Origin of the sequence: Candidatus Magnetominusculus xianensis (assembly GCA_001541255.1) — a bacterium.
Taxonomy (GTDB): Bacteria; Nitrospirota; Thermodesulfovibrionia; order Thermodesulfovibrionales; family Magnetobacteriaceae; genus Magnetominusculus; species Magnetominusculus xianensis.
In genome coordinates this window covers 1-57,459 of record LNQR01000054.1, presented here as the reverse complement: position 1 = coordinate 57,459, position 57,459 = coordinate 1, and the positions used below count along the sequence as shown (strand labels likewise).

The 57,459-nt window shown below is 46.8% G+C and carries 50 protein-coding genes and 1 tRNA gene; 35 read left to right on the top strand and 16 right to left on the bottom strand.

Annotated elements, in window-relative coordinates; translation table 11 throughout:
• From ASN18_RS07210 to ASN18_RS07145, 14 genes are all read left to right on the top strand, one after another.
• The coding region (locus ASN18_RS07210) for an EF-Tu C-terminal domain-related protein (RefSeq protein ID WP_492208001.1) at positions 1 to 136 on the top strand (136 nt) is incomplete at its 5' end.
• Positions 137 to 142: 6 nt separating this feature from the next.
• Positions 143 to 295: a 50S ribosomal protein L33 gene (gene rpmG, locus ASN18_RS07205; protein ID WP_085052064.1), complete on the top strand. Its 153-nt coding sequence runs from the start codon at positions 143 to 145 to the stop codon at positions 293 to 295.
• A gap of 39 nt (positions 296 to 334) precedes the next feature.
• Positions 335 to 410 (top strand) — tRNA-Trp (locus tag ASN18_RS07200).
• Between the two features lie 36 nt (positions 411 to 446).
• Complete coding sequence (gene secE / locus ASN18_RS07195; protein ID WP_085052063.1) at positions 447 to 632, top strand: preprotein translocase subunit SecE; 186 nt, start codon at positions 447 to 449, stop codon at positions 630 to 632.
• 66 nt (positions 633 to 698) lie between these two features.
• A complete protein-coding gene (gene nusG / locus ASN18_RS07190) occupies positions 699 to 1,223 on the top strand; it encodes a transcription termination/antitermination protein NusG (RefSeq protein ID WP_085052062.1) in 525 nt (174 codons plus the stop codon).
• Positions 1,224 to 1,245: 22 nt separating this feature from the next.
• A complete protein-coding gene (rplK, locus tag ASN18_RS07185) occupies positions 1,246 to 1,671 on the top strand; it encodes a 50S ribosomal protein L11 (protein ID WP_085052061.1) in 426 nt (141 codons plus the stop codon).
• Between the two features lie 30 nt (positions 1,672 to 1,701).
• The gene (gene rplA, locus ASN18_RS07180) at positions 1,702 to 2,397 is read left to right on the top strand and encodes a 50S ribosomal protein L1 (protein ID WP_085052060.1); all 696 of its coding nucleotides are present in this window, start codon (positions 1,702 to 1,704) and stop codon (positions 2,395 to 2,397) included.
• Between the two features lie 274 nt (positions 2,398 to 2,671).
• Complete coding sequence (gene rplJ, locus ASN18_RS07175; protein ID WP_085052059.1) at positions 2,672 to 3,193, top strand: 50S ribosomal protein L10; 522 nt, start codon at positions 2,672 to 2,674, stop codon at positions 3,191 to 3,193.
• A gap of 34 nt (positions 3,194 to 3,227) precedes the next feature.
• Entirely contained in the window at positions 3,228 to 3,608 is a 381-nt protein-coding gene (gene rplL / locus ASN18_RS07170; protein ID WP_085052058.1) for a 50S ribosomal protein L7/L12, read from the top strand.
• A gap of 129 nt (positions 3,609 to 3,737) precedes the next feature.
• Positions 3,738 to 7,673: a DNA-directed RNA polymerase subunit beta gene (gene rpoB / locus ASN18_RS07165; RefSeq protein ID WP_085052057.1), complete on the top strand. Its 3,936-nt coding sequence runs from the start codon at positions 3,738 to 3,740 to the stop codon at positions 7,671 to 7,673.
• A gap of 26 nt (positions 7,674 to 7,699) precedes the next feature.
• Positions 7,700 to 11,791 (top strand): DNA-directed RNA polymerase subunit beta', encoded by a 4,092-nt coding sequence (rpoC, locus tag ASN18_RS07160; RefSeq protein ID WP_085052056.1) that lies wholly within the window; start codon positions 7,700 to 7,702, stop codon positions 11,789 to 11,791.
• A 42-nt stretch (positions 11,792 to 11,833) separates the two neighbouring features.
• Entirely contained in the window at positions 11,834 to 12,844 is a 1,011-nt protein-coding gene (locus ASN18_RS07155) for a potassium channel family protein (protein WP_085052055.1), read from the top strand.
• A 409-nt stretch (positions 12,845 to 13,253) separates the two neighbouring features.
• Positions 13,254 to 14,558 carry a carbohydrate porin gene (locus ASN18_RS07150; protein WP_236861587.1) on the top strand — a complete coding sequence of 435 codons (1,305 nt, stop codon included), beginning with the start codon at positions 13,254 to 13,256 and terminating at the stop codon, positions 14,556 to 14,558.
• Between the two features lie 43 nt (positions 14,559 to 14,601).
• On the top strand, positions 14,602 to 15,480 hold the full coding sequence (locus ASN18_RS07145) for an FG-GAP repeat domain-containing protein (protein ID WP_085052053.1): 879 nt from the start codon (positions 14,602 to 14,604) through the stop codon (positions 15,478 to 15,480).
• A 109-nt stretch (positions 15,481 to 15,589) separates the two neighbouring features.
• On the opposite strand, the gene ASN18_RS07140 is transcribed toward ASN18_RS07145, so the two are convergent.
• From ASN18_RS07140 to ASN18_RS07110, 7 genes are all read right to left on the bottom strand, one after another.
• On the bottom strand, positions 15,590 to 16,135 hold the full coding sequence (locus ASN18_RS07140) for a response regulator (RefSeq protein ID WP_085052052.1): 546 nt from the start codon (positions 16,133 to 16,135) through the stop codon (positions 15,590 to 15,592).
• Between the two features lie 41 nt (positions 16,136 to 16,176).
• Positions 16,177 to 17,442 (bottom strand): response regulator, encoded by a 1,266-nt coding sequence (locus ASN18_RS07135; protein WP_085052051.1) that lies wholly within the window; start codon positions 17,440 to 17,442, stop codon positions 16,177 to 16,179.
• Between the two features lie 26 nt (positions 17,443 to 17,468).
• Positions 17,469 to 19,427 (bottom strand): ATP-binding protein, encoded by a 1,959-nt coding sequence (locus ASN18_RS07130; protein WP_085052050.1) that lies wholly within the window; start codon positions 19,425 to 19,427, stop codon positions 17,469 to 17,471.
• 85 nt (positions 19,428 to 19,512) lie between these two features.
• Entirely contained in the window at positions 19,513 to 19,950 is a 438-nt protein-coding gene (locus ASN18_RS07125; protein ID WP_085052049.1) for a GtrA family protein, read from the bottom strand.
• A complete protein-coding gene (gene pdxA, locus ASN18_RS07120) occupies positions 19,934 to 20,950 on the bottom strand; it encodes a 4-hydroxythreonine-4-phosphate dehydrogenase PdxA (protein ID WP_236861586.1) in 1,017 nt (338 codons plus the stop codon). Before pdxA ends, ASN18_RS07125 begins: the two co-directional genes overlap by 17 nt.
• A 13-nt stretch (positions 20,951 to 20,963) precedes the next feature.
• On the bottom strand, positions 20,964 to 21,824 hold the full coding sequence (gene pabC, locus ASN18_RS07115; RefSeq protein WP_085052048.1) for an aminodeoxychorismate lyase: 861 nt from the start codon (positions 21,822 to 21,824) through the stop codon (positions 20,964 to 20,966).
• A gap of 115 nt (positions 21,825 to 21,939) precedes the next feature.
• Positions 21,940 to 22,131 carry a hypothetical protein gene (locus ASN18_RS07110; RefSeq protein WP_085052047.1) on the bottom strand — a complete coding sequence of 64 codons (192 nt, stop codon included), beginning with the start codon at positions 22,129 to 22,131 and terminating at the stop codon, positions 21,940 to 21,942.
• 126 nt (positions 22,132 to 22,257) lie between these two features.
• Here ASN18_RS07110 and ASN18_RS07105 point away from each other — a divergent pair, with 126 nt between their 5' ends.
• Both ASN18_RS07105 and leuD read left to right on the top strand, forming a co-directional pair.
• Entirely contained in the window at positions 22,258 to 22,518 is a 261-nt protein-coding gene (locus ASN18_RS07105) for a hypothetical protein (protein ID WP_085052046.1), read from the top strand.
• A gap of 19 nt (positions 22,519 to 22,537) precedes the next feature.
• Positions 22,538 to 23,032, top strand: a complete 495-nt coding sequence (gene leuD / locus ASN18_RS07100) for a 3-isopropylmalate dehydratase small subunit (RefSeq protein WP_085052045.1) — start codon at positions 22,538 to 22,540, stop codon at positions 23,030 to 23,032.
• A gap of 59 nt (positions 23,033 to 23,091) precedes the next feature.
• Here leuD and ASN18_RS07095 read toward each other — a convergent pair whose 3' ends face one another.
• Positions 23,092 to 23,340 carry a hypothetical protein gene (locus ASN18_RS07095; protein WP_085052044.1) on the bottom strand — a complete coding sequence of 83 codons (249 nt, stop codon included), beginning with the start codon at positions 23,338 to 23,340 and terminating at the stop codon, positions 23,092 to 23,094.
• A 203-nt stretch (positions 23,341 to 23,543) separates the two neighbouring features.
• Here ASN18_RS07095 and rpsU point away from each other — a divergent pair, with 203 nt between their 5' ends.
• The 8 genes from rpsU to ASN18_RS07055 all read left to right on the top strand — a co-directional run bounded on the left by rpsU (position 23,544) and on the right by ASN18_RS07055 (position 31,462).
• On the top strand, positions 23,544 to 23,738 hold the full coding sequence (gene rpsU / locus ASN18_RS07090; protein WP_085052043.1) for a 30S ribosomal protein S21: 195 nt from the start codon (positions 23,544 to 23,546) through the stop codon (positions 23,736 to 23,738).
• 120 nt (positions 23,739 to 23,858) lie between these two features.
• Positions 23,859 to 24,824, top strand: a complete 966-nt coding sequence (locus ASN18_RS07085; RefSeq protein ID WP_085052042.1) for an NGG1p interacting factor NIF3 — start codon at positions 23,859 to 23,861, stop codon at positions 24,822 to 24,824.
• Between the two features lie 9 nt (positions 24,825 to 24,833).
• Positions 24,834 to 26,540, top strand: coding sequence for a DNA primase (dnaG, locus tag ASN18_RS07080; RefSeq protein WP_085052041.1), 1,707 nt, complete (start codon positions 24,834 to 24,836; stop codon positions 26,538 to 26,540).
• An 85-nt stretch (positions 26,541 to 26,625) separates the two neighbouring features.
• Complete coding sequence (locus ASN18_RS07075; RefSeq protein ID WP_157072874.1) at positions 26,626 to 27,618, top strand: hypothetical protein; 993 nt, start codon at positions 26,626 to 26,628, stop codon at positions 27,616 to 27,618.
• 146 nt (positions 27,619 to 27,764) lie between these two features.
• On the top strand, positions 27,765 to 29,057 hold the full coding sequence (locus ASN18_RS07070) for a serine/threonine-protein kinase (RefSeq protein ID WP_236861585.1): 1,293 nt from the start codon (positions 27,765 to 27,767) through the stop codon (positions 29,055 to 29,057).
• Between the two features lie 6 nt (positions 29,058 to 29,063).
• Complete coding sequence (locus ASN18_RS07065; RefSeq protein WP_085052038.1) at positions 29,064 to 30,380, top strand: GGDEF domain-containing response regulator; 1,317 nt, start codon at positions 29,064 to 29,066, stop codon at positions 30,378 to 30,380.
• Complete coding sequence (purE, locus tag ASN18_RS07060; protein ID WP_085052037.1) at positions 30,373 to 30,870, top strand: 5-(carboxyamino)imidazole ribonucleotide mutase; 498 nt, start codon at positions 30,373 to 30,375, stop codon at positions 30,868 to 30,870. Before ASN18_RS07065 ends, purE begins: the two co-directional genes overlap by 8 nt.
• Positions 30,871 to 30,898: 28 nt before the next feature.
• Positions 30,899 to 31,462: an MORN repeat-containing protein gene (locus ASN18_RS07055; RefSeq protein WP_085052036.1), complete on the top strand. Its 564-nt coding sequence runs from the start codon at positions 30,899 to 30,901 to the stop codon at positions 31,460 to 31,462.
• Between the two features lie 58 nt (positions 31,463 to 31,520).
• On the opposite strand, the gene ASN18_RS07050 is transcribed toward ASN18_RS07055, so the two are convergent.
• From ASN18_RS07050 to ASN18_RS07030, 5 genes are read right to left on the bottom strand one after another with little or no spacing between them, the layout of a single operon-like run.
• Positions 31,521 to 32,192 carry a hypothetical protein gene (locus ASN18_RS07050; RefSeq protein ID WP_085052035.1) on the bottom strand — a complete coding sequence of 224 codons (672 nt, stop codon included), beginning with the start codon at positions 32,190 to 32,192 and terminating at the stop codon, positions 31,521 to 31,523.
• The gene (locus ASN18_RS07045; protein WP_085052034.1) at positions 32,189 to 33,493 is read right to left on the bottom strand and encodes a PilW family protein; all 1,305 of its coding nucleotides are present in this window, start codon (positions 33,491 to 33,493) and stop codon (positions 32,189 to 32,191) included. Before ASN18_RS07045 ends, ASN18_RS07050 begins: the two co-directional genes overlap by 4 nt.
• A 2-nt stretch (positions 33,494 to 33,495) precedes the next feature.
• Positions 33,496 to 33,966: a type IV pilus modification PilV family protein gene (locus ASN18_RS07040; protein WP_236861584.1), complete on the bottom strand. Its 471-nt coding sequence runs from the start codon at positions 33,964 to 33,966 to the stop codon at positions 33,496 to 33,498.
• A 31-nt stretch (positions 33,967 to 33,997) separates the two neighbouring features.
• Positions 33,998 to 34,669, bottom strand: a complete 672-nt coding sequence (locus ASN18_RS07035) for a type II secretion system protein (RefSeq protein WP_085052032.1) — start codon at positions 34,667 to 34,669, stop codon at positions 33,998 to 34,000.
• 10 nt (positions 34,670 to 34,679) lie between these two features.
• Positions 34,680 to 40,073: a pilus assembly protein gene (locus tag ASN18_RS07030; protein ID WP_085052031.1), complete on the bottom strand. Its 5,394-nt coding sequence runs from the start codon at positions 40,071 to 40,073 to the stop codon at positions 34,680 to 34,682.
• A gap of 242 nt (positions 40,074 to 40,315) precedes the next feature.
• Here ASN18_RS07030 and ASN18_RS07025 point away from each other — a divergent pair, with 242 nt between their 5' ends.
• Entirely contained in the window at positions 40,316 to 40,984 is a 669-nt protein-coding gene (locus ASN18_RS07025) for a glycosyltransferase family 2 protein (protein ID WP_236861583.1), read from the top strand.
• 36 nt (positions 40,985 to 41,020) lie between these two features.
• On the opposite strand, the gene ASN18_RS07020 is transcribed toward ASN18_RS07025, so the two are convergent.
• Together ASN18_RS07020 and ASN18_RS07015 are read right to left on the bottom strand one after the other, a co-directional pair.
• A complete protein-coding gene (locus tag ASN18_RS07020; protein ID WP_085052029.1) occupies positions 41,021 to 41,242 on the bottom strand; it encodes a hypothetical protein in 222 nt (73 codons plus the stop codon).
• A gap of 12 nt (positions 41,243 to 41,254) precedes the next feature.
• On the bottom strand, positions 41,255 to 41,770 hold the full coding sequence (locus ASN18_RS07015; RefSeq protein ID WP_157072873.1) for a hypothetical protein: 516 nt from the start codon (positions 41,768 to 41,770) through the stop codon (positions 41,255 to 41,257).
• A 103-nt stretch (positions 41,771 to 41,873) separates the two neighbouring features.
• On the opposite strand from ASN18_RS07015, the gene ASN18_RS07010 reads away from it, so the two are divergent.
• The 5 genes from ASN18_RS07010 to ASN18_RS06990 are packed head-to-tail and all read left to right on the top strand — an operon-like array spanning position 41,874 to position 47,788.
• Positions 41,874 to 43,322 (top strand): B12-binding domain-containing radical SAM protein, encoded by a 1,449-nt coding sequence (locus tag ASN18_RS07010; RefSeq protein WP_085052027.1) that lies wholly within the window; start codon positions 41,874 to 41,876, stop codon positions 43,320 to 43,322.
• 2 nt (positions 43,323 to 43,324) lie between these two features.
• Positions 43,325 to 45,046 carry a carbamoyltransferase C-terminal domain-containing protein gene (locus ASN18_RS07005; protein WP_085052026.1) on the top strand — a complete coding sequence of 574 codons (1,722 nt, stop codon included), beginning with the start codon at positions 43,325 to 43,327 and terminating at the stop codon, positions 45,044 to 45,046.
• On the top strand, positions 45,039 to 46,724 hold the full coding sequence (locus tag ASN18_RS07000) for an ArnT family glycosyltransferase (protein WP_085052025.1): 1,686 nt from the start codon (positions 45,039 to 45,041) through the stop codon (positions 46,722 to 46,724). Before ASN18_RS07005 ends, ASN18_RS07000 begins: the two co-directional genes overlap by 8 nt.
• A 15-nt stretch (positions 46,725 to 46,739) precedes the next feature.
• On the top strand, positions 46,740 to 47,381 hold the full coding sequence (locus ASN18_RS06995; protein ID WP_085052024.1) for a MotA/TolQ/ExbB proton channel family protein: 642 nt from the start codon (positions 46,740 to 46,742) through the stop codon (positions 47,379 to 47,381).
• On the top strand, positions 47,378 to 47,788 hold the full coding sequence (locus ASN18_RS06990) for an ExbD/TolR family protein (RefSeq protein WP_085052023.1): 411 nt from the start codon (positions 47,378 to 47,380) through the stop codon (positions 47,786 to 47,788). Before ASN18_RS06995 ends, ASN18_RS06990 begins: the two co-directional genes overlap by 4 nt.
• Positions 47,789 to 47,898: 110 nt before the next feature.
• Here ASN18_RS06990 and gpmI read toward each other — a convergent pair whose 3' ends face one another.
• Positions 47,899 to 49,521, bottom strand: coding sequence for a 2,3-bisphosphoglycerate-independent phosphoglycerate mutase (gene gpmI, locus ASN18_RS06985; RefSeq protein ID WP_085052022.1), 1,623 nt, complete (start codon positions 49,519 to 49,521; stop codon positions 47,899 to 47,901).
• A 1,270-nt stretch (positions 49,522 to 50,791) separates the two neighbouring features.
• On the opposite strand from gpmI, the gene ASN18_RS06975 reads away from it, so the two are divergent.
• From ASN18_RS06975 to ASN18_RS06955, 5 genes are all read left to right on the top strand, one after another.
• On the top strand, positions 50,792 to 52,510 hold the full coding sequence (locus ASN18_RS06975; RefSeq protein WP_085052020.1) for a terminase large subunit: 1,719 nt from the start codon (positions 50,792 to 50,794) through the stop codon (positions 52,508 to 52,510).
• A gap of 33 nt (positions 52,511 to 52,543) precedes the next feature.
• On the top strand, positions 52,544 to 54,394 hold the full coding sequence (locus tag ASN18_RS06970) for a portal protein (RefSeq protein WP_085052019.1): 1,851 nt from the start codon (positions 52,544 to 52,546) through the stop codon (positions 54,392 to 54,394).
• A 107-nt stretch (positions 54,395 to 54,501) separates the two neighbouring features.
• Positions 54,502 to 55,272 carry a hypothetical protein gene (locus ASN18_RS06965; RefSeq protein WP_085052018.1) on the top strand — a complete coding sequence of 257 codons (771 nt, stop codon included), beginning with the start codon at positions 54,502 to 54,504 and terminating at the stop codon, positions 55,270 to 55,272.
• Between the two features lie 250 nt (positions 55,273 to 55,522).
• The gene (locus ASN18_RS06960) at positions 55,523 to 56,137 is read left to right on the top strand and encodes a hypothetical protein (RefSeq protein ID WP_085052017.1); all 615 of its coding nucleotides are present in this window, start codon (positions 55,523 to 55,525) and stop codon (positions 56,135 to 56,137) included.
• A 282-nt stretch (positions 56,138 to 56,419) separates the two neighbouring features.
• Positions 56,420 to 56,962, top strand: coding sequence for a hypothetical protein (locus ASN18_RS06955; protein ID WP_085052016.1), 543 nt, complete (start codon positions 56,420 to 56,422; stop codon positions 56,960 to 56,962).
• Positions 56,963 to 57,459: the final 497 nt, after the last annotated feature.

The window sequence follows — 57,459 nt, the reverse complement described above, 5'->3', positions numbered from 1 at the left end:
GGTGATGCCCGGAGATAACATAAGTGTGAAGATAGAATTAATAGGACCGATAGCGATGGAGAAAGAGCTGCGCTTTGCAATAAGAGAAGGCGGCAGAACAGTTGGAGCCGGCGTCGTTACGGAAGTGTTGGAGTAGAGGGATATGAGAGATATAATTTTACTACAGTGCAAGGAATGTAAGAACCGGAACTATTCAACCCGGAAGAACAAGAAAAATACGACAGAGAAGTTGAATCTGAAGAAATACTGTAAGTTCGACAAGCGCCATACAGAACACAAAGAGGTAAAGGCATAAAAACAGGTGACTGACTGTGAACGTAATGTGCAGCGAGGAAGGCCAGTAGCTCTAATGGTAGAGCGTCGGTCTCCAAAACCGAATGTTGGGGGTTCGAGTCCCTCCTGGCCTGCCAAAAAAAAATATTGACAGACAAGGGTGATTAAACGATATGGTTGAGAAGATTAAGGTATTTTTTAAGGAAGTAAAGTTGGAAACAAAGAAGGTGGCCTTTCCGTCAAAGGAGGAGCTTATCGGCTCAACCTGGGTAGTGTTGATATTTACGGTAGTGCTTTCGATGTTTTTGGGTATTGTCGATGTGGGATTGTCAAAACTAATACAATCGATGATAAAATAGGCGGCATAAGCGGCCTTTTATAAAGATATTGATAAAATTGCAGAGGTGAGAGCTTAAGGTAAAGATATGGAAAAAAGATGGTATGTAGTGCATACGTATTCAGGATATGAAGATAAGGTAAAACACGGAATTGAAGAGAAGGTAACTCAGGTAAAACTCGACGATAGAATAACCAGGGTGTTGATCCCAACAGAAAAGGTAGTGGAGATAAAGAGGGGAAAGAAGACCGAGAGCGACAGGAAGTTCTATCCTGGCTACATACTGGTAGAGATGGCAATGTCTGATGAGACGTGGCATCTGGTGAAAAATATACCACGAGTTACAGGCTTTGTAGGCGGTACACACCCTGTGCCGCTGCCCGATGAAGAGGTCGAGATAATACTTCAGCAGCAGGAAAAGGGTACTGGGCAGGAAGTAAAGATGCAGTACTCAAAGGGAGAGTCCGTGCGTATTACAGACGGGCCGTTTTCGAACTTTAACGGCTATGTGGACGAAGTGGACTTTGACCACGGCAGGCTGAAGGTAATGGTCAGTATATTCGGCAGGCAGACGCCGGTTGAGCTGAGTTTCTACCAGGTGGAAAGAACATAGAGAACTATAGGAGGACGTACAGATGGCCAAGGAAGTGACCGCAATGGTCAAGATACAGTTGTCGGCAGGGAAGGCAAACCCGGCACCACCGGTAGGCCCGGCCCTCGGTCCGCACGGCATTAATATTATGGACTTTTGCAAGCAGTTTAACGCAAAGACCGCACCGATGGGCGAGACCATCGTGCCCGTTGTGCTGACAATATACAAAGACCGGAGTTTTACGTTTATACTGAAAACGCCGCCCGCAGCAGAACTCCTGAAAAAGGCCGCCGGTGTAATCAAAGGCTCAAATGTGCCAAACAAGGAAAAGGTCGGCAAGGTGACCAGCGCACAGGTAAATGAAATAGCAAAGACAAAGATGCCGGACCTCAACGCATACGACATCGACAAGGCCGTCAGAATCATAAGCGGCACGGCCAAAAGTATGGGCATTGACGTGGTTGATTAATGCCGACGGATTATAAGGAGACAAGCGCATATGGGCAAGAAATACGAAGAGGCACTTAAGAAAGTCGATAAGTTAAAGGAGTACTCTATTGAGGAGGCCATTGCCTTATTGAAAGAAGTATCGTTTGTGAAGTTTGACCAGTCAATAGACATAGCCCTGAACCTGGGCGTTGACCCCCGAAAGTCTGACCAGATGGTCAGGGGATTCGTGGTGCTGCCATATGGAACTGGTAAGACTGTGCGTGTGCTGGTGTTTGCAAAGGGCGAAAAAGAGAAAGAGGCCCGCGACGCTGGTGCAGAGTTTGTTGGCGCCGAGGACATGATAGAAAAGATTCAAAAGGGATGGCTGGATTTCGATAAGGCCGTTGCAACACCTGACCTGATGGGCGCGGTAGGTAAACTTGGAAAGCTCCTGGGACCACGCGGGCTTATGCCAAATCCGAAGACCGGTACAGTTACGTTTGATATAGCTAAGGCAGTAAAGGAGATAAAGGCAGGTAAGGTAGACTACAGGGTGGAAAAGGCCGGAATCGTCCATATGCCCGTAGGGAAACTGTCTTTCGAGCCGAAAAACATCGCAGACAACGTAAAGACAGCCCTTGAATCAATAATAAAGGCAAAGCCCTCCGCCAGCCGCGGCAGGTATCTAAGGAGACTTGTAATATCCTCTACAATGGGGCCAGGGTTGAGAGTAGATTTAAATACGGTAACGACAACAAAAGTATAGAAATCAAAACGGTCAGAGACAGCAGGTACTGTGCACAAGTGTAATCGGCCAAAAGGGTGGTCGGCCTGTTTAGACGGTCAAATATGGAGGGGAATCTCCATCCACTGCCGCGTATTGGCATCAAACCGTCTTAGTCTTTATTAAGCGCTGTAATATAAATCGGGCGAAAGCCCGGTAAACTATGAAAAAACTAAGGAGAAAGGACGGGCACTGATGACCAGACGGATCAGACGGATTACACGATGTGAAAAAAATAGCGTGAAAGGGACATGATATGAACAAAAAGGAAAAAGAAGCGGTAGTTGCGAACTTAAATGAGAAATTTGCAAGGGCAAAGGCCGTAGTGCTGACTGATTATAAGGGCATGACGGTTGCAGAACTCTCTGCGCTGAGGGTGAGTCTGAGAAGTTCAGCCGTAGAGTTCAAGGTAGTGAAAAATACGCTGGCACAGATAGCGGCCAAGGGTACGCCTGTTGAGACAGAAAAGGATGTATTCACTGGTCCTGTTGGTGTGGCCATAGGCTATGACGACCCTACCATTGTTCCGAAGAGGGTATTTGAATCGGCAAAGGGCAAAGATGCAAAGCTAAAGGTGCTTGGCGGGTTTGTAGAAGGCAGGCTATATGACGCAGCAGACTTAAAGAAGATAGCCGACCTCCCATCCAAAGAGGTATTGCTTTCGCAGATTGCAGGCTGCTTCTCTGCACCGATGGGCAAAATGGCAGGACTGTTAGACGCCACAATAAGCAAGATGGTCAACGCGCTTAACGCGTTAAAAGAAAAGAGATCGGCATAAGAAATGCACGAAACAAACTAAAGGAGGCAATACAATGTCAGAGATTACAAAAGAGCAGGCGCTTCAGTTTTTCGATAACATGACAATACTTCAGATGTCGGAGTTCATCAAGGAATTCGAGGACAGATACGGCGTAACAGCGCAGGCGGCAGTTGCAGTAGCGGCAGCCCCCGTTGCGGCGGCAGCCGAGCCGGTAGAGGAGAAGACCAGTTTTGACGCCGTATTAACATCGGTTGGCGATAAGAAGATACAGGTCATCAAGGTGGTCAGAGAGCTTACGTCTCTTGGTCTGAAGGAAGCCAAAGAGCTGGTTGATACCGCCCCGAAGGAAGTAAAAACCGGAGTTACTAAGGAAGAGGCTGAAAACATCAAGGCCAAACTCGAAGAACAGGGTGCTAAAGTAGAGATTAAATAGGTTGCCCCCAGCGCCGACCCTGTACTGGTTCAGTGTCGGCCAAGTGCTTAAATGTTACGAACAACCCGCTTCTGTTTTGACAGAGGCCAGAAGGATTCTTAGATAGAATCCCTAAAATCAAGGAGTAACATGGCAAGGGTAATGAGAGAGAGACTGAACCTCGGCAAGATGGCGAAGGTGCTCGAGGTTCCGTACCTGATAGAGATACAAAGCAAGTCCTATGAAGTGTTCCTGCAGCAAGACATTCCACCGGAAAAGCGAAAGAACTTTGGCCTTGAGGCGGCATTCAGGAGTGTATTCCCAATAGTAGACTACAACGAGACCGCCTCGATAGACTATCTGGGCTATAGTATTCTTGAGCCGAAATACCGCGACAGGGAGTGCATCCACAAGGGCCTTACCTTCTCGGCGCCCGTAAAGATAAAGGTTCGGCTGAATCTCTGGGACAGCGGCGAAGATGGAAAAAAACAGTTGCGCGAGTCAAGAGAAGAAGAGGTCTACATAGGTGAGATTCCTCTGATGACAGATACCGGGTCGTTTATCATCAACGGCATTGAGCGCGTAATTGTCAGCCAGCTCCACCGCTCACCCGGCGTGTTTTTCAGCACCGACAAGACCAAAACCCACACCAGCGGAAGGCTGCTCTACACCGCACGCGTAATCCCTTCCAGAGGCTCGTGGCTGGACTTTGAGTTCGACACAAAGGACATTCTCTATGTGCGCATAGACAGAAGAAAGAAACTCCCCTCTACAATAGTCCTCAAGGCCCTCGGGAAGACCAACGAAGACCTGCTGAACACATTTTATCAGGTAGAGGAGATAAAGATTTATGACAACAACACGTTTACCCGCAAACTCTCCGGCATTCTTTCGGGTATAAAGTCCTCAACTGCCGTAAAAGACCCAAAAACTGGCGAGTCGATTATCAAAGAAGGGGCAAAGATAACAAAGGCTGCCATTAAAAGGCTCCAAAACGCCGCTGTTAAGGAAATCCCCATACTGCGCGAGGACATTGTGGACAGGATAAGCCTCCACGACGTCGTTGACCCGGACACAGGGGAGATAATCGTAGAGGGCAACGAGATAATCACAGAGGAGATATTGAGTAGGATTCTGTCTGCGAAGATAGACACTCTGGGGCTGCTGTTTATCGACAATGTCAGATTCCTGCCGTCTCTGAGAGACACACTGCTGATAGACAAGGTTACCACCAAAGAAGATGCACTCATCGAGATTTACAAAAAGATGAGACCCGGTGAGCCGCCCACACCAGAGGCAGCAAAGGCGCTGTTTGACGGCCTGTTCTTCGACGAAAAACGCTATGACCTGTCCCCCGTGGGAAGGCTCAAGGTTAATAAAAGGCTTGGCCTTAATATCCCTATGGATAAGACAGTGCTTACTGAAGTCGATTTAGTGGAGATAATAAAATATCTGCTTGGGCTTCGCACAGGGCAAGGCGAAGTGGACGATATAGATCATCTGGGCAACCGCCGCATAAGAAGCGTGGGCGAGCTGCTTGAAAACCAGTTCCGCATTGGACTAATCAGGATGGAGCGGGCTATCAAGGAAAAGATGATGATAATAGAGATGAACGACATTATGCCCCACGATATAATAAACGCAAAGCCTGTGATGGCGGCGGTGAAGGAGTTTTTCGGCTCAAGCCAGTTAAGCCAGTTCATGGACCAGACGAATCCTCTGTCTGAGATAACACACAAGAGGAGGCTCTCTGCCCTTGGCCCTGGCGGACTGACCCGTGACCGCGTAGGATTCGAGGTACGTGACGTTCACCCGACACACTATGGACGTATATGTCCGATTGAAACGCCTGAAGGCCCGAACATAGGGCTTATAACCTCGCTGGCGTCATTTGCAAGGGTAAACGAGTATGGATTCCTTGAAGCGCCATACAGAAAGGTAGTAAACAGCTCAGTGACGGATGAAATCTTGTTCCTGACGGCCATCGACGCGGAGAAGTGCGTCATAGCCGAGGCAACTACACCAATGGATAAAGACAGCCGTCTGATAGGCAATGCCATTTCAGCCAGAATAGGCAGCGATATAAAGATAGTCCAGCCCAACGACATACAGTACATGGACGTATCCCCGAAGCAGATTGTCGGTGTGTCTGCGTCATTAATCCCATTTCTTGAAAATGACGACGCAAACAGGGCGCTGATGGGCTCAAACATGCAGAGACAGGCCGTGCCGCTGATAAATCCAAACGCCCCGATTGTGGGCACAGGAATGGAACACGTGGCAGCAAGGGACTCCGGGGCGGCGATACTGGCTAAACGCGGGGGGACTATCGAGACCCTTGACTCAAACCGCATAGTGGTAAGGGTGGAAGAAGAGGGCGGCGTGGATATTTATAATCTGGTGAAGTTCGCACGCTCTAATCAGGCAACCTGCGTAAATCAAAGACCGATAGTAGACTTTGGAATAAAAGTAGAGGCCGGTGATGTCATAGCCGACGGGCCATCGACAGACATGGGAGAGCTGGCACTTGGAAGGAGCGTACTGGTGGCATTTATGCCCTGGGGCGGGTATAACTTCGAGGACGCCATTTTGTTAAGCGAAAAGCTTGTCAGAGAAGACGTCTTTACGTCGATACACATAGAGGAATTCGACGTAGAGGCAAGAGAGACAAAACTTGGCCCAGAGGAGATAACCCGTGACATACCTAATGTAGGTGAGGAGGCGCTGGCAAGCCTCGATGACAGTGGCATTATCTATGTTGGCTCAGAGGTCAAACCCGGTGACATACTGGTTGGTAAGATAACCCCAAAGGGTGAGACTCAGTTGACCCCGGAGGAAAAACTCCTGCGCGCTATCTTTGGCGAAAAGGCGGAAGAGGTGAAAGAGAGCTGCCTCTACGTCCCGCCCGGCGTCAAGGGCATTGTCGTAGATGTAAAGGTATTCACCCGCAGGGGTATTAAAAAGGATTCACGCGCAAAGGCCCTTGAGGATGATGAGATAAAAGGGCTTCAGCGGGATGTGGAAGAGGAGACACGAATCGTATCGGATGAGATGCACAACCGCATACGAAGGCTCTTAAACGGCAAGACCGCCGCTGAGGACGTAAGAAGGGACTCTGCCGCTAAGGAGTTGATTTGTAAGTCAGGCGATGTGCTGACCCCGCAGATATTGGAGTTGATAAGCGATAGAAAAGTCAGCAGACTGAAAATCACCGACCCCGAGATGCAGCAGCAAATCGAGAACTTCACAAAGACGACAAGAGATTACCTGAAACAGCTTCAGAACAAGTATGACGAGAGAATAGAGAGGCTGAAAAAAGGGGATGAACTGCCCCCCGGCGTCAATAAACTCGTAAAGGTCTACATTGCGATGAAGAGGAAGATACAGGTGGGAGACAAAATGGCCGGAAGGCACGGCAACAAGGGCGTTGTTGCAATGGTGCTGCCCGAAGACGATATGCCCTACCTGCCAGACGGCACACCGGTTGAAATAGTGTTAAATCCCCTCGGCGTGCCATCGAGAATGAACGTAGGACAGATACTTGAGACCCATCTGGGCTATGCGGCAAAGGCCCTCGGCGTGTATGTGGCAACTCCAGTATTTGAAGGGGCAAAGGAAAACGACATAAAAGAGCTTCTGAAAAAGGCTGGCCTCGCTGAGACCGGACAGTCGATACTCTACGACGGCAAGACAGGCGAACCCTTTGAAAGGCCTGTAACAGTGGGCTATATGTACATGCTCAAACTCCACCATCTGGTTGAGGACAAAATACACGCACGCTCAATAGGGCCGTATTCACTGGTAACACAGCAGCCACTTGGCGGCAAGGCGCAGTTCGGCGGGCAGAGACTTGGTGAGATGGAAGTCTGGGCGCTTGAGGCATATGGGGCGTCATACACGCTGCAAGAGTATTTGACGGTAAAAAGTGACGACGTTACCGGACGTGCCAAGATGTACGAGGCGATAGTCAAAGGTGACGCAACACTTGATCCGGGTGTGCCGGAGTCGTTTCACGTCCTGATAAAAGAACTCCAAAGTCTCTGTCTGGACGTAGAGCTTTTGGAGAAAAAAAATAGAGGGGGATAGCACTTTTGAGTGAAATCGTATACGGTATGTATCAGGTTCCAAAGACTCAAAAAGACTTCGACGCCATAAGGATAAAACTTGCCTCTGCCGAGCGAATCAGGGAATGGTCGTTTGGTGAGGTAAAAAAGCCTGAGACGATAAACTACAGGACGTTCAAACCTGAGAAGGACGGCCTGTTCTGCGCAAAGATTTTCGGTCCGGTAAAGGACTGGGAGTGTATTTGCGGCAAGTACAAGAGGATGAAACACAGAGGGGTTGTCTGCGATAAGTGCGGAGTGGAGGTAATCCATGCAAAGGTGAGAAGGGAACGCCTGGCGCATATAGAGCTTTGCACGCCGGTAGCGCACATATGGTTTCTCAAAGGTGTGCCAAGCAGGATAGGGATGCTGCTTGATATGACGATGAAAAACCTTGAGAAAGTCCTCTATTTTGAAAGCTATGTAGTTGTTGACCCAGGCGACACACCCCTGAAAGACAAACAGGTACTAACCGAAGAGGAGTACAAGAAACATGCCCTGGAGTTTGGCTCGCGGTTTAAGGGTGGCATGGGGGCTGAGGCAATAAGGGAGCTGCTGAGGAAGGTTGACCTTGACTGGCTGTCAGTTGACTTAAAGACCAGGATTGAGGAGACCGGCGCCCTGGGAGTGAAGAAACGCCTTACAAAGAGGCTCAAGATAGTTGAGGCATTCAGGATATCAAAAAACAAACCAGAGTGGATGATTCTCGATGTAATCCCTGTGCTGCCCCCGGACTTGAGGCCGCTTGTACCGCTACAAGGCGGGCGTTTTGCTACGTCTGATTTAAATGACCTCTACCGCCGTGTCATCAACCGCAACAACAGATTAAAACGGCTTATAGAGCTAAAGGCCCCAAGCGTCATAGTGAAAAACGAAAAGCGAATGCTGCAAGAGGCCGTTGATTCGCTCTTTGATAACACCAAGGGGGCGAAGCTGCCCAAGAGTTCGACAAAGAGGTCTCTAAAATCCCTCAGCGATATGATAAAGGGAAAGCAGGGGCGCTTCAGGCAAAACCTGCTTGGCAAGCGTGTCGATTACTCAGGCCGTTCGGTTATAGTGGTAGGCCCGGAGTTGAAGCTCCACCAGTGCGGTCTGCCAAAACTGATGGCACTTGAGCTGTTTAAACCGTTTATATTCAATAAGTTAGAGGACAAGGGTTATGTAACGACGATAAAACAGGCGAAGAAATTCGTCGAAATGGAGCGGGACGAGGTCTGGGATGCCCTTGAGGAGGTAATCAAGGAACACCCTGTGCTGCTAAACAGGGCGCCGACCTTGCACAGGCTTGGCATTCAGGCCTTTGACCCAATTCTGATTGAGGGCAAGGCAATAAAGCTCCACCCGCTGGTGTGTACGGCCTATAATGCCGACTTTGACGGTGACCAGATGGCAGTCCACGTGCCGTTGTCCGTAGAGGCTCAGGTTGAGGCCCGCGTGTTGATGATGTCTATAAACAATCTGCTCTCACCAGCAAGTGGAAAACCCATAGTGCTTCCAACGCAGGACATGGTACTGGGGATTTACTATCTGACAAAGGAAAGACCCGGAGCAAAGGGCGAGGGCAAGTGCTTCTCATCCTTTGAAGAGGTGCGCATCGCCTATGACGGCGGCGCCGTAGTTGAACATGCAAAAATAAAGGTCGAAATAGACGGCACACACGTCAATACGACAGTAGGCAGGGTGTTGTTTTATGAAATCGTCCCTAAAGAAGTGCCATTTGTTGAAATAAACAAGGTACAGACCAAAAAAGAGGTGCAGAAGGTAATCGACTATGCACATAAATATGCAGGAAGGCGTAAGACGGTTATGTTTTTGGACGAACTGAAGAACCTTGGATTTCATTACGCCACAAAGTCCGGCATCTCGATATGTATAACCGACATGCACATACCATCAAACAAAGCAGAAATCCTGAAAGAGGCCGAACGGGAGGTCATGGAGGTATATAAGCAGTACTCCGACGGCTTGATAACACAGGGTGAGCGCTACAATAAAGTCATCGACATCTGGGCAACCGTGACAGAAAAGGTGGCAGAGTTTATGATGGCGGAGCTGGGGGCCGAAGACGGTAAGACGCTGACAAAAGAGGATATAGAGAAGAATCGTGCCTTTAACAGCGTATTTATGATGGCCGACTCCGGTGCAAGAGGCTCGGCGGCACAGATAAGACAGCTTGCCGGTATGCGCGGACTGATGGCAAAACCATCGGGCGAGATAATCGAGACCCCAATAACGGCGAATTTCCGCGAGGGACTCTCCCCGCTTCAGTACTTTGTCTCTACACACGGCGCCAGAAAGGGGCTTGCCGATACTGCACTAAAGACAGCGAACTCCGGTTATCTGACCAGAAGGCTTGTCGATGTGGCCCAGGACGTGATAATCACAGAGATAGACTGCGGCACGGACGACGGCATAATCATCACATCACTGATTGAAGGCGGTGAGATAATCCAGCCAATCGAAGAAAGGCTACTGGGCAGACTGCCAGCAGAGGATATCAAAGACCCCGTGACACAAGAGATAATATGGCCAAAAAATGCGGAGATAGATGAGGAGGCCGTACTAAAAATCGTGGACGCGGGAGTTGACAGGGTAAAGATACGCTCCGTGCTGACCTGCCAGACTAAGTTTGGCATATGCGGCAATTGCTATGGAAGAGACCTCGCCAGAAACACAAAGATAGAGATAGGTGAGGCGGTGGGCATCATCGCAGCCCAGTCCATAGGGGAGCCTGGCACACAGCTTACCATGAGGACATTCCATATAGGTGGAGCGGCCACAAAGGTAATCGAGCAGGCCGTGCTTTCTGCAAAACACTCAGGGCTGGTCAGGTTTGTAGATTTGAACTATGTAACAAACCGTGAGGGCCTCCTTGTTGTGATGAACAGAAATGCGTTTGTAGCCGTAGCCGATGAAACAGGCAGGGAGCGTGAAAAGCACAATCTGGTCTACGGGGCGCGTCTTATGGTCAAAGAGAACGACCGGGTAACGATAGGGCAGAAGATAGCCGAATGGGACCCGTACTCAACACCGATTCTAACAGAGGTAGGAGGGCGTGTTGCATGGGGTGATGTCGAAGAGGGCGTCACAGTAAAAGAGCAGGTTGATGAGATAACGGGGCTTTCGCATAAGCTGATAATCGATTACCCGACACACCTGAATCTGAGGCCAAGGATATCGATTAAAGACGAACACGGCAAGTCAACGCTAAAGCTGCCGGGCACTGCTATCCCCGCGCGCTATAATCTCCCTGCGGGCGCCAACATCCTTGTTGAGAGAAACGATTTAGTAGCCCCCGGTGATATATTGGCAAAGATACCGAGGGAAACAATAAAGACAAAGGATATAACCGGAGGTCTCCCACGAGTAGCCGAACTGTTTGAGGCACGTAAGCCAAAGGAACCTACGCTTGTCTCAGAAATCGATGGCACAGTGGAGCTTGTCTCAACCCAGAAGGGCGTCAGGATGGTAAAGGTTCGCGGCGGTGACATTACAAAGGAATATACCATTCCAAAGGGCAAGCACGTCACAGTGCACGACGGCGACTGGGTGAAGGCAGGTGAGGCACTGATGGACGGGGCAGTCAATCCACACGACATCCTGGACATATTAGGCCCTACGGAGTTACAGCGCTATCTGGTTGACGAGGTGCAGAAGGTGTACAGGCTTCAGGGCGTTGCCATCAACGACAAGCACATTGAGATTATAATACGCCAGATGATGAGAAAGGTAAACATAGAAGACACTGGAAGCACTGATTTTATGATTGGCGAGCATGTTGACCGTATGCACTTCGTAGAGGTGAACGAGGCGGTTATGGCAGAAGGCGGAAGACCGGCCACTGCAAAGCCATTGCTGCTTGGCATTACGAAGGCGTCTCTGACGACATATAGCTGGGTCTCTGCGGCGTCATTTCAGGAGACAACGCGGGTGCTTACCGATGCAGCCCTAAGCGGCGCAATTGACGAGCTGCATGGTCTGAAAGAGAATGTCATTATGGGCAAGATAATACCATGTGGAACCGGTATGGATAAGTTTATCAATACGTTTGTGAAACGAGAGGCTGAGGAGCGTGAAGAGGTTACCGAAGAATCTCTGTAAAAACCACGGCAGGGGACAAGCTGTGCCCCTGCCTATACTACAATGAAACTGCAACCACAAAACGATCTGAGAAAAAAAATAATTCTACTGGCAGTTCTCCAGACATTAATAGTATTTCTGGGGACAGCCGGATATATGGTTATCGAGGGGTGGAATGCCTTCGATTCGTTGTATATGGTAGTGATAACGCTGGCAACGATAGGCTATCAGGAGGTTCTTCCGCTGACAGATGCGGGCAGGGGTTTTACGATAGTGTTAATTATACTTGGAGTTGGCGTCCTTGCATATACGGTGAACACTGCGATGAGGATAGTACTTGAAGGAGAATTAGTGGAGGCACTAGGGAGGAGGAAGATGGAAAAAACTATCAAAGAGATGAAAGGCCATTATATAATCTGCGGCTATGGCAGAATGGGGCAGATAATCTGCCGTGAGCTGCGCTCTAACAATGTGCCATATATAGTGATAGAAAAAGAGCGCTCTGAGGAGGATATGGAAAGCGCAGAGCTTTTTCTCAAAGCAGACGCTACAAAGGATGAGGTATTACTTGAGGCCGGAATAGAGCGTGCCAACGGGTTGATTTCTGTGTTATCTACGGATGCGCAGAATCTGTTCGTGGTTTTAAGCGCCAGGGGGCTGAATCCGACGCTCAAAATAGTGGCGAGGGCAGGGGAGGAAAGCACAGAGTGTAAGCTCATCAGGGCTGGGGCAGACAGGGTTGTCTCACCGTATAATATAGGGGGCTTAAAGATAGCCCATACGATATTAAAGCCTGCGGTGGTGGATTTCATAGAGTTTGCCACAAAAAGCGGCAATATCGATCTGCAGATAGAGGAGCTTACTGTAACTGAAGGCTCTGAGTTTGCAAACCGGACACTCAGTGATTTGGGGATTGGGCGTAAGTACGGGGTAATTATTATGGCAGTTAAACGCGCTAGTGGTGAAATGCTTTTTAATCCCACGCATAAGTCTATTGTTGAGGCTGGAGATACGCTGATAGCCCTCGGTGAGGTCTATAAACTAAGGGGTCTTGAGCAGATGTTTAAGAAATAGCAGAGGGCCGGTCATCTTTCAGATTACTCAGTGATGATATATTGGCGTTATTGCTGAGACTACCGCATGATATAATAGTTATCAAATATTTTTTACACCAATAAGTGGCATGGTACTTGCATGTTTAGTGGTGTGAAAGATGCATACAGCTATGAATTTGTAAATCAGTCACTGCAAAATACAGTTGCATACTGGCATGGAATAATATCTCATGCAATGCACAAATCAATTGTCAACACAATGTTCCTCTTTCAAAAGCATAGACGTTGCTGCTTATGTCTCCTAAATTGACATGGATAGAGTTGAAGAATTGACAGCGGCAGGCTCTTATAAGGAGGTGGGATAGGTCAACTAATTATGTCGTAGAATAAGTCCCAAACTATTAAGATTAAAAAGGAGGATGTACTTTATGTTAAAAAATGTCGTAGTGGCTTTACTTGCAGCAGCTTCACTGATATTATTCCCGCTGTCATACTCATATGCCTCAGACTCAGATGCGATTCTTAAGGTATTAATTAAGAAAGGCATTATAAGTGAAGCGGAATACAAAGATATCATGGGAGAACTAAAGGACAAACATAGCGCTGAAGAAAAGGAAGCGAAGGCAGAACAACAGACCCACGTCCCTGACAACGCTACGAATGGCGCTGATAAGATACCTGAATTCCTGCGCGGACTGGGTATCAGCGGTAATGTTACAATGGTTGGGCAGGCCACCATAGGCAATAAGAGAAACACTCCCCCGGGCGGAGATGTAACGGCGGGCAATATCAGGGCACAGATAGATGTCGCAAGGCCGCTTGGCGATGATGGCACGTTGTTTTTCAGGACGCAAATGGGCGCTGGCAAAGGGCTTAAAGGCACTGACAGGCTCTCCAGCTTTTGGGGTATAAACGATACTGCGGCAGATTCCGACAGTTACGTATGGATTCGTGAGGCATGGTACGAACACAAATTCCTCGATAAAAAGGTGGCCCTCACAGTTGGCAAACTTGACATAACAAGGTATTTTGATACAAATGCAGTTGCCAACGATGAAAACTCACAGTTTCTTGCCTCTGGATTTGTAAATAACATGGCTGTGGAATTTCCGGGATACACGGCAGGGACACGTTTGACGATAAGTCCTGTAGAACTGATTGATGTAAGCCTCGGATGGCAGCCTGGTGACTCATCGTGGGACAATATATTTAACAGGCCATTTCTTATAGCTGAAGTCGGCCTTAAACCCAAGATTAATGAACTTCAGGGAAACTATCGTATATATGGATGGACAAATCAGATTGACCATACTGAAATCCTCGACCCAACTGTAACAACAGATAAGGGATACGGTTTAGGACTGAGTCTTGACCAACAGTTGACAAACTATCTGACAGTTTTTGGAAGAGCCGGCTACCAGAGTCCGAAGATCTATAACTATGATGTAGCATTAAGCGGTGGACTTGGACTCAGCGGTAAGATATGGCAAAGAGATGAAGATATGTTAGGTATTGCCTACGGGACATCTATGCTGTCGAGGGACTATAAACAAGCCCTTGCCCTTCAGGATATAGCGGGGCGCAATGAACACCGTGTTGAGGCGTACTATAATGTAGCCTTAAACAAGTATGTCGTAGTTGGCCCTGACTACCAGTTTATTACTAACGCACTTGGCTATAGTGATTTTAAAAATGTCTCTGTGACTGGATTGAGGGCAAGGATTGTATTTTAAACAGAGTATTTACATTATGACACTATTTACAGGAGATGAATGAATGAAAGCACTGGTACGTTTAAGTATGTTGTTTTGTTTCATAGTTTTAATGCTGTCCGTTTCGTGGGATGGTAAAAATGGTAAGAACGTTGGATTCAGGCTTACAGAAGCGTATGCAGCATCCGCGGATTTCAACCTAGACGGTAGTGTTGACATCTTATGGAGAAATAAATCGACAGGACAGAATAAGCTCTGGCAGATGAACGGCCCTGTACTAGACAGCGAGTTGACGATGCAGCCATTATATGACCGCAACTGGGCTATCGTTGGAACTGCAGATTTCAGTGGTGATGGCAGCGATGACATCCTTTGGAGGAATAAGGTATCAGGCAATAATGCCCTATGGCTAATGAACGGTACCCTCTATGCCTATACAGTTGTACTTCCAACAATGTCAGACCCAAACTGGACTATCGTGGCAACTGCTGATTTTAACAACGACGCCTGGCCGGACATCCTATGGAGAAACGCTGCTACGGGAGAGAACATTATTTGGCTGATGAGCGGTGCAATGTTAAACTCTGTCGTATGGCTTCCAGCAGTTACAGATTTAATCTGGGAAGTCGGTGGAACTGGGGACTTTGACCTGGATGGAAGTGTAGATATTGTATGGAGAAACAGGTCAAACGGCTATAACATGTTATGGCTGATGAAATCGACGAATATGTATTCGGTCGTGTGGCTGCCCACAAATCCCGATACGAACTGGAAAATTGCAGCGGCAGCGGATTATAACGGCGACGGCGCCCCAGATATTTTATGGAGACATAAGACCAAAGGTTACAACGCCATTTGGACAATGATAGGGGCGACTGTAATCGAAGTCCTTCAGATAGACTCTGAACCTGACACAAACTGGGAGGTTGTCGGGCCGCGATAACACAGCCGCATAATAAATCCGTGTAATACAGAATAAGGTGTGTGTAGCATAGTTTGGCAATCAGGGGTGACAACACTTCTAATTGCCGGACTATGACTGATTGGCAATATCATTTTGGCCGGGGCCCGATTAATTTATCGACCGCGTGTGTAAACTCCTCCGGCTCTACCGGCTTGTCAAGGAATATATCGGGAAGTGACGGCATCCCACCAAGTTTTAACTCTCCCTTTTTGAATTGATCTACCATCGAGTCTCTGTCTATGAGCAGCATTTTTCGGAAAGACTTAAAGCGCAGAAAGAACTTCTGTATCTTGCTGTCCGGCTCATCAAGCAAGGTCTCCATTTGCTTTATTGTCTCTACGTTGTCAAGCTCTTTGTATGACTGCTCTATAAAGCTCTTTACCGAAGTAAGCATTATTACAGGCACACTTGCCAGTTCGCGGTCTCTCCTTAACTCGCCCAATACGTATATCCCCGTCTTTTTTGGCATCATCACGTCAAGGGTTATCAGGTCTGGTTTTAATTCCCTTGCCTTGTTTAATCCATCTTCACCGTCTACCGCCATTGTTACATCAAAACCGTTTTCACTCAATATCGTAGAAAGATATTCTCTTATTGCCTTCTCGTCGTCGATTATAAGCACTCTCTTTTTCATCCCGTTTCTCCTTCCCAGTGATTGATTAAGATTTATATGATTTATTTATTCATGGGCAGCCTTATCCGAAAGATCGACCCTTTTCCCTTTTTTGATGTAACATCTAATGTTCCACCGTGTCCTTCCACTATCTTTTTGGTTATTGGCAGCCCCAGCCCGTTGCCCCTGAAGTTCTTTGTAGAGTAGAACAGCACAAATATCTTATCCAGCACATCCTCCTCTATCCCGTGTCCATTGTCCTCTGTTTCCAGGGTTACAAAACCGCTTTTAACCTCTGAATATACGCGTATGATTACTCTGCCTTTGTCATGGTCATCGTATTGCTTGTATGTACAGGCATCTATCGAATTTGACGCAAGGTTCATCAGCGCTGTGTGAATGGCTTCATAATCGAATAAAAGCGGTGGGATTGATTTATCTATTTCTCCCAAAACCTCAACCTGAGGGGTGTTCCCTGTGTCCTGAAACATACCTACAACCTCCTCGGCGAGGGCGGTTATTGAACCATATTTGAATTCGATTTGATTGAACCGTGAAATATCAAGGAGATCACGGGTCAGCGCCGACATGCGTGATATGCCTGTTTGGGCAGCCTCCCAACCCTTTATCAGCAGCTCGTTATCGTTCTTTTTCAATGCAGTATTGATCATATATTCTCCACCTTTGAGCGCATTAAGGATGTTCTTGGCGCCGTGGACTATTTGAGTTATAGCTATGCCGATTGCTGCCTGATATTCCTTTTCGGCAAGCTGCTTCTCTATAAGGATTCTCTCTTCGGCTTCTTTTTTGAGTTTTTTATATGCCTCATCCAGTCTTATCAAATCATTATATGACCGTAAACATGTTACTATCGATGTGTAAAGACGTTGAATCGTCAGCTCGCTTTTTGTCTTGTAGTCGTTTATGTCGTAGTTTACAATTATGTCGTTCTCTGGCGCCATGCCGGGCTGCCCTGTCCGCAGAATAATTCTCATAAATTTATTGTTGAGGACTTCACGTATATACTTTACGATATCCAGGCCCGCGTGTTCAGATTCCATAACCACATCAAGTATAATCAATGCCGTGTCATTGTGCTTATTCAGCGCAGATTTTGCCTCTTTCGCTGATGATGCAAATACAAGATCAATACCTCTGCCGGCAAAAGTAAAATCTCTTAGGGCAGCCCTGGTCATCCTGTGGACTTCCTCTTCGTCGTCAACAACCATGACCCTCCAGTTTATCTCGCCGAAGTGGTCTTTCGGTGAGACTTCCTCCTTTTCCTTTAAAAAACTATCGTCGCAAAAAAGGTTATCTGAATCGTTCATATTATTTTACCTGCAAACATATTATACTATACCGCAAGTGGTAATGTAACTGTAAATAGGGTTACTTTACCTACTTCACTTTCACATACTATCTTGCCTTTGAGTGTCTGGGTAACAATGTTAAATGTAATATAAAGTCCAAGCCCTGAGCCTCCCTGACCGCGCTTTGTCGTAAAAAATGGATCAAATATCTTTCTTATGTCTGCCTCCGGGATGCCCTTGCCGTTGTCTCTGTATCTTAGGACGATTTCATCATCTAACGGAATGGCTTCTATCAGTATAGTTCCTTTTGTCCCTTCGTCATAGGCGTGAAGCAGGGAATTCATCAACAGGTTTGTGATTATTTGAGCAAATGCCCCAGGATAGCTGTTCAGCTCAAGGTCTTCATCACAGTTTATTGTGATAATGTGCGGTGTCCTCCTCAACTGAGGTCTCAGGCTTATCACTATATCGTTTAAGTATGATTTCAGATTAAACTGCCTTTTTTCCCAGCTTGTCTGGTCTGCCGAGACCATTTTAAAACTCCTGATCAAGTCCCCTGCACGAAACAGGTTTTTGACTATTAAATCTGAGTCTTCCATTGCGACGAATAAGTATTTTTCCAGGTCTGTACGTGTTATTTGTTTGTCGTTGAACATAGATGTGATTTTATTCGTAGCCAGCTCAAGATGAGATGCAGAGGTTACGGCAATCCCTATGGGGGTGTTTATCTCATGGGCTACGCCGGCTACCAATTGACCTAGTGACGCCATTTTTTCCGAATGTATTAACATCTCCTGGCTATGTTTCAGCTCTTCGTTGGCATCTATAGCCTTTTTGCAGGCGACAACCAACTCGTCTGTCCGTTCCTTTACTATCTCCTCAAGCTGGTTGTGGTGTTTTTTTAACTCGTCCTCTGTCCTTTTTCGCTCTATAATGCCAGCAAGCGTATTGGCTACTGAGACGAGGAATTCCTCTTCCTCCTGGGTCCTCCTATGACCACGTCTGACGTAGAGGTTTATTACGCCCAACACCTGACCTTTTGATTTTATTGGAATGCAATAGTGCCCGTGGTCAGGCATTCCGTCGTATTTTACATCGTGGTCTTGGTCTATCGTGGACTTGAATATTATTTCCCCTATCAGTGCGCACTGTCCGCAGAGACATTTTCCCAAGGGTAGCACCGAGCAGACACTGTGCAAGTTTAAGGGAAACCCCCTGTGGGCCTTCATAATGAGTATATCCGGACGGCTTTCTATTAGAAATATACTGCCCGTGTACTTATTTGACAACCATGACACATTGCTAATGATGTCGAGGGTCTTTTGAAGGTGCTCTGTAAGGGATATTGGCTCAAGCGAAAGGTGCAGAATCTTATTTATCACATCTTGTATCAGGTAATTGTGCATCAGGTTTTCGTTTGCTTCTTTACGCAGCACTATGCCTGCTATAGTGTTTGCAGCGATTTTCAGAAACATTTCCCTCTCGCAATGGGCAGACAAGTCCACAGGCTCTGCTGCTGCATCACCCCCGCTATTTTCGGCAGGACAGGCCAGGCTAATAAGACCAAGCAGCCTGTCATCAGAGATAATCGGGACACAATAGTGACCGCGTGTCTGTGTTTTGTCGCTGAGAGCAGTTGTTGGCATGAATACTATGCCATGTTCATAAGTTGAATCTTTACTCAGGCAATTGGGAGAAATTGGCTGGCAGGCCTCTAACTCTTCTGCTGCATAGTTATAATTAGCGCTGAGTTGCAGCATCGTTGTCCTTTTTTCATAGAGATAAACAAGTCCCTTTGCGGCTGGTGAAATCCAGGGCGCAGACATTATGAGTTTCAAAATCTGAGTCAGCTGGTCCTTCGTAGAAATCTGCAAAAGTGATATCTTCAGCATAGAGTTTATAATATTCTGAATATACAGGTGGGGATCCTGTATCCCAGTGTTTTTTAGCCTGTGTTCTTCATGATTGCTCAACACGTGATATTCTACAAAAACTCGTGCCATTATTACAAAGCCCCCTGTGCTGGTGTGCTGGTTGATATCTTGTGCCGAATGCCGCCGCCGTTGTGCCGCCTGGTGAGATACTTAGCTATTTAAATACAAAGAATTTATATCCAAGGAAATTCCATGCCAGTGCCGCCGCTGTCCCTAAGAGTGCGCCAATGTTGACCCAGACCTGAGCGCTCAGGACCTCGTAATTTAATATCGGTCTGAGATATGTAACAGACACTGCCGCAACTGCCACATTTATCAGCGCTCCAACTACGCTTATTATCATAAAAATGGAGAATTTCACCCCCTGACGCTCCGTTGACTTGTCCTTAAATGCCCAACGCTTATTGAAATAGTAGCTGCACGCCACCCCAAATAAAAATGAAATCCCCTTTTGCAGTGCGTATGGCGTTCCTGTCTTCATCCCCGTGATCACAGTCTCGATATTGAGTACGAGTAAGTCAACAAAGGTGTTTAGTACGCCTATTAAGGCAAAACTGATGAATTGCTTTATGTTTTTAGCGCCTGGCGCCACTGGGTATTCTCAGCAGGGAGGCCATTTTTATCGCCTCAGCAGTGCTGTCTCCTGATGCCGTACCACGCCACGCAATATCATAGGCCGTGCCATGCCCCGGTGAGGTTCTTATAAATGGCAGTCCCACTGTTATATTAACGCTCCTTTGAAATGCAGCCATTTTTAGAGGTATAAGACCCTGGTCATGATACATACAGACGACAATATCGACCTCGCCTTTGTATGCCTTATAAAAAATCGTATCCGGGGGATACGGGCCGCTAACCGGAATACCCTCCTGCCGGGCAGCCTCAACGGCTGGGGTAATCTCCTCTGCCTCCTCCATCCCGAACATCCCAGACTCACCGGCATGGGGATTCAGTCCTGCTACTGCAATGCGCGGCGTATCAATGCCAAGCATATAGGCGGCGCTTGCAGCGTGTCGTATTGCCCCTAAGACCCGCCCCCTTGTTATTAACTCCGGTACATTTCTAATGGCAGTGTGAATGGTTACAAGGATAACCCTAATCTGCCCGCCAACGAGCATCATGGCATAGTCATTTGTGGCGCTCAACTCTGCAAGCATCTCTGTGTGACCGGGGAAGTTGATGCCTCCCAGCTTGAGTGCCTCTTTGGAGATTGGAGCGGTGACAAGCGCCGCTGCCTCGCCCTTTAATATCAGCTCAACGGCACGGTTAATATATTGTGCCGAGGCCCACCCGCCAATAGCTGTAGGGATGCATTTTTGCCACGACAGCCCTTTGACAGCGCCAACATCTATTATGTTTAGTGTCCCCTTTTCAAATATTGCGTCTGAGACCGAATCGATTACCTGAAATGCTGGTTTTATCCCAATGAGCGCTGCTGCCTCTCTCAGCACTTCGGCATCACCGACAAAGACTACAGCCGCACCGTCGCCGTCAATCTGCATATAGGCCCTGAGGGCTGCCTCAGGGCCTATGCCCGCCGGGTCGCCCAGGGTCACTAGTATGCGTTTTTCTGAAGCGCTTATCATTGCCATTATTGCTGGGCCATTATTGCCGGTATATTAAGTATTGTTCCTTGTAGCGGGTAAATGTCTCAGTAAGATTAAGCGTTGCCCGTCCCACTGGATATGAGACACTGTCTACGGAGTTAACCGGCATAATCTCCATTACCGAATTGGTAACAAATACCTCGTCAGCCCTGTAGAGCGTAGCAGGGAAAAACTCACCCTCTACTGCTTTAAGCCCGGATTCACAGGCAAGCTCCAGCACCTGAGCGCGCATGACACCGTCCAGTATTCCACATCTTACGGACGGTGTATAGAGCATATCTTCTTTTACGAAAAATATATTCGATGTCGTACATTCGGCTAAGTAACCGTTTACGTTGCACATGATGGCCTCGTGAGCCGCACAATCATCGGCTGCTGTCTTTGCAAGGATGTTGTTTAAAAAGTTTAGTGACTTAATCATAGGATTAAGGGCAGCGGGCGGGGTTCGCATAATATTTGACGTAATGAGTTTAATGCCATGTTTATAATATTCCTCGGGGTAGTGCGTCAATGGCCTTGCTATAATAACAATCGCAGGCTGATTGCAATGAGATATGCTTGGGCCTATCGGTCCTATCCCTCTTGTGACTGACAGTCTGATTACGGCCTCTGTTAAGCCGTTAGCGCTCAGGGTGTCGTATATGGCCTCGTACAGGGATGCATCCGAATGTGGAAGGCTTAGTCTTATCATTGCAAGGGAGCGGAGAAGTCTCTTAATATGTTCATTTATTTTAAATACCACGCCATTGTATGTCCGCATAGTTTCAAAAACGCCATCGCCATATAAAAAACCGCGGTCAAACACTGAGACCATCGCCTCTGCCTCTGGAACAAGCTTATCGTTGAAGTATATCTTCATTAAATCTCAGCTCTGCCGATGGTATTATACACGCCTCTGCAGGTTTGTGCAATGAGTTTGCCAGAGGGCTGTAAACCCTCCGGCAGAGGCGCTAAGGTATGATTACTGGCAGATACTATTTACTGGCATTGTCTATTTTAGATATAAGTTCCATAAAAAACAAATGCATTCCGTACGGGGTCTCGTTCATAGGCTGTTGTTTTTCCACCATAGACGATGTCAATAGCAAGTCGGTAGAGTCTGCCATAAAAGTTAACATTGCCTTGATTTTGTCCAGTTCGTCGCTTGTCTGAGTGTTTTTTTGCATTTCCCCTCCATTTGATTTTATCTATGATATAATGTTAGCATAGTTAGTAATGTACACCATGTTTATATACTTTGTCAAGTGTATAAAGTGTATAAAGAGTGTGAATATTTTTTTGGGAGGTATTTTATGACGCAGGAAGAGCCGGCTAAAGACGAAAAGGTCGTTTTCTTTACGTCTCGATTACAACTAGACAAGATAGAGAACTTCAGATTTGACAATAGAATCGGCTCAAGGGCCGAGGCTATAAGAAACCTGATAGACATTGCAATAGAGACCGTGCGTGAAAAAAAAAAGACTTCTCAACCGTATGAATCAACTGCGTTAATGGCTGCAGAGCAGCAGAGAAAATATGAAGGCACGGTAAAAATGCCGAAAAAGAAAAAGTAAATGTATAAGGAGACAGAATATGTTGTTTAATGGAAGGGTATGGAAATTTGGAAGAGACATCGATACAGACGCGATTATTCCCGCAAGGTATTTAAACACCTCCGACCCGGAGGAACTCGCCAGACACGTCATGGAGGATGCGGACAAGGACTTCCCCCAAAAAGTTAAATCAGGGGATATTATAGTTGCTGCCGAGAACTTTGGCTGCGGTTCATCGAGGGAACATGCCCCTATTGCCATAAAGGCTGCCGGTGTTTCTGCGGTCGTGGCAAAGAGTTTTGCAAGGATTTTCTACAGGAATGCCTTTAATATCGGACTGCCGATTTTTGAATCCACAGGAGCGGCAGATGGAATTAAAGAAGGGGACGTCGTAGAGATAGACGCTGATAAGGGAGTAATAAAAAACAAGTCTACGAATGAAGAGTTCAAGGCCCAGCCAATCCCGCCGTTTATGCAGGAACTAATAAGCGCGGGCGGCCTTATAGAGTGGACAAAGAAGAAGATAAACTGCTGACATCTTTGAGGTGTAAACAAAAGGCGATGTCAGTAATCGCCTTTTGTTTTGGTCAGTTATTATTTAAGACCTAAGTCAGCTGCTGCTGCCTTTAACTCTGCCTCATTACCCTTAACCGCGTTCATCATAGGGCTTTTCGATTCTTGGGACGCCTTGATAAAATCGGCGGCAGTCTTAAACTTAGCCGTTACAGCGGCTTTGTCAGCTGCTGTTTTGCCGTTATGGCAGCCTGCGCACTTATCCCAGCCAGCAAAGGCCATCGATGCAAATCCCAACACTAAAACGAGAGTCAATGCTAATTTTTTCACTATTGATTCACCTCCTTCTGCGTAGATTTACCGTACTTGCATTAATATTGCCGCATATTATAACAATTCAATGACAGCAAATGCGACAACTATTTTACCTGTGGCGGCCCCCGCTGTATTGACAAATATAAAATAAAATGTTAAATTAGCCAATGTTGCTAATTTTATATAAATTAAATCTAAAACAGGGAGGAGGGGTATGAATGCCCATGATCAGCGTAAAGGACAGCGATTCCTTTGAACTTGCACTGAAACGCTTTAAAAAACAGTGCGAGAAAGAAGGTATACTGTCTGAGATCAAAAGACGAGAACATTATGAGAAGCCCAGTATAAAAAGGAAAAAGAAGATTATAGCAGCCCGTAAGAAGGCGGCTAAGCGTGTAGCGTTATCACAATAATGCATCACCCTTCCTCATCGTATCGCAACTCTATATGCTGCTGATTATAGAGCTGCGATATGGCTTTTTTTATTTCTGAGCTTGCTACCTGTCAAGTCAATACTAAAGGAGTGGAAGTCCATGACATTATCAGAAGTCTATAAAAGGGCGGTAAGACACGCTATAGAGAATGACCCGAGGGGTGAGGCCGCTATAGCACTTTATCTGGAGGACAGAAAAAGGCAGTTTGATGAGCTTAAAGAAAAAGACAAGGGCTTCTTCGACAAGGAATCTCTGTCCAATCCATACGCTGACACACGCATATTGAATGGTACAGGGGATGAAGAGGTTACCTCAGCGCTTGTTGGAATAGACATAGAGACCCCTGAAATACTGCTTGCTGATAATTTAAACACAAAGGGAAAACGAATTGATGCCATAATTGCCCACCACCCGGAGGGTATGCCATATGCAAACCTCCACGATGTAATGTCTATGCAGGCAGATATTTTAAGGACATTCGGTGTCCCTATAAACGTAGCTGAGAGCCTCATGGAAGGCCGCATAAGCGAGGTAAAGAGAAAGCTCATGCCAGTAAACACCGCACGGGCTGTAGATGCGGCAAGGCTGCTTGGTTTTCCATTTATGTGCATTCACACACCGGCAGACAATATGGTTGCTGCATATCTGCAAAGGCTTTTTGACAATAACAAGCCATATGCACTCAGCAATGTCATTGATATGCTCATGGAAATCGAGGAGTACAAAGACGCCGCGCGGTGTTTCTGCGCCCCTAACATTTTGCTTGGCGGACCTCAGAGAAAGGCCGGTAAGATATTTGTTGACATGACAGGCGGCACAGAAGGCTCAAAAGACCTCTTTCAGGTCTTTTCATCCAGTGGAATTAACACAATCGTAGGTATGCACCTAAGTGAAGAGCATAAAAAAGAAGCCGAAAAATATCACATAAATGTAGTCATCGCTGGACACATATCAAGCGACAACCTGGGAATGAATCTGTTGTTTGACAAAATATTTGCTGAGACAACTGTTGAGCTGACAGGCTGTTCCGGGTTCAGGCGCATCGCACGGCACAACGCTGTATAAACAATCTGAATGGACTTTCAGGGTATTCGTGAAGAGATAAAATCCCGCATAGACATAGTTGATGTAATCTCGGACTATGTCGGGCTGAAAAAATCAGGGACGCGCTATAAGGGCCTGTGCCCTTTTCATACCGAGAAAACACCATCTTTTGTGGTCAGCCCGGAAAAACAGGTGTTTTACTGTTTTGGCTGCGGCATGGGTGGGGACATCATCACCTTTGTTATGAAAGAAGAGGGGATGAGTTACAATGAGGCGATAAGAAAACTCTCCGAACGTGCCGGAATAAAACTGGAGATCAACCAAAACGTGCAGGAGAGGGAAGTACTCCTGCAAATCCACAGAGCAGCAGCAGCATTTTTCAAAGATCAGCTAAGGAAGTCTGAAAAGGCGCTGAAATATCTCCACACACGCGGCATTGGCAAAGAATCAATCGAACGGTTTTCAATAGGCGCTGCCCCTGAGGGGTGGGACACCCTGTTTCGTCATTTAAAAAAAGAAGGCTTTCAGGACAGGCACCTGCGGCTCTGCGGTGTAGTTGTATATAAGGAACATAGTCAATACGACCTCCACAGGGACAGGATAATGTTTCCGATACATAATTCCTCCGGTGATATTGTGGCATTTGGCGGCAGGGCGATAGAAAAAAATATTGAACCTAAATATTTAAATTCTCCTGAGACAATTATCTTTCAAAAGAAAAGGATTCTCTTTGGTCTCAACGCAGCAAAGGAGGGTGTCAAGGGCGCAAAGCATGTCAACATAGTTGAGGGCTATACCGACGTGGTTATGTGTCATCAGTACGGGTTTACAAACACGGTAGCGCCGCTTGGGACGGCATTGACAGAAGACCACACAAAGCTGCTTATGAGATTCACAAAGGAGGTCGTCGTAATATTTGACGGTGACGATGCGGGTGTCAGGGCGGCAAAGCGCGCCCTGCCTATAATACTCAAAGGCGGGCTTGCCGCCAGGGCACTGCTCCTGCCAGAGAAAAACGACCCGGACAGCTATCTCAAGACATATGGGGCAGGGGAATTTAAAGGCCTGCTCTCAAAGACACGCTCATATGTGGAATTCATGCTCACGAATGCAGGATATGGCGTTGACAATCTCAGGGAAATCTACGATACATTAGCCGCAGTAGAGGACACAGTGCTGCGCGCTCAACTGGTCACAGAGCTATCAAACAAGGCATCTATATCCGAGTCCGTACTCACTGAAAAATTAAAAAAAGTGTACAAGCCAATGCGTACCGCCCGGATTGTTAAGCAGCGGGGGAAGATGCTTGACGAGGAGATACTGCTTGGCATATATCTGAGCGTTCCGGACATTGCTGAGATGTTTAAACCTATGATGGACATGGATTTGCAGGGGCTGATGGAAAATGAATTAATAAAAAGGATATTTAAAGAATTTTTCAGCGGCACCACGGCTCCAACGATTGAAGGGCTGTCAAAAATATGCACCGAGGAGGAGGTTGCCTACATCACCGGCCTCATGGTAAACCCGAATGTCGATCCGAATATCGGACGGGAAAGCATAGAGAAAAACATTGAAGGCTGTATCAAAAATCTCAAAAAAAAATGGCTGAAGAAGAAGCTCGATGAAATTCAGGAGAAAATAAACAAGGCGTCACTTGCGAACAACATTGATGAGCTGGCCTTGCTTTTGCAGGAAAGCAAAAAATATAATAACGAAAAGCGCGGCCTTTTTTAGTCCCGTGCGCTCACCCCTAATGATTTAGAAATAATTGGAACGACTGAGGTTTATTTAAACTAATTACTTATGACATAATAAATATATGAAACTACTCCGGCTCTTATGTACTATATTACTAACCATATCAAGCAGCCTCTCATACGCAGGCGGTGATGATATCGCTGGTACTCCTTCTGTGGCTGACTATCCTATACAACCTGACTGCGATAATCATAGCATCGACTATACGCGCATACCGGCAACGTATGTGGATTATGAAAAAACAGAAGGTCCATACAGGGTAAATGGCAAATCTTTTACAATTTTTCTCAAGATGAAAAGAATAGCTTGCTCATCAGACCCATTTGACAAAAATGTTGAATATCTTGAGATCAGAGACGAAACTGGAGAGGTCCATTATTCTGAGTCGAACCCTATAAATATTATGAATCCATTATATATTTCCATCGATGCTTATGCCCTTGAAGGTGAACGGGGAGAGGGCTTGGTACTATCTTATTGGGAATGGCCGTCCGGACCTGGACACGGACATGACGTGAAATTGTTTACTACATATGAAGGAAGACTTGTGGAGTTATCTGGCAAAATAAATGTCATTAGAGGTATACACGACTCGCTGAAAAAAGGGAGCAATCCAAGCTCTGTGCGTCTGTTTGACGGTGATACGCTTGCATATAAAATACATAATAACTATTTTACTATAACAATCCCACTAAAGGTACCTCTGAATACTTCAGGCCGCGTAGTACCCGTTAAATGGGAAGGTATTTTTGAGATAGAGGCACACGGATACCCGATTACAGAGGAAACTTGTGCCAAACTCTATACACATCACGATGCCAGTTCGCCATCTAAGGCCGTTATCTTCGGCCCGCAGACAAAGATACAATACATACACGCATACACAAAGATTGATTCTGAGGAGTTTACTATAACTATCGATAAAAACAGGGCTGGTTTCTCCATGGATATCCGCATCTTTGACACGTGGTTAAAAGTGAAGATAGACGACATAGAGGGATGGGTTAAGGGAAAAAAACACTTTGAGGCCATAGGGCTTCCTATGTTCGGATAGGGAATACTTAAGTCTGGCACCGTTATCCGCCCCCTGCTCTCAGCCTTTGTTGCAGCTTTTACTTTGGCAAAGAAGGCAGACTGTCAGCAGGTAAGTCTTGTAAAAGAACCCCAAACTTTGTTATGCTTAAGCGTGAGGATAGCGCTGTGTCTAAACCAGAGATTCAAAAAGTAGGAAAGTATGATGTAAAAGAGGAACTAGGCCATGGGGCTATGGCGGTGGTGTATCGCGGCTATGACCCGTTTATCAACCGCGAAGTTGCCATAAAGATAACCGACACAGACAGGGGCAATGACAAGGACTCAGCAGCACACAGGCGCAGACTTTTCTTCAACGAGGCCCGCATTGCCGCAATGCTTGATCATCCCAACATTATTCACGTCCATGACGCGGGCATAGAGGGCAGCTACTGTTATCTCGTCATGGAATACGTCAAAGGGGCGAAGACCCTGAAAGAGTTTAACAAGAAAAATGAAATCCTGCCCGTGGAAAAGGTAATAGAGATAATATTTAAGTGTTGCAAGGCCCTCGACTATGCCCACAGCATGGGTGTAGTACACCGTGATATAAAGCCAAGCAACATAATGATGACCTCAGATATGGACGTAAAAATCGGGGATTTCAGCATAGCACAGATTATCAGCGCCGAAGTGACACAAATCGGGGGAATCATAGGTTCACCAAAGTACATGTCCCCGGAGCAGGTGAAAGAAGAGGAGATTACCAGCCAGACAGACCTGTTTTCACTTGGCTCGGTAATGTATGAGCTGCTGGCTCATGTGGTGCCGTTTGATTCCGAGAACGTATCAAGCCTTGTATTTAAAATAGTAAACGAAACACCGCTGCCAGTGTCTCATTATAACAAGGACATCCCGGAGGAACTGGAGCAGATCGTACAAAAGGCAATGGCAAAAGACCCGAGAAACCGTTATCCACGCGGACTGGACTTTGCCGCAGACCTCAGCAAGGTATACAGAAATCTCAAACGCCCTGTGGTAGATATAAAGGAACAGGCGAAATTCGAGCAGATGAAGAAATTAAACTTCTTCAGGGGCTTCTTCGACTCAGAGCTTACTGAGGTAATACGCGCCGGTGCGTGGGAACAATATGGCGTAGGTGAACATATAATAACTGAAGGCGATATTGACGACTCATTTTACGTGATCATATCAGGCGATGTGCTGGTGAAAAAAGGTGACAAGGCGATTGTCGCCTTAAAACCCGGCGATTGCTTTGGTGAAATGGGATACCTGGCAAAGACACAGCGTACTGCTGATATTGTGTCACTAACCCCTGTGTCACTGATAAAAGTAAGCGGCACACTCATAGAAAAGATGACCGTCCACTGCCAGCTGCGTTTTAACAGGATATTTTTAAGGACCCTTATTGCCAGGCTCTCAAAAACAAGCGAAGAGCTTGCAAAGTACCGGCCTCTTTAGGCAGAGATGAAAGACAAAACACAAAAGGCGCGCGTAATGGTAGTCGAGGACGAGGGGATTATCGCTATGGACATCAGGCGAACCCTTACAGATTTTGGATATACAGTTACGTCAGTGTCCGCGACTGCTGAGGAGGCGGTAAAACGCTCTCAAACAGACAAGGCTGATGTCGTGCTGATGGATGTAGTGCTTGGCGGGCCAATGGACGGCATCGAAGCGGCAGAGATAATACGTTCTACCTCAGGCACACCTGTTATATTTTTGACCTCGTACTCGGACGAATACATATTGGAAAGGGCAAAGATAACAGAACCATTCGGCTATCTCCTTAAGCCGTTTCGTGACAGAGAACTCTATGTGACAATAGAAATGGCTCTTTACAAGGATAAAATGCAGCGGCAGCTCAGGCAGAGCCATGACTGGTTTTCCACCACCCTGATGAGCATAGGAGATGGCGTAATCACTACAGATGCTGAGGGACACGTTACATTTATTAATAAAGCGGCAGCAAGGCTTGCCGGCCTTAAGGAAGAAGAAGTCATAGGATTTCCGATAGGACAACTGATAACGCTTAAGGACGAAAGCGCACAAGAGGCCGCCAATGACTTTGAAGACGTCCTCATCCCCATCATCGGTGCAAAAACCCCCATTAGTTTAACTAACCACTTACTGATAACAAATACCGGCAAGGCCATTGCGGTAAGCATGACCACAGCCACTATTCAGGATGAAAAGGGAAATATACTTGGCGCTGCCATCACGTTTCAGGACCAGACAAAACGCAGGGAGCTGGAGAATCAACTCCGCCACATGGTGCTGACTGACAGTATGACAGAACTTAACAATCGCCGTGGATTTTATATACTCGCAGAACACCAGCTCAAACTCGCCAAGAGATTTAACAAAGAGGTCGCCATAGTCTTTATTGACGTAGATGGTCTTAAACGTATAAATGACACACTGGGCCATTTAGTGGGAGACAGCGCAATCATGGATACGGCGCTTATACTACAGGATACATTCAGGCAGTCCGACATAATAGGCCGCATAGGGGGCGACGAGTTCGTTGTATTAATTACAGAAACACTTGGCATAACAGAAGAAGAGGTTAAACAGAGGCTGCAAACCACAACGGCCATATACAATGAGCGCAAGGGCAGTCCATACAAGATATCCCTGAGCATTGGATATGTGCTGTACAGCCCAAAGAGTGATTTGACCATAGATGCCTTGATGCAAGCGGCAGACCAGTTGATGTATGAGCATAAGCTCAGGAAACATACTAACGAATCGTCAGATCAGGAGAGACAGCACAATGAATGACAAAAAACCCCTTGCAGCAGTTGTGATGGGCAGTGACAGTGACCTGCCCGTAATGAAAAAAGCCGCAGAGGTATTAAAGGAAATGGGCGTAAGCTATGAGATGAAAATAAGTTCAGCACACCGGATGCCAGAAGAAACTGCCCAGTTCGCCAGGACAGCAAGACAGCGGGGTATAGAGGTAATCATAGCGGGCGCCGGGATGGCCGCTCATCTAGCCGGTGCTATTGCCGCCCATACAACGCTTCCCGTTATCGGAGTGCCGCTTAAATCAGGAGAGTTAAACGGTGTTGACGCCCTATACTCAACGGTGCAGATGCCTTCCGGCATACCAGTAGCCACGGTTGCCATAAACGGCGCTGCAAACGCTGCATATCTGGCATGTTCGATTCTCTCCATTAAGTACCCTGAGATAAAATCTGCCCTCGATGCTAAAAGAGAAAAGACCAGAGAAAATCTTATTAAAAAATCAGATGCCGTCTGCAATGAATAAATAGTTTTGAAAATATAAGGAGACCATCATGGTAAAACGCATTTGTGTCGCACAGCTCTTGAGCCTCCTGCTGTGTTTACCTGCATATGCCGAGTACAAGACACTCACCGGGCCAGATGGGGTAAAGTACGAAGGTGAATTTAAAGATGGCGTACCAAACGGGCCGGGCACTGCTACCAGACCAGATGGAGGGACTTATGTCGGTGAGTTTAAAAATGGCCTGCCAGACGGTCAGGGTACATCAACCACTCCTGAAGGGCTAAAGTACACCGGTGAGTTTAAAAAAGGTGTGCCAGATGGTCAGGGCATAGCAGCTTTACCCGGCGGAGGGAAGTATGAAGGTGAGTTTAAAGACGGTAAACCAAACGGTCAGGGCACTATGACTTATCCCGATGGAGGGAAATACACCGGAGAATTCAAGGACGGTAAGCCAAATGGTCAGGGCACAGCTACCGGACCGGACGGCGGGACATTTGTTGGGGGATTTAAAGATGGCAAACCAGACGGTCGGGGCACTGCAACAACACCGGGCGGGAAAACGCAAACAGGAAACTATAAGGACGGCAAATATGTTTCACCACTGGTGAAGTAGACAGGCATGGATAATGATGAGCTATGTCCGCACCTGAAAACCAGCAGACTGAATGAATCTACTCAATATTGTTACCGTCGTACACCATATACGTGAAAGTAATTGAGGACTTTTCATTGTTGTTGATTTTCTGGGAAAGAATAAGTACAGTGTACACGTAACAGTAGGTGCAGGCATTGCAGTTACATGCGGTTGGCGATACGGTTGGCCCTACAACCGCTTGAGTGTTTATGATCTTTGTATAAACCGTATAAGCCGGGGTATTTGTGCGTGCATCGTTGAATACGGCCGTTATATCTGGAGATGCCGAGGCGTCAGTGCTGGTTGCAGTGGCATATGTGCCGCAAACCGCACCCCATTGATAGTACGTAGTTCCCGAGCCGCCGCATGAAGTAGCAGTGGAAGGACCAGTATCACACGTCGCAGTATTGAGTTTCGTTGCAAGGCAACTGGGATAGGTGGCAGAGAGCGAGCCATAGTCGGGGGCAGTACTAGATGTATTGGGATAACTCTTCAATAAATTCATAGCCACGTCTGAGCCGCCCTTGGCGGCAGAGTGCGTACTGGTGTAGCTCTGATACCCGCCGGCAATCTTAGAGCCGACAGTAGCCATGAAAAGCATGGCGCCGCTCAGGGCCAGCGCAACCATAGACAGAACCGTTGTGACTACAAGAATAAAGCCCTTTTCATCACGTACTTTCCCAAACACATTCTTAGAAGAAAATCTCATTCGTAGTTTCCCCCTAAAGAGTTTAATTTTACGTTTAACTTCATGAGCTTCCATCTGTAGTTAGCATAGTTGGACAGTGCCGAAAGATTATATGTCTTGAGAGTTATATCGCTGTCTCCTATGGTTATCGAATTGGCGCCGTATGTAAAGTTCGGGTCCATTTTCCCATCATGGGCAAGGACGAATACTTTTACCTGTTTCAAGTGTCGTCTTATGCTCATAGCGTTGTTTAGATAAGAGGTAGTTAAGTAGCATGGGTCGGTATTACAGCCAGGGTCGCTGGAGACATTACAAGGCGTCAAACTTGATGGAGTTGCAGATAAATTTGTAAATCTGCACCATGTCAGCGTACCTGTACAGCCATTGCCAAGAGTATCTGTACAGCCGGTGTCGATGCCCAGGGCTACCTGGAAATCTAAGACACAGTCCATGACGGGCTGTTCTACCCTCTGACCGTTTGCGTGGGAAAGGACAGACCTATAGAGTGTATATCCGCTGGGATGGCACTGCAGAGGGTAGGGATGCTGAGGGGCTGTCCCTGTACAGTTGCCTAGCTGAGGAGAGCAAGCCCTCTGAAGATAGTAATCTACGCGGTTGAATGGCATACGAAGCGTGGTAGTGGCATTTACCCCGTATATTACATAGAACTGACCGGCTGGCGGGCTTGCTGGCAGGGAGCTGAATTGAAAACCGCTGCTGACCAATTTACGGGTAGAGTTTACCGCTATTGCCCTATCAGTGGCACTGAGGTCCCATTTAGTATCGTTCCAGACGATGTAGTGGCCTGTGGCGTCAAGCATCGTCCACTTTTTGGTAACGGCCGTCCTGTCGGCTGTTATTGACTTGATGACTAAGACGTCTGAACCATTGGTGCTGGATGGGGTAGGATTGGTGTTATGGTCAAGGACTAAAGGGCGCGGCTCACAACTGCCTGTGGAGTCGTTGAGATTAGCCGGGTCTGGCGTAAACTGGTTAGGTGTATAGTTTGTGCTGCCGGTAGGCGTGAAGCTGACAGGGTACTCGTTATAAGCCGTAATCGTGGTACATGCGCCGACGCCTGTGCCTTCAGGCAGACCATAACCCGCCGATTCGAGATCGTATCTGAGCAGATCAAGGCTTAGGGTATTTTCTATCTGCGTTTCGGCAGTTTTGGTTTCCACCTTGAATGACCTTGTCAAGGTAGTAAAGGACGAAAAGATTGCCCCCATCATGATTGCAACAATAAACAATGACACAAGCAGTTCCGCAAGCGTAAAGCCCGCGCTGTTATGTACCGGTTTTATCAGTAGTGTTGTTCTCATCGCTATGACCCTACCAATGGACTTATTATAGTTTCGGCATTGTACGAACCAGTGTAACCACTGTTTGCCATGGTGCTAAAACAAGCGTAACCCGCTGGGTCAGCGGCGGTTGCTACAACATCGCCTAGCTGCCATATAACAGAAACGCTGACCTGCACACTGTTGCCTCTGGGTGTGACGTATCGGCATAAATAAAATGTAACATCTCTGTTGCTAAAGCGTTTCACGATTTGAACGGGTGCGGCTGTTGACAAGATAATAGTGGTTAAGGCTATTGACGGACGAACGAGACTCGTTTGATTGTCGAAATCCTGCTGACCTATTTTCATGGCTTCGCCTCTTACAGAATTTTTAAGGTTTATCGCATTGACATAAATCATAGTCTGAATCATCCCAAGTACCACTACCATCAGAATCAACATCGAGACCATTGATTCAATAAGGGTAAAGCCTTTGCCGTTTGAAAAAGGCATAAATGCCTTACTACTGTGGAATAAGCCCTTATTATTTAAGTACACATTCACCACTGTCGTACGCTCCATTTTGGTTTGTATCACACCATTTCCCCATTTTTATAGCATTAACACTTAAGACAATACAAGAAGACTCTGGAAAAGAAGAGTCAGTGCAAGTGGTTGACATATCTGCCGGCCTGCAGCAGTTTGTTGCCGAGACTGAGGAACAAAGAGTGTCCGCATACAGGTCTTTGCAGTTAGACACTGAAGAGAAGTCACAGTTAGGACATGGCGTGTACAGCTCTACAGGACTGGTTGTAGACAAAAAGCCCTTGTCATCAAAGGTTATGTCCGTAATTGCATTAAGCACCGCCAACGGGCCAAGCTGCGACAGCGTCGTGGTTCTTACTGTGGCATATCCGCCCGTATCCGTGATAGAGCCGTCACTATCTGAGTCACTGCGCATAGAGTAGCTTGTAAAGTTGAGATTAGCGGTAGCAGTAGCGGTCAAATAAATCCCATAGGCGTTTTTCTGAGATAAAGCGTTTGCCCGTGCTTCCGACAGGTCATTAAACAACTGTTTTGTCGAAGCCTCGGAATTAGTCTTCGCCTTTTGACCGGCGAACTGATAGACAAGCAGACCTATGAGTATCGCCAAAATCCCCATGACCACGAGAATTTCTACCAAAGAAAAGCCTTTATTGTCATTATTAGTAATCATGTTAGTGTTGTCACCTTTCCATCCAATTTAGTATTTTCCCAAACGCGCCCGATGACGGCGCTATGTAAGGGGTACTTGATTCCGGAGTTACCCCAGGCAGCCAGTTTGTTGTGGCGCCCATAGGGTTAGCCTGCAACGACGACTGATTAGTGTCGCTTGAGGTTAGCGTATGGAAACTCGAAGATACGGAAATCTTGTTTATGGCACTTGTTGAAAGCTGCATAAACAAGGTTCCAGTCAAAGCCGATGAGGGGATTGTGTAGTTTGTGCAGTTATCCATAGCCGAGCCTGGCGCTGCCGCAGTTGCGCAGTTAAAGACCAATGCCCTTGATCTGCCTCCAAAAGAACACAGGTCAGATGTAGGCTGTGTAGTGGTAAAGAACATCATATTGCTGGCAATCGTAGGGTCAGATATGTTGCGTTCGCTTAAGTATGTTACGCTGTTTTCAGTTTGTGCAGCATTAAGCGGGAATGTCCAGTCAGGCCTTTTTATCCCATCGTTCAGCACATTACAAGCGTTGGCTACAGTAGATGACGTTTGGTGTGCAATTGTAGTATTGTCACAGCAGCCATACTGATCACAGACAAATGGAGAGGCATATAAGAAATCTCCTGTAAGTGTGTTGTTGCTGCTGTCAACTACGGTATATGAATCCAGTGCTTTAAAATATCTTCCGCTGCCCGTGTATGCGTAGTACTGGCTGAAGCATTTGTCAACCCCAATCTTGCTGGTAACAGGGGCAGTAAGACTGAAGTAACTGGTGTCGTACTTCCAGCAGTTTGTCCAATTTGTGGGGCACGCGCTCCCGCTGCACATGGTGGTGGGCGTTGTCCCGCCGGTATACACTGAGACAAGACCTCCGCTGAACTTTGTCCATGTGGTGTCTGGAGACGAAGTGTAGCCGAATATTACATAGTCTGTACTGCTGTCGGCATTTACATCCACTCCATTGGTAAACATCCTTCCACCGAAGGCGCGCGGGATACCTGTGTCGTACTTAAAGACGCCGCCAGTGCTGCCGGTTGCGGTAGAGTTTATCGTGAAGTCGGAATTTAAGGCTAAGACGAAGGATTTTAAGTTCTGGTAAGAGTACCCCGTATATGTCTGCGGCCCGGAGAGAAACATGACCATCAAATTGCCGCTTCTGTTGATAACCGCAGGGCCGGAATAAGAATAGCCCAGTTCGGGATGAGAAAATTCCCACAAGAGTGTCGGTGATGTTGGATTGGTAACGTCCAGGGCATAGTACGAGGACAGGCCGACGCAGGCGCTCATAGGTGATGAGGCGTCTGTGCGATTACCGGCTGTACACGTATCAGTCGGCGGTGTATAGACGTCTGTAGCCGCAGGACAGGTGCCAGCATCGCAGCCACACGCCCCGCCAAGACGCATACCGCCTATAAGCACTACTTTAGTCGTAGTCAATCCTGTAGGCGTGTAAGAGTAGACATACGGCTTAAGGTCGTTAAAGTAGATGTGGCAGTTTGAGTTTGGCGAATATGAAGGGTCTGCCAGATAACGCAGATAGGGCAGAGAGTTCCTCGGAATGAACGCCCACATTTCACCGCCAAGCCCTGAGCCGCTTATCTGCTGTATTTCACCTGCGCCCAGACCGCTTGTGGTCAGCTTACCCGACTTAAAGGCATGAAGCATTCCATCGTTGGCGCCCGCATAGGCTACCCAGTAGTCGGCATTGCCATTATTAGAGGCCGGTGTGTATTGGTTCAACAGCGGGGTCGAGTAGATGATGTCACCCAGCTTCCACACGTTGGTTGTGGTTGAGCCAAGATTCGCGGTAGTCCTGTTGCGAAGTCCTGTCTTGTCAACCCCGCGCGTATAGTCAATAATATCGTTCAATGATGCAGAGCCAACCATTGTCGCACCCATGTACGGGCTGAACTGACCAGCGTTGTCCTTAGTGAACTGAACAAGACCACTGCTGCCGTTCGTATATATTGTCCTCACAGAGGCGTTGTCGTGCCACAAGTCGTAATAACTACCGCTGTAACTCGTAGATGTGCTGCTTAAGGAGGATGGATAGCGGCTGTTTCCACCGGCCTCCCAAATCGTGTTAAGGTAGTCAATAGTTGTTGTAGAGGGCGACAGCGCGGTCAGGGTGCCCGTGCCGGTTATATCGCTGTACAACTGTACAATGGGATTGTTGTTCACAAGCGTAAAGTTTATGACGTTGTCGTTTGTGAGATTTAGTTTAAAGTCATTGACCGTGTCTTCTCTTATTTCCTGTACTGCACTAGTATTGTAAAACCATAAGTTATTGAGGTAGCCAACCCATGAAACCTCTGTATTGCCGGTAAAGTACTTGGTCGGGTAAAAAAGTGCCTGCATGATATTGGCGCCTGCCTGAGTCCTCTGAGAAAGAACTGTGGCAGCAGTACCGGATGATGTCTGCTTCAGAATCTTGAGAAATGCCAGTTCTAACTGAGACTCAAGCGTGGCAGGGTTTGTCACCAGATAGTAATTGTCTGGTACGCCGCTGCCGTTGACGCCTGTTGTCCATTCCGTTGTGTTGTCGGGCATATTGTTACTGTTAGCGTCTGTGAAACCGCCCCATTTTGCTGCATACCAGAGCGGGTCTTTCAGGAGACCAACACTGGAGGATGAGGTATTGATGGTATGCGTATAAGAACCTACATTAGCGTTGCTAGTGGAAGTATTGCCTGCTGCAACTGTTGTGAACCACTGACCGCAGCTAGAAGTAGCAAGTAAAGAGGTGCAGTTTGTAGCCAAATAGCGCGGGCCGTCGCTTGTCGTGCCGCTTAATATATACCCCATGTTCATATTATACGGCGTGGAACTGCCAGACATCTTCACAGTAAAGGTAATAGTCGGCGGACTATCGCTGTTATTAACAGTATAATAAATACAGCCGTCAGCGTCCATGTCATAGTCCCCTCCCTGCGGAGAGTCCTCCCAATTTATATAATAACTGCCAAGCGCCCCGCTTGGAGGGCTTGTGCATACGCTGAAGTTATTGTCAACGAGAAAATGAACCAGCGAGCAGGGGTTTCCTATCGTGCTGTTGTAGCAGGCAGGTATTAATTGAACGCTGTATTGGTTAGACGACCCCAAAGTGATAGTCAAATTGGGGAGGGTGGTACTCATAGCCACAGAGTAAGTGGTAACATTCTGGGTAACATTATCGCCTGTGGGTGAGTTACTAGGCGTATTGGCGCTGTTTCTCAGATCGTTGATACGCGACCAGTAGGCAAGTCCGGAAATGTAGTAGGCACTCTGTGAATTCGGAGCTGTAGGGCAGACACCCCTTATCGACGACAGCGAGCTTACGCTCTTACTTGTACACAAATTTGTAGTTACACTGCCTACCGTGTCGTTAGTCGAGCCGGACTGTCCTATAAAGTAATTCCCCGATACATTCTCTCCGGTGCTTCCACCGACTATATTAGTCTGTGTAGAGGCGTTGACAAGTGTACCGCTTACCCCTATATCGGCAGTCAGCCCGGTTCCAAAATTGGTGTTTACACCGGGAAGCTGGTCGGAGTCAAAGCTTGGCGCCACATCGCTTATAACCATAATAAACGGCTTGGCACAGTAAGGGTATACCGAGTATGGGTCTACCCACGTAACAGGACTAAGCCCGGAGACAATAGAGCTGTCATCTGCACTAAAGGCCGATGTAGCAGTTGTCCTCCCCATAAAGTATCTTAATGATTCATAGTATATCTCGCCGATTGGATTTCCCCAGTTAACACAGTTACCCTCGGTAAAACTCTGGCTGCCCCATGAGCAGGCGTCAGCGGTGTTATAAGTACCGTCGCCCCAGCTCGAACCATAGGTGTACCTGTATATTTTCATCTTGTTCAGCGTATTAATAATCCCTGGAACTCCGGTGCTTGAGGCGCAGGCAGTGCCGACAGTGCCGCTGCTGTTTATACACAACGTTCCATCTGTGGTATAGTTTACTTCGTTTGTAATCGTGCCGATGTTTTTGCGAAGCACGCCGCCTGACTTATTCTTAAGCCAGCTTCCTGTCATAAGCCCAAAATATATTTTCCCGCCCTCGCCATATGCCTGTAACAGTCCTATGGGCTTATAGTTGCCGCTTGGGTACAACTGGCACCTTTCGCTCCCCAGCAATGTAGAGTCACAGACCTTTACCTTTACGATATAGTCCATGAAACCGCCTGACGCCGCGCCGGGACGCCTTGTACCGCTGACTTCATTTGACCTCGCACACTGCCACCTTTCGTCAGATGCCCAGAATGGATATGAACCGCTGGCAACCCGCATAGCGGGAGGATTTGTCGTAGAGGCGACTGTCGTATTACAGATAGAAAGACTGCTGGCGCCAGACAATGGCGTAACCTGACTTATCGTAGGGTCTCCTGCGCCTGGTGTATATACCTTCACCCAGCTATGTGCATCCTGCGGGAGGAACTGCCGCTCAAGGATTGTCAAACTCGATGTGTCAGTAACCCTGTATCCTCCATAAAGTACCTTTCTCAGGACGTCCATTCGCGACATCGCAGCCCAGTTCAGGAAATTCCCACTCCATGTGCTGCCGTTACACGTTGCCGGAGATGTGGACGACACATAGGAAGGGGAGAAATAGTACGACGTAGACGTGTATGAAGTCGTTGCACCAGACGTATATGTATAGCACTTAGCCGGGTCGAAATAGCCGTAATATGTAATGCCCCCCTTGTATTGCAGATCAAGGGCTCCATCGCTGTCGAGGTCGCTGTAGTCGTTGTAAGCTTTATAGTAGTTTTTGTGGTCTCTTGATATATCAAGCATAAGGAGCGGCGGGACATTACCGCCCATAAATGGAGGGATAGAGCTGCCGTTACAAAAATTGGTCATGGCTGAGTTGGTTGACGACACCGACGTGGTTGTTGTAGAGGTTGTCGAAGTTGTTGTCGTCGTAGAGGTTGTAGTTGAGCCGGCATTAAACGTAGCAGTAACGCAGTAAGCATGATTATTACTATAATTTGTCTTACGGCAGGTCGTGCCTGTTCCAGTACATCCAGTTGACAGACATGGGCCATTATCGTTATCATCACAGTCGTTTAAGTTCCCTGTGCAGTCTGACCAGCCTGCGAAAGTACCTGACGTTGGCGTTTCGGTCAGGGTGACATCAACTATACCGCTGCTGCCGGAATACCGAAAGCAGTAAGCGCTGGCTGTGTTGCCAGGACAGCAGGATGTGCAGGGATTAGAGCAGGTATCAGTTTGGTTAGGTGATGCGGTTATGGTACCGTTGCCTGCCCCAGCCTTACACACATCAACCGTCCATCTGGCCTCGGCAGAGTGTGCCGTGAAAAACATAAATGCCGTCATAAACAGCAGGGTTATCAATATAAGCCCTTTTCTTACACAGCGGCAGGATTCCTGCCTAAATATATGTTTTCTCTCTGTCAGCATATTCACCCCCCCTCTCTCTGTTGTTTATCTATGAGTGACTTCCTATTGCCTTTCAACTGTGCATCCTGTGCTCTATCTTACAACTTTCAACCATCATCTCGCTACCATGTATAATCATTATACTTATCTATATTCTACAAGCATCAATTTATTTTGTCAAGCATTTTTTTTGAATTATTTTTGGTAGTAGAAATTTGCATATTTAATTAAACATATGGCAACATATAGTAATGACGCCTGCTTTGAAAGTATCAATAGTTATCCCCGCCCTCAATGAAGAACAGACAATAGGCCGCGTTATTGAAGGGTGCAGGAAGTATTGCAACGAAATCCTGGTGGTCAACGGGCCTTCGGCTGATAACACGGCTGAGGTGGCAGCTGCTCACGGCGTAAGGTTAATACAGGACAACGGCAAGGGCAAGGGCGCGGCTATCAGAGAGGCTATTAAACAGGTAACGGGCGACATAATAGTATTTATAGACGCCGACGGCTCCCATGACCCCGACGATATTCCACGCCTGATAGAGCCGATTATAACGGGTGAGGCCGACCACGTTACGGGTTCACGGCTACTGGGCGGCTCCAGTGAGCTGCACGGCGGATTTGACGAGTTTTTCAGACTAATGGGAAGCGCATTTATCACGGCCTGTATAAACTGGCGCTACAGGGTAAGAATCAGTGATTCCCAAAACGGTTTCAGGGCCATTAAAACCGCTGTTGCAAGGAAACTCACCCTGAAGGAGAATATAACCACAATAGAGCAGGAAATGATAATGAAGACCATAAAAAAAGGGTTTACGCTGACTGAAATCCCTGCCCACGAGTACAAGCGGCAGGCCGGAGTATCTAAAATCAGACTGACAAAGGTATGGTTCAGATATATCTATTCTCTGGTGAAATATCTGATATAGCCAATGCCCAAATTGATTTAACCATGTCATTCAGCTTCAATCATTCTGGCATTCTGGCATCCTGGCAACCTGGAGCACATCCTGAAGCGCACTCTGAGGCAGAGTATCAGCGGCCTCTATTGCCTTTTTGTTTTCAAGAATGCTTGATATTCCCATATCGCGCGCATTGTCAAGCATTTCACGTAAATGGTCTGTTGGCGTATTCATCAAGTTCTCAAAGACCTCTTGCATTGTTTCGCTGACAAATATACTATTCATGATAACTTTCCTTTAGTAATGCTGCACGCTTATAACAGTTATTATCTCCGCTTTCCTGACCACATAGCACAACGGCGCACCCAACAGTTTCATTGGATATCGAAAGCTCCCGGTATTTGGCGGTGGAGCTAACCTAACTTTATACATTTTCACAATTCTATTCCTTGTTTTTTCCCACTCATCAAACAGTAAATCATATACCCTGCTAATTCCGGTATCATTATCTTTGTCAATTCCAAGTTTCTCGCTTAAATAAAAAATATAGTTTTTTATTTGCATATCTTCTATGTCAATAGTCTCATCTTCATCGGCTTCTAATTCTACAATAATAATTACGTGTCTCTGTTTATAACCACCTGTTTTGGCTTTAAATCTGCACCACGCGCGGGCAAGCTCAATATATAAGGGACCCTCAGCCCAAAAATATACACCGATTCCCGCTCTGCCATCGCCGCAGCTAAATCCTTTGTTAACAATCTCTTCATACCGACCTTCTGTCGTCCCATGAGAACCCTTATATCTTAGCACAACCATACATCTATATGTTAATATAGTACCGTGCAAAAGTCAAGTGACACGATAGATGAACATGTTTCTTCTAACAAATTCCTAATGTTAGAGCTTGGGACAGATGAAAATACTGCTGCTTAACCCTCCCTCACCAAGCGGTGAGAAGTTTACACGCGAGGGGCGCTGCACTCAACAAAGCGCCATCTGGACAACACTGTGGCCGCCTGTCTCGCTGGTTTACACCGGTACACTGCTAAAAGAACACGGCCATGAGGTAAAAGTCATAGACTGCCCCGCCGAACATATAGATTTCAACAGTCTGCCCCGTGTAATTAGTGCATTTTGTCCTGATGCAGTTGTCTGGAGCGCGGCAACACCGTCAATCGACAGTGACCTGAACCTCGCCTCTGTAATAAAAACCCTTAATCCAGCCACGTACACCATTGTCTTTGGCACCCATGTGACAGTGCTTGATCTCAGCGTCCTTGAACACACACCCTCGTTGGACATAGTTGTCAGAAATGAACCTGAAATAACAATTCTGGAAACAATAAACGCCCTTAGCAGCTCATCAGGGCTGGCAAATCTAAGTGCCGTTGAGGGCATAACATATCGAAATCGTACCGGTACAATCACGCAAAACCAGCCGCGGCAGTTCATCCCGGACATCGATGCCCTGCCATTCCCTGACTGGAGCCTTATAAATGTCAACTCGTACAGGCTTCCTCTAAAGGACAAACCATTTCTGATGGTTATGCCGCAGCGTGGGTGTCACTTCCCATGTACGTTTTGCACTAGCAGTACATACTACGGCACCAGGCTGAGAACAAGAAGGGTTGACTCAATAATAAAGGAAATGAAAGAGGCCGCCGAACGCTTCAACATCAGGGACTTTTTCTTCTGGGCTGAGACCTTTACTGCCAATCCCGCCTTTGTGCGCTCTCTGTGTAACGCAATCGTTGACAGCGATTTAAGAGTTTCCTGGGTCTGCAACAGCAGAATTGACACTGTGGACGGGGAATTATTATACTTGATGAGAAAAGCCGGGTGCTGGATGGTCAGCTATGGAATCGAATCATTTAACCCTGAGATATTAAAAGGGGTAAGAAAGAACATCGAGGTGAGCCGGATTAATAAAATCATATCACTGACCAAAGAGGCGGGGATATTGGCCTCGGCGCATATTATTTTTGGCCTTCCACATGAGACGCTGCGCTCTGCCCTTGATACAAAGAGGCGTGTGCTTGGTCTTGACCTTGACTTTGCCCAGTTCTACTGCGCCGTGCCGTTTCCCGGCTCAGCGCTCTATGGTCAGGCGCTTGTAGAGGGGTGGCTTGCCGGTGCTGCGTCTGTTGATTTCACCAGATTCCGGCAGGAAAGGCCGGTAATGACCTTAAATACCATCACACAGTCTGAGGTTGAGGCGGTGAGGGCACAGGCGGTGAGGGAGTTTTACCTGCGCCCCAGGATTATATTTGGCATTTTAAGGCTGATGAACTTTCGTCATATTGGTAAGAATCTCATCTCTGCTTTAAGATTTCTCAGACCGATGAATAAAAGGGTGAAATAAATATGTACATACTTGGCATATGGGACGGGCACGACGCCGGGGCAGCGGTACTGCATGACGGCAGGATTGCATTTGCCATAAACGAAGAGAGGCTCTCACGGCGGAAACTCGACGCGGGATTCCCTAAGCTCTCCATTGAGGCATGTCTGAGTTATCTTAATCTAACGCCACAAGACATTGACTGTATAAGCAGCTCCACCACGGATTTCTCCAAGACCCTGACTCGGGCATTCCCCGTTCTTAAGGAACAGTATTATATGCTCAGAAGACGTAAGGCAGACCATGGGACATTCCCAACCATTAAAAAGAAACTAAAGTACCTTCTCACTGAAATCCCACCGTCAAGGGCATCACTGCTTGCCAGCAACGCGCTGCTTAAGCGGCAGCTTATAACTATGGGATTTAGTAACATTACCCTCAAACACTACGACCACCACTTCTGCCACGCAGCGGCAGCAGCATTTTGTTCCGGCTTTGACAGGTGTCTGGTCATTACGCTTGACGGCATTGGTGACGGGCTGTCTGGAAGCATCAGCGTGCTTGAGGAGGGGCAGCTCAGGAGAACCGCCGTAATCGGCGGCAGGGACTCTTTTGGCATATTTTTTGAGCACGTCACAAACCTCCTGAACATGCGGGAGTTGGAGGATGAGGGAAAGGTCATGGCCCTTGCCGACTATGCCTATCCGGTTGAGGACAGTAAAAACCCGCTCATGGATTTCTTTTTGGTTCGCGGGGTTGAGGTGTTTGCAAGGTACGGCTCATTAGAAATGTATGAAAAATTAAAAAAAATACTCTGGCGCTATCCCTCTGAACAATTCGCGTTTATGGCCCAGAGGACGCTTGAGGTGAAGATAACGAGGCTCATCAGAAATGCCATTAAGCTCACAAATTGCGGCAATATAGCCCTGTCCGGCGGGGTATTTTCCAATATAAAGGTCAATATGCTTGTGGATGAGCTTGAAGAGGTCTCAGGGTGTTTTATATTTCCCCACATGGGAGACGGCGGTCTTGCCCTTGGGGCAGCTATGGCCGCTAACTATGACATAAATAATGTATCGCGGTATGACTTCAAAGACGTATTCTTTGGGCCCGACTTTGGTGAGACCAGTGAATCAGGAGTTGCCGCTGCGTTAAATAAATATAACCTGACATACAAGAGGTACGAAGACAGCGGTGAGCTGATAAATGAGACGGCTAAATTGATCGCCGACGGGCAGATAGTCTTCTGGTTTCAGGGGAGGATGGAGTATGGCCCGCGGGCGCTTGGCAATAGAAGCATCCTTGCGGCAGCAGACTCAGAGGAAATCAAAAACCACCTGAACCTGAGACTAAAGATGCGCGTCTGGTACCAGCCCTTTTGCCCTTCCATATTGGAAGAGGATTTTAAGCGCCTGCTCGTTAGCCGACCTCAGCCGCAATATGACAGATTTATGACCAGAGGCTGCAGGTTACAACACGGCGCAGCCCCGCAGATGAAAGGCGTAATCAGCCTGGGCGCAACGTGCCGCCCACAGGTGGTATCTGAAGGAGACGGGCTGTTTTATGAACTTCTTGCTGAGGTTAAAAAACAAACTGGCAGTGGAGTTGTCCTCAATACCAGCTTTAATCTTCACGGCGACCCGCTGGTCTGCACCCCGGAAGACGCCGTAAAGACATTTATTGCAACAAATAACGGGCACATGGTCATCGGAAATTATATGGTTACTAAACGGGGTAGTGATTAGTACAAACAGGTCAAAAACGCTCTGGTCAGTTACAGCCCTCATAGTGTTGGCGGGCGCTGCTGTATTTTTCTATCATATGAGCAGATTTGACACCGACACGCTGCGTGTGCGCCTCATAAAGCTGCTCCCTATTTGGCTTGAGATTAATTTTACTTTGATAGTCATTGCCTTTGCACTTTGTTCCAGGACACTTTTCTCTGAGTTTGTCTCATTGGAGAGGCGGCATAAGTACTATCTGGCCGCCATTGTATTGCTGGCCTTTGGCGCTGCCTTTTTTATAGCCCCGCGCGTACACAGGATATTCTATGACGAGAACATCTACCTGAACATAGGGCAGAACATAGCCTATCTGGGCAGGGCAAGCATGTGTAACGACGGGGATAATATTTATGGTGTATATAAGTGCAGCGTAGATGAGTTTAACAAGCAGCCCTATGGCTACCCGTTTCTGCTTGCAATGGCCTTCAGACTGGTTGGCAGCTCTGAGGCTCTTGGGCATCTGCTTAACAATATATTTTTCGCTGCATCGGCAGTCGTAGTGTTTTTGATAGCCCGTAATCTATTTGGCGATATTCGGGTGTCTCTGTGTTCATCGCTGATATATGTGCTGATTCCGCATAATATCATATGGGGCAATACTGCCGCCGTAGAGCCGTCTACCGCCCTTTTTACCGGTATGACAGTCATGGCGCTGCTGCATTTCCTTAAAGAAAAGACCATGTCTGCGCTTTTTTTGTTTTCTGCGCTGCTGCCATTGTCCTTGCAATTCCGGTTCGAGTCAATCCTGATACTGCCGGTGCTGCTTATGTTGATTGTGCTTAATGACTGGAAAATCCTGAAGACCAGGGAGTTTTATTTATTTATGGCGCTTTCGCTGGTGTTGGCCCTTGCCCACATGCTTCAGTTGTATACGGTGAGGGGGGACAGTTGGGGGGCAAGCGGCGCAAAGATGTCGCTTTCTTTTATGTTGCATAACTTAAAGACTAACGGCATGTTTTACCTGGACGACAAGAGATTCCCCATGATAGTAACGCTGCTGTTTGCCGTTGGCGTTTTTTATAAGAGGGATTATCTAAGGGAGAGATTAGTAATAGCAGCATGGTTTCTGTTGTTTTGGGGCGTGTTCCTGACTTTTTATGCAGGCAGTTATGACTATGGGCAGGATGTCCGCTACTCAGTTGTGTCATACATGCCGCTTTCATTGCTTGCGGGGCTGGGATTATCGCGGCTATGGTCAATCGTTGTTTCAAGGAAATATATCACAGTGGCAGCAGGCGTTATATTTGTTATGCTCATATTAGCGCGTATCCCATATATAAGGGCAGAGGGGGAGGAGGCATGGGAGTGCAGGGTTGACCATGTGCAAGCCAGAGAGATGTTCTCTATGGTAGATAGGGAAAACTCTGTAATCCTGACACATAATCCCGGGATGTTTTTACTCTGGGGTGCAAATGCCGCCCAGACATCAACGCTTACTTATAACACTAACCGGATGAACTATTTTTTTGAGCGCTACGGCAAAAATGTCTATTTCCACTATAACTACTGGTGTAATGTGGACAACCCTGTGCAGAAGAAATTCTGTCAGGACATACTTAACACGTTCGAGTGTGAGAGGATTTCCTTTTATACAGTACAAAACCGGATATTTGCCCTATACAGGATAAAGAGGAAATAATAAAGGAGGACGATAATGCAGTATCTTACAACGTCATTACAGGCCCTGAAGTTGGGCGGATTGATGGTTTACCCGTTGTTTGCCCTGGGGGTGCTGGCTGTGGCTGTATTGCTGGACAGGATATTTGTATATGTACGATATTGCGGGCTGCCGACGCGAATGGTGAAGATTGCAGAGACTTACAACTTCGCATGGGCGGAGTTGGAACAATGTATGGAATCTATAGCGCCGGGGAGTTACTACAGGCGATTTTTTCAGGTAATCACAGACAACCGCACGAATCCGCCCTGGTGGGTGGAATCACGTGCAGCAGATGAGGCACAGCTTATAGAGATGGCGCTGAACAGGGGATTGTGGATACTGGAGACCATAGTAACCGCCGCACCGCTTGTAGGGCTTGTGGGGACAATAATAGGCATGATGGAGTCGTTCCGGTTGATTGGCACGGGCGGGCTTGTAAATCCCACCGGCATAACGGGCGGTGTGGCGCAGGCGCTGATAGCAACTACACTTGGCATAGTCATAGCGCTTATTGCGTTGTTTGCATTTAATTTTTTTTCACACCTCAACGCTAATATAATGGACAAGATGGAACGCATGGGGACACGTCTGATAGACCGCCTTCGCATGGACAAAGAAGAAGGGGATGGGGCATGAAATTCCACAAAGGCAGACGCTCAAAACGCGGTCGCATAGAAATCATCCCGATGATTGACGTGATGTTCTTCCTTCTGGCTACATTCATACTTGCATCATTGACCATGCAGAACATCCATTCACTGGGGATTAATCTGCCGGAGGGGGCAGTCCCGCCAACCCCTGAAAACACCGGCGTAACCTTAACTATTAAAAAAGACAGCGCCATGCTCCTGAATGATACCCCCGTCACCCTTGCAGACCTGAGTACTAAACTGGAGCCAATGCTAAAGGGCAAGGACAACCGCATAATCGTTGCCGCTGATAACGCAACCCCTCAGGGTATGGTAGTGCAGGCAATGCTTCAGGCCCGCCGCGCCGGTGTAGAACACTTTATGATTGCAGTAATGAGTAATAACCCTGATTAAGCCAATCTAAAATTTCGGGGCTAAAATTTCGGGGCAAGCCCCGCACAGCCTGAGCCGCTTCACATAGCGGCGATGACAGCGGCTCATATGTGCTTTAGGATACGTGCTGTTTAACTGAATTTAATCAATGACGGGTCATAGCCTTCGGGTTTTTCGTAACCCAGCAGATTACACAGTGTTGCGGCGGCGTTGCTTAGGCCGCATTTGTCCAGACCGGCCAGCTTATATTCCCCTTTGTAGCCAAAGTCTATGATTACAAACGGTACGCGGTTTAGCGTATGTGATGTCTTGGGTACCTTTTTCCCCTTTTTCATCACGTACATCTCGTCTGAGTTACCGTGGTCTGCGGTTACTATGACTATGCCGTCGAGTTTTTCTACTACTTTTATGAGCTTGCCGACGCACTCATCTACGGTCTCTACGGCAGTTATGGCCGCCTCCATGACGCCGGTGTGCCCGACCATGTCGCCGTTTGCGAAGTTTAGGCGTCCGAATTTGTATTTACCCGATTCAAGCATCTCTATGGTCTTTTCTGTTATCTCATATGCCTTCATCTTTGGTGCCTTGTCGAAGGTCAGCTTGTCTGAGGGGATTTCGACATAGAGTTCCAGTTCTTTGTCGAGATAACCGGAGCGGTTGCCGTTCCAGAAGTATGTGACGTGGCCGTATTTTTGTGTCTCTGATATGGCAAACATGGGGATTTTCTCTGCGGCAAGATACTCGCAGACGGTCTCTGATATCTGCGGCGGTTCGACGAGGAAGTTCTTTGGGATTTTAGCCTCCGAGTCATACTCCATCATACCGGCGTAGAAGACATCGGGGATACGGCCTCTGTCAATCTTATCGAACTCAGGGCCGCTGTCAAAGGCGAGGGAGATTTCAATGGCGCGGTCGCCTCTGAAGTTACAAAATATAAAGGAATCGCCGTCTTCCATTTTACCAACGGGTTGGCCTGCGTCGTCTACGATGACGAATCCCCCCATGTTTTGGTCGTCGAGGTCTTCCTTATAAAACGCATTAATTGCCTCCTCGGTGGAGCGAAACGGCCTGCCGATACCGTTTACGTGGGCGTCCCAGCCGCGCTTGACGATAGTCCAGTCCGCCTCATACCTGTCCATAGTGACGTTCATCCTGCCTCCTCCAGAGGCGATGCAGTAGTCATAACCCTTTTCGTCTCTGATCTTCTTTAAGAGCTGCTCAAGGGGGACGACATACTCAAGGGCAGTGCGCGGGCCAACGTCTCTGCCGTCTAGCAGCGGGTGAACGCGGGCCTTTTTCACGCCGGACTCGGCTAGTTTATTGAGCATGGCATAGAGATGGTTGATGTTTGAATGAACATTCGCATCTGAGAGCAGGCCGCTGAAATGCACAGCGCCGCCGCCTTTAGCGCGCTGTACAATTTTATTCCATAGTCTGCCATTGAAGACCGCGCCGGTTGCGAAGTCCTCGTTGACACGCTTGGCCCCCTGTGCAAATACGCGTCCGGCGCCAAAGGCATTGTGGCCGACTTCGCTGTTACCCATGTCCTCATCGCTTGGAAGCCCTACCGCCTCACCGTGTGCCGCAATAGATGTACAGAGTTCGCTCTTAAATAGTTTGTCAAGGACGGGGGTCTTTGCCAAAAAGACCGCGTTAGTGTCGTCGTCTTTTCCAAACCCGACGCCATCCATTATGATAAACAGTAAGGGACCCTTACGGCCTGAGAACTCCTTGAGTTTCTTCAACCTTTCCATGTTCAACCATCCTCCTGAGTTTTAGTTTGAGAAATTACCGGTTCAATGCTATATTATGAAATAAACCGCATGTAAAAGCAAGCGCAACGATTGCGCGCCAGCAATTCTCAATGAACGATCTGAGAGCATGGGTTTGGTGTAATATTTGTCATGGGAAGCAGGAGTAGGCGCAAATTTACAAAAAGTTGGCTTAAGTCGAATGTTCCTGGCAAAAAAGAGCGAGTAAATGCTATAACTATGTGATATTACTTTATAATACGGCAGGAGGGTAGAGTGGTTACAATGATGTCTTTACTTGGTAACACCTCAGGCATTTTAACGCGAGCGGCTTCTATCAGTTTTTCAACTGATTCACGGGGATGAGGTATCTGATTGAATGTATTTGTCCCATTAAACGACACTTCCTCGACACATAAGGTGCTAAGTTCCTTAATCCCTTTCCTCTACAGTAATATCCAGATGCTGCCATCTTATGGTAAGTTCACGAACAAGGCCAGCATAACTACAAACACATGACCATATGCCGTGCGTGTTGCAAGCCGTACATGAATCGGGCGAAGCTCCAGTAACCTCATCGGAGTACTCTGAATTCGCAAGACTTCGCGATAGTGTACTTGCACTGAAACATAAGAAATCGAATACTAAATCGAATACTAATCCGAAGTAGCATAGACACATTTACAGTTAAAATCCCCCTGCTGTAGTTTTAGCGCGCCTCAATTTCTCTATCACATCCTACAAAATTGTAGCATTTCAGTCTAAAACCCTCATTTTTCGCACCTCATGCGAATAGGAGATCGGCATAAACACTGGGTAAAACACACATTCATGCGAATTTCAACTATATATAGAGGGTGTTGTGACGGCCTTAGTGTCTGGTCTCTCATTTTTATGATTTGTGGAGGGCATTTTTATGATTTGTGGAGGGCATTTTTATGATTTGTGGAGGGCTGACGGGAGGGTTAACAGATGGATCAAAAAATCTTTAGTAACGGGCGCAACGGAACATTTTGGGGTAGCAAGCCCGACGTACCTGATGGCAGCTACTCAGACCAGGCAGGCGGCTTTAAATAAAATCAAGCCACTTAGAAGCACCAATTAACTCTTAACGTTATTAGTAAGCGACTTAAAAATATTTACAATCGAATTTCCTGAGCAACTAACTCTGTTGCCTATAAGTACGAGGTCAAGGAGGGTTACCCTCCTTGCGGGAGCCTGAGGGCAGCGCCCTCGGTGCCTTTATTCTTTTTAACACGCGGGAGAATTACAAATGGAAAAGACGACAAAGGAAAGAATCCTGTGGCCTGTGATGTGGGGAATTTCCGACGAAGAACGGGAACTTTACAAAGACTTCCCGGTATTTGCACGCGCGGTTCTCAGAATCCAGACTACAGAGGGACGGCTCGCGCCGTTAGTGTTAAACGAGATACAGGAACTGCTCGAGGAGATTGTTGCAGACATAAGGGCAAGCGGGCGCCCCGTGCGGTTGATAATCCTGAAGGCGCGCCGCGAAGGGATAAGCACTTGGGCAGCGGGGCGGCTCTACTGGAAAACTGCAACAAACTTTAACCGTGCCGCCGTCATCATCGCCCATGAAAGGGAGGCTACAGATTTCTTATTCGGCATGGTTAAGCGCTTCCAGCGCCACGTCCCAAACGGCTGTAAACCGGCGGAACTCCACAATAACAGCCAAAACCTCGAATTCAACCGCCCGTCTGGAAATGGCCTTGACAGCGCCATACGCGTAGGTACGGCAAACAAGACCGACTTTGGCTCTGGGCAGTTGATTCACTACATCCTGCTTTCTGAGACTGCGAAGTGGCCGACGCAGAAGGCGTCGCAGTTGCTGACCTCTGTGCTTCAGTGCGTCCCAGATGACGAGGACACAGAGGTCATCTTTGAGAGTACGGCGAAAGGGCCTGCGGGAGAGTTCTATGAACGATTCTTTAGGGCCAGGTACTTTTACGAAGTCTTTCTTAACAACAAAGGGCAGCCGCAATATCGCATGAAGATAAACGAATCCGGCAGCCGTGAAAATCTCTACTCAGCGGTATTTATTCCGTGGTACGTATTCAAAAAATACAAGCTGACGGACAAATGCGCCGGGGTCACTGATGACGAGTTTGCATTGAAAAAACTCTACGGTATTACAAATAGTCACTTGCTGTGGCGCAGGAAGGCGATTGAGAATCGCTGCGGCGGTTCTCTGGACGTGTTCAGGCAGGAGTACCCGTCGAACGCGCGTGAGGCATTTGTAAGCAAACAGAGCTCTATCTTTGACATCAAAAAGATCACACAGATGAAGGCTGCAGCCCCGCCGCCAATTGCCCGTCGTGAGTTTGCCTTTGGCACGATGAAATGGACAGACGCAGCTGAGGGCAGGTTGATGATATGGGAAGAGCCTGGGCATGGCCTTACATACGTAATTGGTGCAGATGTGGCCGAGGGGCTCCAGAGCGGCGATTTTTCTTGCGCCTTTGTAGTGGAGCGTCTGACTGGCAGACAGGCTGCCATTTGGCATGGTCATATGGATGCCGACCTATTCGGTGCTCTGCTCATCAACCTTGGCCGCTACTACAACACGGCGTGGCTCACGCCTGAGCGCAACAATCACGGCCTTACGACAATCCTCAAGATAGTAGAACAGCGCTATCCACGCATCTATGTCGAGATGATTGCAGAGCCACCGGCAAAGTCAAGGAAGCGATTTGGCTGGCTTACTAACGCCTCCAACAAGCACCTGATAATTGATAACCTTGTTTCGGAGATAAGAGACGGCACAAGCGGCATCGTATCAGTTGAGACGTTTGACGAGATGTTGACATTCGTCCAGACAGAAGACGGCAAATACGGCGCAGACGCAGGGGCGCATGACGACAGGGTGATGGCAGCGGCAATCGCCAAACATGTGAGAAAAACACTGCCCCTTCCCTCAAAAACCCCTCTGCGTACAACACCCACTAAGCCCAACGAAGACGCATGGACGTAGCGCGTCTTAATCTTAAATCAAAAGGAGAAACAGATGAAAGCAACAGCACAGACACTCAAGCAAGGACTCAGCACCTATGTAACACACTGCTGGAGTCAAGCCAGGGCAGCAAAAGAACCAATCGAGGCGCAGATGATGCGAAGCCTGAGGCAGCGGGCAGGTAAGTATGACCCCGACAAAATTGGCGCCATAAGACGCGTTGGAGGAAGCCTCATCTACATGCTCCTAAGCGGCGCACGATGCCGGGACGCTGAGGCGTGGTTGAAGGACATACTCGTACAGCCTGACCATATCCCATGGGACCTTGAACCAACGCCCATGCCAGAACTTCCGGCAAAAGAAGGTACCCCACAGCTCACCGGCGCACAGCTCAAAGACAAAGCCCACGCAGCGGCAGAACTGATGAAAGAAAAAATCAACGACCAGTTCAGCGAGGGCGGCTGGTACACGGCAATAGAGGAATTCCTCCACGATGTGGTCACATACAAGGCTGGATTTATCAAAGGCCCGGTGCTGAGAATCGAGAAGGTTCGCAGGAGAATCTTTGACGGCACAACATGGACAAACGTAATAGACAACCGTCTAGTGCCGGAGTATGAGAGACGCTCACCGTTTTATATCTACCCGTCACCGTCAAGCTCAGGCATTGACGACGGCTATCTGATAGACCGCCTGACGCTGACCACATCTCAGATGTCAGCGCTTGCCGGAGTGCCCGGGTTTGACTATGAGGCGATAATGGCGGTGCTGCATGACCACAGAGAGGGCATTCTGCAAAAAAAGACCTCAAGCAGCGGCGGCGACGGCCTAACGCAGACCGGACACAATCCATTTACGGGCGGCAAAGACGACAAGATAGAAGTCCTGGAGTTTTGGGGCGACATTGACGGAGGGCAAATCCTGTCATGGGCAAATGAACCTGATACGCCGCTGATTGAGGATTTCTTCGGCACACCAACAATAGACCCAGCCGTTGTATATCACGTATGCGTATGGCTTTGTGGTGACAGGGTGTTAAAGGTAATGCCGAATCCTGACCCGATGGGGCTGAAGCCATTTTCAAAAGTATCGTTTGAGGAAATCCCCGGGGTATTTTGGGGAACCGGCCTCTGTGAGATGATAGAGGACGTGCAGACGGCGTGTAATGCGATAGCGCGTGCGATAATAAATAACGTTGCCATAGCAAGCGGGCCGCAGCTTGAGAGGAACGTGGACAAGGTAATCCCAGGTGAGTCCAAAGAAATGTGGCCCTGGAAGGTGTGGGATGTCACCGACGCGCAGATGTCCGGGGCACAGGCATTGAGGTTTTACAGCCCGCCAATGGTGGTAGATAAGCTAATGGCGGTATATGAGTTTTTCCTGAAGCGCGCTGAGGAGCAGACGGGCATCCCGACATATACAGGCGGCAGCATGAAAGATGTGGCGGCAAACGGTACTGCAAGCGGGTTTTCGATGCTGATAAGTCAGGCCGCACGAGGCATCAAAAATGTTGTAAGGAACATCGACTCAAAGGTGATAGCGACATCGGTAGAGAGACAGTACTACTTCAATCTCGACCATGATAAGGGTATTGACGATGTCCCTGATCTAAAAATAATCGCAAAAGGTACTTCATCGCTGATAGCGAAGGAGCAGCAGGCGATAAGACGGAGTGAGTTCCTGCGCGCGACGAACAATCCGGTCGATATGGAGATAATAGGCAAAGATGGCCGCAGACAGATGTTAAGAGAAGCGGCAAGGGCGCTTGAGCTTGACGTAAACAAGGTAATCCCTGAGCAAACATCACCTGAAATCCACAACTCAGCGAATGTAGAAGCTCAACCCGTACAGTCAGTAAATCCCGCTGGAGATACCGCAGCGGGCAGTGACTTTAAGTTGTTCTAACAGGAGACAGCGCTGGGGGTTCCCGCTTGCGAGGGAACCCCCCTAAACACCGTACATATAAAACTGGCCGCATTCGCGGCAGTAATTTAAGACCCACAGGAGGATGCATGAAACAGTCACAGCAATTTTGGATTCAAGGTGAAGATGGTAAACTTGAAGGAAGCCTGCCCGATGTTCCAAAAAAAGGAGGCGCGCACGAGGCGGTTAAGACAAGCAAGCAGCTTAACCCTAATCTTGCAAAGATAAGAGAGAACCTGAAGAAGCACAAGAACTCTGTAGCTTTGGCTAGTGACAAGAATACTGCGGTTGTTGCTCAAGCCCTAAAAGGAGAAGGTGGTAAAATGCCAGGAAGCACATCCGGGGTTTCCAAAAAAGGAAATGAAGGTGATGCTGCTAAGAAAAACGTGCAAGGTAGTTCTTTTCTTGAAACGCTAAGAAAGAGAATTGAACTCAAGCGCCAGAACTCTTTGTCTTTAAAAGCAAAGGAAATTGTTGAGAAAGCGTATGCGATAGCGAAAAAGGAGAAAGAAAAGATGGATGTAGCTTATAATCGTTTGAAAAATACTCCTTATGGCAATATCGGGGTAGATAAATACTATCACAGTGTAGCTCACTGCAAAATCGCCAGGCTTGGCTATAGTGGCGTAATTTCTTCACATGCTTTTGGGTTAGGAAAGGAATTGTTCGATGTATATAAGGAACATTTTACAAACCCTAAGCCTTTCAGCACCTTATCAAAAGTAAAAGACAGCGTAGAAGATATGGAAGCAAACGAGATAGGCAGGCAAGCTGGAATAGGTGGTGATCCCTCTAAGTCCTGTGAAGAACTTTGTAAAGGGCAATGGCCAAAGAGTATTCCAGAGGAATACAAGGTATAAGAAGGGTGATCAACATGCACTACGTCAACTGAGAAGGTAAGGGATTGACTGATGTTGCTTGCAATGAAACGCTGCAGTAATTAATCAGACTCATTGCAAGCAACTGATGGTTTGGTAGTGAAATTAACAAGTGTTGCTTTTTTTCTGCTGTTGGTTTACAATATTAATGGAAATATTGCAATGTTAATCTGTGACATAATTGTAGACATAGTTATAAATAAATTGATTATATAATATACCAAGATAGTTAATGAATACTATTAAGATAATAACAAAAATATTAATGCCTATACTCTTATGGATAGTTGTCTTTAATACTATTATAACATGCGAAGATGAGATATTATTACATATTATTGATTATAAAGATAAATGGGTAGAAACATATTACATTGGAATCGGACATGGTAATAAAGTGATGCTTGACTCTTATCCATATAAACTTGATAATGGCTCTATACAAGTAGAAATATTATTAACACTTGATAATGTTACAAAGAATTCATTTGAAATTAGGGAGCGTTTTATAGATTCTGAGATACATAATAGGTTATATTACTGGTTGAGCTTCAAATATAAGACATTTTCGACAAATTGTAAAGAAGTCAGAAAAGATATGGTTGTGTTTCCAGTTTCAATATCATCGCCAAGCTGGTGGCCTGATGATTTAAAAAAATCATTTTTCAAAAAAAACCGCACAAAATATATGTTTTATCGATGCCGTGCTGGATACGCTGGCTATGACCTTTCATTTTTTCAATATTTTGCTATCGATAATACAAATAGAACTGGATATTATTGGAATACTATGTTGGTAAATACAGATAATAAAAGCGTAAGAAAATACTATTATGATTGGGAATAATATAAATAGTTTCTAATATTGCCATGTTATCAAAGGCAAATAGTTATAACTCGCAGAAAAGCTACCGTCCTACAATGATTTCACTACAGGCATTTGTTTATAACGAATGTGAAGAGAGCGTCTAAAGACACAGGTAGAATATCTACTGGAGAAGCCGACGATGCTTGCAATGACATCGCCTACATTAACGGGATGTCATTGCAAGCAAAGAAAGTTGCTTTATGAGCATACTAAACAACAAGAAGCATTGCTTTAATATTAACCATATGTTTATAATAGCTGATGAAAAAAAATGTGCTAACACTTATGATGATAATAGTTGTCGGTGAAATCATTTTTCGTATTTTTTATAATATAGCAATATTACCTATAGGGAAAGAAATAGTGGAAGAATTAAGTGAATTCTTTTCAAACAACATAGATAGATACTATGAGGGGGCGGGGCACAGCAATGAGACAGGCGTTAGGGGGTTCCCAGCAGATGCCTTCAATGTTAGAAAACGGATTAATTATGATGACGCTCTTGTAATATGGTTAAGTTTTGATTTTGTTACTTTTAATACAACTTGCAGAGAAATTGAAGAAAGCACAATTTCATTTCCACTACATTATAATTGTCCAAGATGGTGGCCTACTAACTTACAAAAGACATTATCGCCAATAAATCGTGCAGATTATAAGTTTTATAGCTGTGGTGATAAATTCTATAAACCAAATTATATTTATAAAGAATATTACGCAATAGATAATAAATCAAAACATGGGTATTACTGGGAAATTCCAAATCCTAATGTAAGACCAGAAAGACTTATGAACAATGAGTGAAGAAATACATGTTAATAATGAAGATGCAAGAGAATTGTAAATATTATTATTTGGACACAGAATTTATGTACAACATTATCATCACATTATATAGATAGATGAGGATACTTATGATAATGGAAAACCTTATCATGGTCATTACACTTTATGACCAAATAAAAAGGCATTGACTTTCTAATAGCTATTTGTTTATAATATTACATGAAAAAAATTGTGCTAACACTTATGAGTATAATAGTTGTCGGTGAAATCATTTTTCGTATTTTTTATAATGTAGCAATATTACCTGTATGGGAAGACTTTTTGTCGGCTATTCCTTTTTTAGATATTAATAAGTACATAAGTAAGTAGACATAAAATTAAGCAAAATGTTATGATGAATGATGAGAGAATTAGACGGTAGGAAGTTATTAATAAGTACACAAGTAAGTAGACATAAAATTAAGCAAAATGGTATGATAAATGATGAGAGAATTAGACGGTAGGAAGTTAGATCA

Coding starts and splice junctions, on each gene's coding strand:
- ASN18_RS07110 (WP_085052047.1), bottom strand. CDS start 22,131: ATGCAAAAAAACACTCAGACAAGCGACGAACTGGACAAAATCAAGGCA.
- ASN18_RS07050 (WP_085052035.1), bottom strand. CDS start 32,192: ATGAGATTTTCTTCTAAGAATGTGTTTGGGAAAGTACGTGATGAAAAG.
- ASN18_RS07085 (WP_085052042.1), top strand. CDS start 23,859: ATGACATTATCAGAAGTCTATAAAAGGGCGGTAAGACACGCTATAGAG.
- leuD (WP_085052045.1), top strand. CDS start 22,538: ATGTTGTTTAATGGAAGGGTATGGAAATTTGGAAGAGACATCGATACA.
- ASN18_RS07020 (WP_085052029.1), bottom strand. CDS start 41,242: ATGAATAGTATATTTGTCAGCGAAACAATGCAAGAGGTCTTTGAGAAC.
- rpsU (WP_085052043.1), top strand. CDS start 23,544: ATGCCCATGATCAGCGTAAAGGACAGCGATTCCTTTGAACTTGCACTG.
- ASN18_RS07055 (WP_085052036.1), top strand. CDS start 30,899: ATGGTAAAACGCATTTGTGTCGCACAGCTCTTGAGCCTCCTGCTGTGT.
- ASN18_RS06995 (WP_085052024.1), top strand. CDS start 46,740: ATGCAGTATCTTACAACGTCATTACAGGCCCTGAAGTTGGGCGGATTG.
- ASN18_RS07005 (WP_085052026.1), top strand. CDS start 43,325: ATGTACATACTTGGCATATGGGACGGGCACGACGCCGGGGCAGCGGTA.
- rpoC (WP_085052056.1), top strand. CDS start 7,700: ATGTATCAGGTTCCAAAGACTCAAAAAGACTTCGACGCCATAAGGATA.
- ASN18_RS07130 (WP_085052050.1), bottom strand. CDS start 19,427: ATGGCACGAGTTTTTGTAGAATATCACGTGTTGAGCAATCATGAAGAA.
- ASN18_RS07030 (WP_085052031.1), bottom strand. CDS start 40,073: ATGCTGACAGAGAGAAAACATATATTTAGGCAGGAATCCTGCCGCTGT.
- ASN18_RS07105 (WP_085052046.1), top strand. CDS start 22,258: ATGACGCAGGAAGAGCCGGCTAAAGACGAAAAGGTCGTTTTCTTTACG.
- ASN18_RS07040 (WP_236861584.1), bottom strand. CDS start 33,966: ATGCCTTTTTCAAACGGCAAAGGCTTTACCCTTATTGAATCAATGGTC.
- ASN18_RS07135 (WP_085052051.1), bottom strand. CDS start 17,442: ATGAACGATTCAGATAACCTTTTTTGCGACGATAGTTTTTTAAAGGAA.
- rplA (WP_085052060.1), top strand. CDS start 1,702: ATGGGCAAGAAATACGAAGAGGCACTTAAGAAAGTCGATAAGTTAAAG.
- ASN18_RS06960 (WP_085052017.1), top strand. CDS start 55,523: ATGAATACTATTAAGATAATAACAAAAATATTAATGCCTATACTCTTA.
- ASN18_RS06990 (WP_085052023.1), top strand. CDS start 47,378: ATGAAATTCCACAAAGGCAGACGCTCAAAACGCGGTCGCATAGAAATC.
- ASN18_RS07065 (WP_085052038.1), top strand. CDS start 29,064: ATGAAAGACAAAACACAAAAGGCGCGCGTAATGGTAGTCGAGGACGAG.
- ASN18_RS06970 (WP_085052019.1), top strand. CDS start 52,544: ATGAAAGCAACAGCACAGACACTCAAGCAAGGACTCAGCACCTATGTA.
- ASN18_RS07145 (WP_085052053.1), top strand. CDS start 14,602: ATGAAAGCACTGGTACGTTTAAGTATGTTGTTTTGTTTCATAGTTTTA.
- ASN18_RS07035 (WP_085052032.1), bottom strand. CDS start 34,669: ATGATTACTAATAATGACAATAAAGGCTTTTCTTTGGTAGAAATTCTC.
- ASN18_RS06975 (WP_085052020.1), top strand. CDS start 50,792: ATGGAAAAGACGACAAAGGAAAGAATCCTGTGGCCTGTGATGTGGGGA.
- rpmG (WP_085052064.1), top strand. CDS start 143: ATGAGAGATATAATTTTACTACAGTGCAAGGAATGTAAGAACCGGAAC.
- rplK (WP_085052061.1), top strand. CDS start 1,246: ATGGCCAAGGAAGTGACCGCAATGGTCAAGATACAGTTGTCGGCAGGG.
- rplL (WP_085052058.1), top strand. CDS start 3,228: ATGTCAGAGATTACAAAAGAGCAGGCGCTTCAGTTTTTCGATAACATG.
- ASN18_RS07010 (WP_085052027.1), top strand. CDS start 41,874: ATGAAAATACTGCTGCTTAACCCTCCCTCACCAAGCGGTGAGAAGTTT.
- gpmI (WP_085052022.1), bottom strand. CDS start 49,521: ATGGAAAGGTTGAAGAAACTCAAGGAGTTCTCAGGCCGTAAGGGTCCC.
- ASN18_RS06955 (WP_085052016.1), top strand. CDS start 56,420: ATGAAAAAAAATGTGCTAACACTTATGATGATAATAGTTGTCGGTGAA.
- ASN18_RS07075 (WP_157072874.1), top strand. CDS start 26,626: ATGAAACTACTCCGGCTCTTATGTACTATATTACTAACCATATCAAGC.
- purE (WP_085052037.1), top strand. CDS start 30,373: ATGAATGACAAAAAACCCCTTGCAGCAGTTGTGATGGGCAGTGACAGT.
- secE (WP_085052063.1), top strand. CDS start 447: ATGGTTGAGAAGATTAAGGTATTTTTTAAGGAAGTAAAGTTGGAAACA.
- rpoB (WP_085052057.1), top strand. CDS start 3,738: ATGGCAAGGGTAATGAGAGAGAGACTGAACCTCGGCAAGATGGCGAAG.
- pdxA (WP_236861586.1), bottom strand. CDS start 20,950: ATGGCAATGATAAGCGCTTCAGAAAAACGCATACTAGTGACCCTGGGC.
- dnaG (WP_085052041.1), top strand. CDS start 24,834: ATGGACTTTCAGGGTATTCGTGAAGAGATAAAATCCCGCATAGACATA.
- pabC (WP_085052048.1), bottom strand. CDS start 21,824: ATGAAGATATACTTCAACGATAAGCTTGTTCCAGAGGCAGAGGCGATG.
- ASN18_RS07140 (WP_085052052.1), bottom strand. CDS start 16,135: ATGAAAAAGAGAGTGCTTATAATCGACGACGAGAAGGCAATAAGAGAA.
- nusG (WP_085052062.1), top strand. CDS start 699: ATGGAAAAAAGATGGTATGTAGTGCATACGTATTCAGGATATGAAGAT.
- ASN18_RS07045 (WP_085052034.1), bottom strand. CDS start 33,493: ATGAGAACAACACTACTGATAAAACCGGTACATAACAGCGCGGGCTTT.
- ASN18_RS07155 (WP_085052055.1), top strand. CDS start 11,834: ATGAAACTGCAACCACAAAACGATCTGAGAAAAAAAATAATTCTACTG.
- ASN18_RS07150 (WP_236861587.1), top strand. CDS start 13,254: ATGTTAAAAAATGTCGTAGTGGCTTTACTTGCAGCAGCTTCACTGATA.
- ASN18_RS06965 (WP_085052018.1), top strand. CDS start 54,502: ATGAAACAGTCACAGCAATTTTGGATTCAAGGTGAAGATGGTAAACTT.
- rplJ (WP_085052059.1), top strand. CDS start 2,672: ATGAACAAAAAGGAAAAAGAAGCGGTAGTTGCGAACTTAAATGAGAAA.